Below are 56152 nucleotides of genomic sequence, written 5' to 3'. Positions count from 1 at the left end.
ACAGCATTGGATCGACATAAAGGGCGCCGCGGATCTCTTCGGTCGGATAGACCGTGCCAATTTCGATATGCGGATTGTCGTCGGCCGCGAACACGGCACGGAGGTCGTCGGTCGAGACGGGAAGGACCTTGTCGCCCGGGATCGGATAGCGGGTCACACCGCGGCGGAAGTTGGACATGCCGCCGCGAGCGTCGCGGACGCCCTCGCCCAGGAAGTCGATGGCCGCGACCACCTCGCCACCTTCGCCCTTCATGGTTCGGACGTTAGCGATCAGCCAGCTGTTGCCGACCGCCATCTTCACCTGGCTGCCGACCTGGCCGGACATGGCGATCGACGGGTCGCTATGGTTGAGAAGGGCCGCAAGCACCGCATTATCCATGCGGATTCTGGAGCCCGAACCGGCAATTTCCATCACCTCGCCGATCGCCTGGACGTTCGTCGCCAGCGGTGCAACCGTCTTTGGAGCCGGGCCTTCGTCGCTGAAGCTGCTGATTTCGTTGACGAAACTCTGCAGATTCGGTTGATCGTCCATTTTCTCGCCGTCCCAACGCTCGTTAACTCTGGTGGGACAAGCCTAGTAAGCGCGAGCGGTTAAGATTTGCCTTAGGCTTAGAAGCGGCGGCGGAAGATCATCGCGGCCGCCCAGCCGAGCCCGAGCGACATCAAGACCGCCGCAATCCCGTAGAGCCCCTCGTGCCGTCGAGCGACCAGCGAGACCCAGCGCTCGAACCCCGTCTTCCCGATCTCGATGTCCTTCGTCGCGACCGCGAGCACCCGACCGTCCTGAATCAGGAAGGTCTCCGCCGAGTAAGTCCCGACCGGGACCTGGCTCGGGATCGAGATGCGCGCCCGGTAAAGCACGCCCTCGGTGATCTCCACCCCCCGGGGGTCTTCGTAATAGACGCCGCGGCGCTTCCGAAGGTCGATCAACCCGGCTTCGAAGTGGCGCGCCCTGTCCGGAACGGCGCCAGATCCCGGGGAGAGCTGCAAATTTTGAAGGCCGATCTCGTAGATCGCCGCAGTTCGCTCATCGAGAAGTTTCGAGACTGGCTGCGAGGACGCCACCGCATAGAATGACGGTGCAGAGCGGAAACGGGCGGAATCGGCATTCATCCAGATGCCCGCGATCTTCTGCTTCTCACGCACCAGGATCGGTTGGACGGGCCCTCGCAGCACGACTGCGATGTCCGGATCGTGTTCGGGAATGCGCCCCTTGGGATAAAGGATCGCACCGAACAGCAGGAGCTGGGCGCCGGTGAAGCTGTAGCGGATCTCGATCCGCCGCGCGGAAACGTCCGGCACCAGGACCGGCTTCGCCTGCCCCATCAGGGCCAGCGAAGCGCCCGCCAGCGCCAGTGCATGAACCGGCTTCACAGGTATTCCACGGTGAAGATGTCGTCCGGCCGCCAGGTCAGGCCGAGCAGCATGCGACCGGCGACCAGAAGGATGACGACCGCCAAGGCGAGCCGGAGGTAGTCCGGCTTCATCTTGGTGGCGAGCGTCGCACCATATTGCGCGCCAACCACGCCGCCGAGCAGCAGCAGCCCGGCCAGGACGATGTCGACGGCACGGGTGGTCAGCGCATGCACCATCGTCGTGCCCGCGGCGATGACGAGGATGATGATCAACGAGGTGCCGATGACGATGCGAGCCGGCATGCCGAGGATGTAGATCATTGCCGGCACCAGGATGAACCCGCCGCCAACGCCAAGCAGCATTGTCAGGACGCCCGCCCCAAATCCGAGCGCCAGCGGCGCAAGCGGCGAGATGTACAGGCCCGACTTGTAAAAGCGCCACCGTAGCGGAAGCGCGGCGACCCAGCGATTGTGCCGCGGCCGCGACTTCGGAGCGCTGGTTTGCAGGATCCCCAGGGCGATGAGCGCGTCCTTCAGCATCAGATAGCCGATGTAGCCGAGCAGGAGGACATACAGGCCGCCGATGACGACATCGATCTGGCCGCTGGCCTGTAGCGCGCGGAAGATCGCCGCGCCGACCAGCGAGCCGACGAGGCCACCGACGATCATGATTCCCGCCATCTGCATGTCCGCGCCGCCGCGCCGCATGTGCGCCATGGCGCCGGTTACGCTGGCGCCGGTGATCTGCGTCGTGGCGGACGCAACGGCGACCGATGGTGGGATGCCGTAGAAGATCAGCAGCGGCGTCGTCAGGAAACCGCCGCCGACGCCGAACATGCCCGACAGGATGCCAACGACCCCGCCAAGCGCGATGATCAGCAGCGCGTTGACCGACTGGCCGGCGATCGGAAGGTAGATGTCCATCGGCCGCTATGGACTAGCGGCAAAGACAGCGGATGGCCAAGCCATACGGCCGATTTGAAGCTTCGCGTCTAGAAGTTTGCGCCCAGCGTGACGGCCGGCCCGGACGATGGTTCCGCCGTCCCTGCCAATCTCTGCCGCCAATCCACGTGGACGCTGATGTTCGGACGTACCCGCATGGAGATGCGTGGCCCGGCATCGACGCGATAGAGGCCGGGTTGATAGCCGCCCCAGACGCCAAAGCCGGCCGAGAAGCGTCCCCACACCGGTCGCGAAACGGCGAGTCCGCCGTCGGCGAAAAGATCGCGCTCGCGCAGCCCGACGACTCCCGCCTGGGCGTATCCGTCGAGCATGAAATCCCATCCGATCGGCCGCTGGTAGATCCCACCCTCGGCAAACAAGGCAAAGTCCGATCGGCCGGTGCTGAACTTGCCGATGGCCTGCCTGCGTTCAGCGGTGATCGCGAAAGGTATGGAGGGAATGGGTGTGAAGCGGACGCCGGCGGCGACCTCGCCTCCCCGCGCGCCACCGATGGGGCTGCTTGATCGTAGTGACGCTGCGATCCGGGGATCGAAGGCATAGGTCAGCCTTCCGCCCGCCTGGCTACCGCCCAGTGTTCCGCCGCTGGCGAGCGAACCTGTGCCCGGCCGCCCGCGCAACATCGCCCAGGCGCTGAATTGCAGGCGATCGAGGTGCTTCTTTGGAATGAACTGCGGAATCCCTGCGGGGACCGGAGTGCTCTGGCGCGGTGGACCGGAGAAATTGCCCCGAGCGACTTGCGCCAGGTCCCACTGATCGAGTTGCGGAACAGGAGCGTAGAATTGCGCCGGCTCAGCTTCGGGCTCCGCCAGTTGCGGCTTCGCCGGTGGCAAGGGCACGTGCACCACCCGGGAAGGCGCGGAGGCGGGGTAATAATAGACCGGCGCAGGGAGATACCGGGGCGGCTGCGCTTGACCGGCATAGGCGGGTCCGTTCGGATAAGTAGGATATGCCGGATACTCCGCCGGAACCTGATCGATATCCATCCCGACTGGAGTGATTGGCGGGAATTGTGTCGGCACGATGGGCGGAACCGGAGCTGCCTCCGCCTTCGTTACGGCGAATGCTTCCGGCCCAGGCAGCGCCCCCAGCGTCACGCTTCGAACCAGGGCCCAGCCGGTGACTGCGACCAATAGAAAGCGGACCGGTGCGCTCACAGCACGGCCTCCTTGGGAAAAATGTGCTGCGTTTTCTCCCAGGTCTGAGAGCGGCCGCCGACATGACGCGAAAAGGCACGGAACGCCGCGAGGACTGCGATCAGATTCCCGACGAACAGCCGTGGTATCGACAGCAGGCCTTCTTCGAGCCCGTAGGCGGAAGCCGTGAACCAGGCGCGCATCAGGACTCGCCACAGCAAGAGCCAGGCGTTGATGGTGAGGAGCATCGCCAGGAGGGGCTCGATCCGAACCTGGATCGGGGCTCCGAGGAGGCCGGCAAGCCAGAGCTGCGACCACAGGAACGCTGCCGAATACGCGCCCAGGATCAGCAACGCCGCGAGCGGCCCGCGCCGATCGCGGAGCCGCATCCAGCGCTCGCCAAGGCCGCCGCTCCACCCGAGCCGATCCCAGCCGGCGAAGGCAATCCCGCCCAGCCATCGCGCCTTTTGGCGGACCGCGGCGCCCAGCGTCGAAGGAAAGTAGCCGCGGCTGGAAACGACGCCCGGCTCACCCGGCTCGGACGGGATCCGGACGAACATGGTCTTCAGTCCAAGCCCGCCGAAACGGAGACCGATCTCATAATCCTCCGTCAGGCTCTTGCCCGCGAACGGCCGCCCTTCGTGCTGAGCGGCAAGCTTGGCGAGCGGCACACGCTCGATCGCACAGCCGACCCCGGCAAGCGGAATGGCCGCGCCGACGGCTTCGCGAACCACCAGCTCCTTGATGTGAGCCTCGGCGAATTCGTCGCAATAATGTCCGCTGATCCAGCGTGAATTACGGTCCACCAGCGGAAGGACCGGAAGCTGGACCACGGCTGCCCGTCCGATCAGCCCGTCAAAGACGCGCAGTTCGTAGCGGTGAACGAGGTCCTCGGCGTCATGCAAGACGACGGCCTTTGCCCGGCGTCCGGTCACCGTCTCATGAGCGATCAGGGCGTCGTACAGATGATGAGGCAGTCGGCTTTCGTGGTCGGGCCGTCGGCCTCGACCTCGACGGACGTGATGCGGGGATCCGCGATGCTGGCGATGGCGGCGCCCGTCGCCGGGTCGTTCCGGTAATAGCCGACGAAGATGCGGTAGTCGGGGTAATCGAGACGCTTCAACGTTGCCTTGAGCATCGCTGCGATGACCGCGGATTCTTCCCAGGCGGGCACGAAGATCGCCATGAAACCCGGGTTCTTGTTGAAGCAGAAAAAGCTCGCATAGGCCTTGCGGTACCGACGGTAGACCGTTCGCGAACGCCACAACCTGCGGGTCAGGTAGATGATGTCGACTGCAAGGTCGTTGAGGCCAAGCAGAAGGAAGCCGACGCTCGCAAAAAGCGCGAGCTCAGCTGCAATGCGCGACAGCACGTCAGCAGCAAGCATGGGAGCGACCGATGGGGGCGGGTTAGCGCGGGGTCGTCGGTGCAGCAGGAATCAGGATCGCTCGGCGCATACGCAACACCCCACAGAATCACCGAGCGCGCTTGGGATCGCACAACATCGGTTGTTTCTCAAGATGGGGTTTATCCCCTTGGAGCATGTAACCGTGGCCTGCTATAGGCCGGGACTTGCCACTGATGTTGTTAATCAGGACAACATCGGGACGGGGGTTAGCTTATGGCAAAAGAGTTCATCGACCGCTGGATTAGCCGCGCCTCGAACGCCGTTACATTCTGGACGATTGTCCCGTCAGGGTTCGTCGGCCTCGTGAGCGGGTACCTTGCAAGCAGCGTGGGGCTAATCAGCCAATACGGCGCATGGGGGTGGTTTACCGCAGGCCTCTTGGCTTTCTTTGTCTCTTCGATCTCGTTTGGCGCGATTGCGCGCACTAAGCTTTGGCGGATCGAGGCGAAGCACCGGGCGCGACTGACGGGAGACAGTTCGCCATTCGATCCGATGGCGACGGTGTATGAGAACAAGCGGCTGTACCTTCGTGACCTTGCCCCGCTCGGACGGCGCTATGTGTTAGGCAAGAGGTTCATAGATTGTGAAATCATCGGTCCCGGCGTGGCCATGGTCGGAATAACTTCCGATCCCTCGAAGCCCTCGCTGATGCGCAACAGTCACACGCTGGACGGAGTTGACTGCATCGAGGTTGATCCCGACCCAGCGCGCCGGTCTACACAGGCAATTGAGTTCGTCGATTGTGACTTTGACGGCTGCAAATTCTACCACATGAGCCTACTTTTCAGCGCCAGGGAGAACGAGACGCTTCACTGGATCACCAAAGACGCGAGGCAGGCGCTATTGCCGAAGGATGCAGCCGGATGAATTGGCAGACTAAGTTTGACCGCCTCTTGAAGGCTATGGCCTCCGGCGAACCGCCTAAGCGGAAGGAACGGGACGAGAACAGTCCGGAGCCGAGCGAGCGCGACAAGCCGCCTCGGGGCTGAAACAATCCACAAGATATTGTGCCTCAAGTGGTGATTTTTTCAACCTTTAGCGGTTGTCCTAATTTCCGAGGTCGTTCATAACGAAAAGTGGGCCAGCCTTTCGACTGACCCACTTTGGACCCGTAGCTCAATAGGTAGAGCGGGCGCCTTGTAATCGCACGGTTGTAGGTTCGAGTCCTACCGGGTCCGCGCATGGGACGGTCTCTCTTTCGGGAGGGGCCGTCCCTTTTGTTTGGTACGTTGTGCATTACTCAAACTTAAAGGTTTATGCAACCGCTAAGTAGCGGACAGTTGCCGGTTTGATAGCGGACAACTAGCGGTTAAAAGGCCGTATGGGCCGCCAGCGGAATGCCAACGAGTCGAAGCGAGTCGAGTTCAGGATTTCGGCTCCATCCCACGCACGCTTGGAATATCTGGCGAAACGGGGTCTGCACGGAGGCAGTGTCGGGGAGGTTGCGAAAAACCTGCTCGGGCGCGAGCTGGACGATCTTACGAGGGCGGGTGTTTTGCCGCTCGATCTACCGAGTGAATGAGAACATCAGGCGGTCGAGCATCAGGTGCGGAACGTCCCGCATGTTCCAGCGGTACTCAAACTCCCCAAGGTACTTCGGGAGATGCTTAGCGCTAACGTGAATGTGCGTACCATTGATGCCGCGCTTCAGAATGTTCCAGAAGCCTTCAATGGTGTTCGTGTGGCAACCGGTTTTGCTGACGTACTCAAACGTGTGGTTCACCTTGTCGTGGCGGTAGCCCATGTCCTTAAGACCCATGTACGAGCGCAGCGTGTCGGTATGAACGGTCGTGCCGGGAAGCACATGCTCTTGGACGACCGGCAGAAGCTGGTGCTTGCTGTTGCCCGGAACGACCTTGGTAATAAGTTCGCCGCCGCACTCCAGCATGCCCATGACAACATGCTTGGAGGTCATGCGGCTCGTACCGTCCGCCTTGGACTTGCCGCCGATGTACGTCTCATCGATCTGGACCGTCTCGCCAACGCCGCCTAACGGGTCATTGCTGTCCAACATACCCATGTACTTCCGTACTTCGTGGCACATGCGCCATGCGGTCTTGTACGTGACGCCGATGTCGCGTTGCACCTTCTTGGCGGCCACGCCGTTCCGCGTCGTGGTGAACAGGAACATGACGTAGAACCAGTCGCGGAGGCTCGTGCGAGTGCGATCGAACGGCGTTCCGGCGGTCGGATACAGGTTATTGGCGCACCACTGGCACTGGTACGAGCGGCGGCCCTTCACGCGGCTGTACTTCACCGGACGGCCACACTTGGGGCAATCGGTCCCGGCGTACCGGACCTGAAACAGGTGGTCTAAACAGCTATCCTCGGTCGGGAACCGATCTTGGAACTGGCGGAGTGTAGGTGCCTTGCTCATGCATCATATGTACTGCTTATGTTTACATGCGTCAAGGGGATAAGCGCCTCAAGATTGATCCGTTTCGGACGTTTTGCCGCCCGCTGTTCCGGGTCTAGAGCGAGACGTGCTTCACGAAACCGGAAGGCAGAAGATCGGGACGACCGCGCTGGCGCGCGCGCATTTCCTGCTGCTCTACGCGGCGATGCTCGTCGCTGCTTCGGGCAATACCGCGCTGCAATCGGTGATGCCGGCGATCGGGCGCGAGATCGGCATTTCCGATTTCTGGGTCGCGCTCGCCTACACCTGGTCGGCGGTGCTGTGGGTCGTGTGCGCGCCGTACTGGGCGGAAAAGAGCGACCATCACGGACGCAAGGCTCTGACCCTGCTCGGCCTCACCGGCTTCATCGTTTCGACGGTCCTGTGCGGGACCGTCCTGCACCTCGGCCTGATCGGAGCGATCGGCGGCGGAGTGACGTTCCTCCTGTTCGGTTGCTTTCGCGCCATTTACGGCACCTTCGGGAGCGCGACGCCCTCGGCCACGCAAGCGTATCTGGCGGCAAAGACGCGGCGAAGCGGCCGGGTGGCCGCGCTGTCGGCCCTGTCCAGCTCGTTCGGCCTCGGGACGATCATCGGCCCGGCTATCGCGCCCTTGTTCGTGCTTCCGGTCATTGGACTTGCGGGGCCGATGTTCGCCTTCGCGCTGATTGCGCTCGCGGTCTTCGTGGCGGTCCTGCTGTGGCTGCCCAATGACCGCTACGGCCGCCGCATCGGGCGGGGCGCAGCAATGAGCTATCCGTCCGGCGCCTCGACTCCGACCGGTGCGAGCGTCGTCGCGGCGACGTCTCCAAGAGGAAAGAGGCTGAGCTGGAAGGACTTGCGAGTTCGCTCGTGGATCGTGGCCGGAGTCGCCGCGGGTCATGCGCAGGCGGCGACGCTGACGTGCATCGGCTTCTTCGTCATCGACCGGCTTCACCTGGAGCCGCACGGGTCGGAGGCGTCGATCGCGATCGTGATGATGGCGGGCGCCTCGGCGACCCTGGCGGCGCAATGGGGCCTGATTCCGAGGCTGAACCTGAAACCGAAGGCGCTGATCTTTTGGGGCTCGATCGTCGCCGCTGTGGGGCTGGCCGAAGCGATCGTGGCGCGCGACCTTTACGGCATTACATTGTCGTTCGCGCTCGCCTCACTGGGTTTCGGGTTCACACGCCCGGGGTTTACCGGAGGCGCGTCGCTTGCGGTGCCCATGGCTGCGCAGGGCGGCGTCGCGGGGCTCATTACCGCGGCGAACGGCATCAGCTGGGTCGCTGCGCCGGCGCTCGGGATGGCGGTCTACCTCGTCAACCCGAACCTGCCGTTCGCGGTGTCTTCGCTGCTCCTGCTGGCGCTGGCCTTCTGGTCGCGGAGGGCGCTCCCCAGCCTCTAGCCCATTGAGCCTTTGCCGTCGCCGCCGCGCGAGCGGAGCATTCCCGGAAGGACGAAACCGATGCCGCCCGGCCGGACGGCCTCGCTCTTCAGCGTCTCCTGGATGCGGTCATATTCCTCCAGCATTTCGGCGGTCACCGACGCGCGGGTGTCGGCCAGCGCAGCCTCGAAATCCGCCATCGTGACTTCGTCGGCGTCGAGCCCGCGCCGGAGTGCGGTCAGGCCCGCGCGGCGAACGAGGTCCTCGAGGTCTGCGCCGGTGAACCGCTCGGTCCGCTGAGCAAGCGATTCAAGATCGACGTCGCGGGCCAACGGCATGTCCTCGGTGTGGATGGCAAGGATGCGGCGGCGCCCGGCTGTGTCCGGAGTGCCGACATAAATCAGCTCGTCCAGGCGACCGGGGCGGAGCAGCGCCGGGTCGATCAGGTTCGGGCGGTTGGTGGCACCGATCAGGACGACATTGTTGAGCTCTTCGAGGCCGTCCATTTCGGCGAGGATCGTGTTGACCACCCGCTCGGTCACCTGCGGCTCGCCCAAGCCGCCCCCGCGCGCGGGGACCAGGCTGTCGAGCTCGTCGATGAAGATGACGGTCGGCGCGACCTGGCGGGCGCGGGCGAACAGGCGGGCGATCTGCTGTTCGCTTTCGCCGTACCATTTGCTGAGCAAGTCGGACGACTTGGTGGCGATGAAATTCGCCTGGCTTTCGCGTGCGGTCGCCTTCGCCAGCAACGTCTTGCCGGTGCCGGGAGGACCGTAGAGCAGGAAGCCCTTGGCGGGGCGGATGCCGAGGCGGCGGAATGCTTCGGGATGCTTGAGCGGCAGCTCGACGCCTTCCTTGAGGCGATCGCGTGCGGCGTCGAGTCCGCCGACGTCGTCCCAGCTGACGGAAGGCGTTTCGACCATGACCTCGCGCATCGCCGACGGCTGCACGCGCTTGAGGGCGTTGATGAAATCGCTCGGCTCGACCGAGAGGGCATCGAGGACCTCGGTCGGGATCGTGTCGTCTTCGAGGTTGAGCTTGGGCATGATCCGGCGGACCGCCTCAAGCGCTGCTTCACGCGTCAACGCGGCAAGATCGGCGCCGACGAACCCGTAGGTGTTCCGCGCCAACTCATCGAGATTGACGTCAGCGTTGAGCGGCATGCCCCGCGTGTGAATGCCGAGGATCTCGCGGCGGCCCTTCTCATCGGGGACGCCAACGACGATCTCACGATCGAAGCGGCCCGGTCGACGGAGCGCTTCGTCGATCGCCTCGGGGCGGTTAGTCGCGGCGATCACCACTAGGTTCTGGCGCGGCTCGAGCCCGTCCAACAGCGTAAGCAGCTGGGCGACGAGCCGCTTTTCCGCCTCGCCGGTGACCTGGCTCCGCTTCGGCGCAATGGAATCGATCTCGTCGATGAAGATGATGGAAGGCGCCTGGGCGGCCGCCTGCTCGAACAATTCGCGGAGCTTCTTTTCGCTCTCGCCATAGGCCGAACCCATGATCTCCGGACCGGCAATGTGGAAGAAACGGGCATCGCTTTCGTTGGCGACCGCGCGAGCGAGCCGTGTCTTCCCGGTGCCGGGCGGGCCATGGAGCAGGACGCCTTTGGGCGGATCGACGCCGAGGCGCTGGAACAGCTCGGGGTGGCGTAGGGGAAGCTCGACCATCTCGCGCAACGCATCAATGGTGTCGCGCATGCCGCCGAGGTCGTCATAGGTGACGTCGGCGCGGCGCTCGCCGTCGCCTTTGGCAAACTCAGGAAGCAGCTCGATCTGCGTGCTCGTGTCGACGTGGACGATGCCCTTCGGCACGGTCGACACGACCTGCAGACGCACCTCCTGCAAGGCGAATGCGGGGGCGTTCAGCATTTGCCGGACTTCCTCCGGCATGTTCGAATCGATCCGCTGATGACCGGTTGTCGCGACCACGTCACCCTCGACGAGAGGCCGTCCGGCAAAGCTCCGCTGAAGCGCGTTCGCTGAGCCCTGGAGACGAATATTGTCCTGCGCCGGGGCGAAGACCACGCGGGTTGCAGGCTTCGACTGCGCCTTCTTGATCTCCACATAATCGCCGGATCCGACCCGCGCGTTGGAACGCTGCAAACCATCAAGGCGGATGATCGCGAGGCCAGCATCGTCGGGGTAGGGGCGCAGCGAGCGCGCGGTCGTGGTGCGCTTGCCGATGATCTCGATCACGTCGCCTTCGTTGATCCCAAGCGACTTCATCAGGTCGAGCGGAAGCCTGGCGAATCCGCGTCCACCGTCGGCCGGCGGCAGGTTGGCGACCTGCACGCGCTGCGCCGTGGTGCGCTCAAGGGTGTCGGTTTCGGCCACTCAACTTCCTCCGCTCTCGTGCCGTATCCGTAACGACGGCCACTGGATAGAGTTCAATGTGGGAACCACCGGCGGGGAGAAAAGCCCCTTAGAACTTCAAAGACCCCGCGATTTTGCGAACGACCGACCGCGGGGCAAGCTGGGCCGACAGCGCGCCAGCCTTGTTTGCGATGCCGGGAATGACGACGGCCGAATTGCTTTCGAGGCCGTCCAGGCCGGCCTTTACCACCGGCCCCGCATCCATCGCCAGCCGGTCGAAGCTGCCGAGTGCCTTGATGCCTGCGACGTCGCCGAACTCCGTTCGCGTGGGACCGGGGCAGAGCGCGCTGACCTTGATTCCACGATCCTTCCACTCCTCGTGGAGCGCCTCGGTGAATGAGAGGACGTAGGCCTTGGTGGCGAAGTAAACGGCCATGTTTGGGCCAGGCTGAAAGGCGGCGGTCGAGGCCACGTTCAGGATCGCTCCGCCGCCGTTCGCCCGCATGTCGTCGAGCACGACGAAGGCGAGATTGGTCAGCGACCGGATGTTGAGATCGATCATTTCCAGCTGGCGATCGAGCGGCAATGTGTCGAACCGGCCGCGCAGCCCGAAGCCCGCATTGTTGATCAATGTGCGGACCCACAGGTCGCGGGACCTGATCTCCTTTAGCAGCTCGGCGGGCGCCTTCGGCTTGGCAAGGTCGGCGGCGATCACATGCGCCTTGCCGAGCTCAGCCGCAAGTTGGTTCAGGCGATCCTTGCGGCGGGCGACAAGGACGACCTCATCCCCCCGCGCGGCGCATTGCTTCGCGAACTCGACTCCGAGGCCAGCCGATGCGCCGGTAATCAGCGTGACTGGCCGCGGCGCCATGCTTCAAGCCGCCTCGCGGATTTCGGCCTTTTCGATCTTGCCGGGGTTGGCCGGCGGCTCGCCCTTGGGAAGCGCATCGACATATTCCATGCCGCTCTCGACCTCGCCCCAGACGGTGTACTGGTTGTCGAGGAAGCGGGCATCGTCGAAGCAGATGAAGAACTGGCTGTTGGCGCTGTTCGGGTCTTGCGTACGGGCCATCGAACAGACTCCGCGAACGTGCGGCTCGCGGCTGAACTCGGCGCGGAGGTTCGGCAGGTCAGATCCGCCGGTGCCGCGGCCGGTGGGATCACCGCCCTGAGCCATGAAACCCGGAATCACGCGATGAAAGGGAACGCCGTCGTAAAAGCCGCTCTTCGCGAGCTCCTTGATGCGCTCGACGTGACCGGGGGCGAGGTCGGGACGAAGCTTGATGACGACATCGCCGCCGCTGGAGAGATGAAAGACGAGGCGTTCGTTATCGGACATTGCGCTGGCTCCGGTCTGGAAAGGTGCTGGGCGGCGATTTAGGCGGCCCAGGCGGGTTGCGCCAGTGCAGGCGCGGCAATAGGACGGCGGGCACGGGTTGAGCTGGGGGTCCAAGGCATGAGCGAGAGCGAGAACATCGCCACCGCGGCCCCCGAGCCCAAGGCTCAGGCACCGATCGACGATGAGGATCGGCTGCGGCCGGAATTCGTCGAAGAAGTGCTCGACGCCGTCGAGATTGGCGATGACGAGACCGCGCGGCGGCTCGTGCAGCCGCTTCACCCGGCCGACGTCGCCGACCTGATCGAGCTTGCGCGTCGTGACGAGCGCGAGGGGCTGGTCAAGGCGCTGGCCGGGATCATCAGCCCGGACGTCCTGTCGGAGCTGAACGACTTCGTCCGCGAAGACCTGATCGACGAGATGGAGCCGCAGCAGGTCGCCGACCTCGCGGGCCAGATGGAGACCGACGACGCGGTCGCCCTGATCGAGGATCTCGACGAGGAAGACCAGCAGGCCGTCCTCGAGAAGATGGAGCCGGACGACCGCGCTGCGGTCGAAGAAGCGCTCAGTTATCCGGAAGAATCCGCCGGCCGCCTGATGCAGCGCGATCTTTGCGCTGTCCCCGAACATTGGAAGGTCGGGCAGGTCATCGATTATTTGCGGTCCGAGGCCGACCTTCCGGACGATTTCTGGGAAGTGTTCGTCGTCTCGCCGAACCACCACCCAGTGGGCACCTGTAAGCTGTCGACGATCCTGCGCAGCCCGCGCTCGACGCTGGTCGGCGATATCATGGCACGTGAGCAGACGCTGATCCCGGTGGATATGGATCAGGAAGACGTGGCGCTCCGCTTCCAAAAATACGCGCTCGTGTCCGCCGCAGTCGTCGACGACAGCGAGCGGTTGGTCGGCATGATCACTGTCGACGACATCATTCACATCATCCAGGAAGAAGCGAGCGAGGACGTCCTGCTGCTCTCCGGTGCGGGCGACGAAGGCGACATCAACGAGCCGGTCACTGAAAGCTACAAGGCGCGCGTCCGTTGGCTGGTCGCCAACCTGCTCACGGCTCTCGTCGCGGCTTTCATCATCCGGCAGTTCGAGCATTCGATCGAGCGGCTGGCGATCCTTGCGGTGCTGATGCCGATCGTTGCGGGCGTCGGCGGGAATGCCGGAACGCAGACGCTGGCAGTGACAGTCCGCGCGATCGCAACCAACCAGCTGACCGGTTCGAATCGCTGGCGCGCGGTTGGCCGCGAACTCCGGGTGGCGATGCTGAACGGCCTGACCATTGCCTTGCTGATCGGTGTCGGCGTGACTCTTGTGCTGGGAAGCGTCCAGCTCGGTGCGGTCATTGCGGCCGCCATGCTGTTCAACATTCTCGTCGCCGGGCTGGCCGGCTCCCTGATACCGCTGGCGCTGGAGCGGGCGGGCGCCGACCCGGCGGTGGCCAGCAGCATATTCGTGACGATGATGACCGACTCGCTCGGCTTCCTCGCCTTCCTCGGACTGGCGACCTTTGTGGGGCTCGCCGGCTAAGCCAGGTGGCCGCTCTTCGAGCGCTTCACGTCAAGATAATCGGCATTGTGAGGATTGGCCGGCATGTGGTGCGCAACGCGCTCCGCGACCCTGATGCCTTCCGCTTCCAGCGCCGCGACCTTGTTCGGGTTGTTGGTCAGCAGCCTCACCTCGTCGATCCCGAGCTGACGCAGGATGGCGGCGGCATGGGCATATTCACGCTCGTCATCGGAAAAGCCGAGCCTCAGGTTGGCGTCGACGGTGTCGAGTCCGCGATCCTGCAGCGCATAGGCGCGAAGCTTGTTGGCGAGGCCGATTCCGCGCCCCTCCTGCCGGAGGTAAAGAAGCACGCCGCCGCCGGACTCGCCGATGAGGCGGAGCGCCTCCTTCAGCTGCGGTCCGCAGTCGCATTTCAGCGAGCCGAACACGTCGCCGGTCAGGCACTCGCTGTGCAGGCGAACCAGCGGCGGCTTTCCGCCAAAGGCGCCAACCAGCAGCGCCACATGCTCCTGGCCATCGTCCGACCCGCGGAAGGCGAAGATCTGCGTGTCCGGCATGTCTTCGAGTGGCAGGCGCGCGCGCGACAGAAGTGTCACCTCGGGCCGGAGGTTCTCGTTGGTGAGCTGATCGAGCGCGATCGCCACCGCTCCATCGTTCGCCTGGACTACCCACGCCGCAGGCAGGAGCCCGGCCGCGCGGGTCAAGGCAAGCGCTGCCTTCGCGCTGTCCGCAGTATCAATAGGCAGAGGGTGCAGCGGACCGATCGGAGCCCGCGCGAAATCCTGTGCCGGGTCGGCGAGTGTGAGAGCGGCTTTTCCGTCGAGCCATGACTCCCTTGCGAGAAGAACCGGCTCGGCGGGGTCCGCGGCGTCGCGCTCATTAGCGAGTGACAGGGCCGCCGCCCGTCTTCCGCTCAGAAGCAATTGCGCCTTGGCCTTGGGATCGAGAGTCTTGAGAGCTTCGGAGGTCGCCGTCTCGATCGACACGAACGAAAGCGGCTCGTCACCCTCGATAGTGACGGCGCGTCCGGTTCGCAGCGCCGCGATCGCCCGTTCGACCGCGTGCTCGCGGCTCAAATGGCGATCTCGCAGATCAGCGGCACATGGTCCGACGGGCGTTCCCAGCTCCGGCACGGTTCGAGCACCCGATGCGCCAGGACGCGCTCCGACGCACCCGGCGACACCCACATGTGGTCGAGGCGGCGTCCGCGGTCGTTCTTGGTATGGTCGGGCGAGCGGTAGCTCCACCAAGTGAAGTTGCGCTCCGGCGCGGGGACGAAGCGGCGACCGATGTCGACCCAGCCGTGAGCCTGCTGGAGGCGGCTCAAGGCATCGACCTCGATGGGCGTGTGGCTGACGACATCGAGCAGGGCCTTGTGGCTCCACACGTCGCACTCGAGCGGAGCGACATTGAAGTCGCCGACGATCAGCGTCGGTTCGCGCAGGCCATCGGACCAGCGGGTCATGCGTTCGATAAAGTCGAGCTTTTGGCCGAACTTCGGATTGACGGTCCGGTCGGGGATGTCGCCGCCCGCTGGGACGTAGACGTTCTCCAGCCTGAGGCCGCACGGAAGCCTGACTCCGACGTGCCTTGCCTCACCGTTGTCCTGCCAGTCATGGCTTCCGGAATCGCGAAGCTCCACCCTGGACAGGATCGCCACGCCATGGTGCATCTTCTGGCCCCTGAGGACGCGGTGCACGTAGCCTTGCTTCCTGAACAGATCGGCCGGGAAGATATCGTCCGTGACTTTCGTTTCCTGGAGGCAAAGGACATCCGGCTTTTCCTCGCGCAGCAGGCGCTCGACGATGCCGAGCCGCGCTCGGACGGAGTTCACGTTCCAGGAGGCGATCTTGATGGTCTTGGACACGGTGTCGCGCTTAGCCCGTTCTGCACTTCACGCAAAGGAAAGGCCCCCGCTCCGGGGGCATGGAGCGAGGGCCGACCAAGCGTTCGTCACGCAAGGGATCTAGCGGGCCGTGGGTAACAGGGGGAAACCCCAGGCGTCGCAGGATCGACGTGTCGTTTAGCAGGGCTAACCTGACGCGCCGATGAACAGTTTTAGATTGCTACGCTTTTTCTGTCACCTGCGTTTTTTGGGTTCCGCGTACGAAAACGCACTTTCGGGGACCGCGACATTGTAGCGCTGGTTGTCCAGCTTGATCGTCGTCTTCTTGTTCTGTGCGTCGATCGCGGTCCAGCCTTCGAGCAGCAGGCCGCCCGGCGCCGACGGATTGCGAACGAACGCCAGCAGCAGCGTCCCGAACTCGGGCCGCCGGGCGTCGCGGGCCCGAACGAGCAGGATGCGGGGATCCGCCTGCGGAACGATTGTCGTGATGCGGCGGATGTCCGGGTTCGCGGACAGCAGGATGCCGAGCGGGGTCTTGTTGAGGTCCCAGCTGTTCTTCTGGCCCACTTCATAGTCGACGAACGTCAGCTTGTTGCCGTTGCCGACCAGCAGGATGTCGTTGCCCTGGTACTGAAAGCGGATGCGGCCCGGACGCTTCAGCTGAAGTGTCCCGCGAGCGACGCGGTTCTTCGAATCCGTCTGGGTGAAGTTGGCCGTCATCGACTGGACGGCGGACAGGTGCGCCTCGACCTTGGCGATGTCGCCGCTCTGCGCCTGAGCAGGAACCGCGGCAGCGACAATCGCGATCGGCGCCAAGGCGCGTGCGAAATTTGTCGGGAATGTCATTCGTGAACTCCTGGGAATTTTCGGCCGGTCTGGCAATCGCCCATTGAATGCCGACTGAACCCGCCGGTTCCCGCGCGTTCAGGTTCAGAAACGATCAGATCGGGTGCCCGTCCGGATCGATCAGCACTTCGCGGCGGCCGACGTGGTCGGGTTGGCCGACAAGGCCTTCCTTCTCCATCCGCTCGATTAGCCTCGCCGCGCTGTTGTAGCCGACGCGCAGCTGGCGCTGGAGGTACGAGGTCGAAGCCTTCTGGCTTTCGGCGACGATCTGGACCGCCTTGCGGAACAGCTGGGTCTCCGCATCGTCCTCGCCGCTCGGCTGGCCATCGAACAGATAGCCGCCGTCTTCCGGTTCTTCGGTGACCGCCTGGATGTAGTCGGGCACGCCCTGCTTGCGCCAATGCTCCGCGACCGCGCGGACCTCCTCGTCGCTGACGAAGGGGCCGTGGACGCGGATGATCTGCTTGCCGCCCGGCATGTAGAGCATGTCGCCCTTGCCGAGCAGCTGCTCGGCGCCCTGCTCGCCGAGGATGGTGCGGCTGTCGATCTTGCTGGTCACCTGGAAGCTGATGCGGGTCGGCAAATTGGCCTTGATGACGCCGGTGATGACGTCGACCGATGGCCGCTGCGTCGCCATGATCAGGTGGATGCCGGCCGCGCGCGCTTTCTGGGCGAGGCGCTGGATGAGGAACTCGACCTCCTTACCGGCGGTCATCATGAGGTCGGCGAGCTCGTCCACGACGACGACGATCTGCGGCAAGACCTCGTATTCCAGTTCCTCGACTTCATAGAGGGGCTGGCCGCTGCTGGCGTCGTAGCCGGTCTGAACGCGTCGGCCGAGCTTGGAGCCCTTGGTCTTCGCCTCGCGAACCTTCTGGTTGAAGCTCGGCAGTGCACGGACGCCGAGGTTCGCCATCATCCGATAGCGCTCCTCCATCTGCTCGACCGTCCACTTGAGCGCACGGATCGCCTTGCCCGGCTCGGTGACCACAGGCGAAAGCAAATGCGGGATGTCGTCGTAGATGCTGAGCTCCAGCATCTTCGGGTCGATCATGATCATCCGGCACTCTTCCGGAGTCATCCGGTAGAGCAGCGATAAGATCATGCAGTTGAGGCCAACCGACTTGCCCGAGCCGGTGGTGCCCGCGACGAGCAAATGCGGCATCGGCGCCAAGTCGGCGATGACCGGATCGCCGGCGATATTCTTGCCGAGGATCAAGGGCAGCGACATGTTCTGGTCTTCGAATGCCTGGCTGCCGACCAGCTCGGACAGGCTGACCGTCTCGCGCTTCGGATTGGGAAGCTCGATGCCGATCACGCTGCGGCCGGGAATGGTCGCGACGCGTGCGGACAATGCAGACATGTTGCGGGCGATGTCGTCGGCGAGCTGGATGACCCGGCTGGCCTTGATCCCGCTCGCCGGCTCAAGCTCGTACATGGTGACCACGGGACCGGGGCGAACCTCAACGATGTCGCCACGGACGTGGAAGTCCTCAAGCACGCTCTCCAGCAGTCGCGCGTTGCGCTCAAGCCCGGCGCGGTCGATCTTTGAGCTACCTTTTTCGGGCGCCGCGGCGAGCAGGTCGATCGCCGGAAGCTGGTAATTGTCGCCAAGCGCCAGGCTCTGCTGCGCGGCGGCAGGCCGCTTGCTTCCCCGAGATTGGGCCGCGACCACCGGCTTCGGCGGCTCCGCAACCGCGACCGCCGGCCGAGACTTGGGCGGAGCGGCGCTTGCGGGACGCTCCTCGGCGATTTCGGTGGTCCGTCGCGGTGCAGCGATCTTGGGCCGAGGATCGCGACGGAAGATCCCGGCGACCCATGCCTTCTCGGTCTGCTGCAACCCGACCGACAGATAGCCGAGCAGCAATCCGGCCAGCCCGAAAAGCACAAGCGCAATCAGGCGGACAGGGCCTGCAATGGCCGGATTCTGGATGAGGCCGATGGCGGAATCGACGCCATAGGCCGCACCCAGGCCAATCGCTCCGCCCCACCCGCCGGGAAGACCGGAAACCGCTGAAGCGCTGGTCAGGCTGAGGGCGACCCCGATCAGGATCGCGCCCGCGGCTGCGACCAACAGGGCGCGAACGATCCGACCGGTCGGCTCGAGCCTCATCAAGCGGATGCCAGCAAGCGCGATGACCGGGATGAAGAAGACCGACCCCATGCCGAACAGCAGCAGCAAGGCGTCGCTCGCATAGGCGCCGAAGCTTCCGATCCAGTTCGATGGCGGCCCACCTGCGGCAGTGCTGAAAGACGGGTCCGTCGTGTTGTGGGTGGCGAGTGCCAGCGCCGTCGCGACGGCCAGCCCGAACAGCATCGCACCCCAGGTGCGAACGGCGAGACGCTTGACCGACGCACGCAAGGCGTCGCGCCAATGAGGCTCAAGCTCCCGTTTATGGGTCCGCACGGCCGCGGTCGCCATTAATCCATCCCCACCCAAATCCTTGGGTAGAATGCATCTTTGGCGAGTCCTCGGTCAAGCGATGCCTTGGCGCCGATGCGACGGAAGGTTAGTGCACACCGCTATGGACCGCGCGGACGTTCTCATCCTGGGTGGCGGGCCCGTCGGTCTCGCGCTGGCGTCGGCGCTCGATTCCAGCGGCCTTTCGGCAATTTTGATCGACCCCGCAGACCCTTCGGTGCGAACCACGCAGGCGTTCGACGGCCGCACCAGCGCCGTATCCTCAAGCTCGGTCCGAATGCTCGAAACAACCGGCGTGCTGGAGTATCTGCCGGAGCCAGGCTGCCCGATTCGGACGATCCAGGTCGCCGACGGCCTTCAACCTGGTGGACTCGCCTTCGAGCCGGAGGATGACGAGCCACTCGGTGTCATGCACGAGAATCGTCATCTGCGCGCTGCGCTGCAGGCGCGGGCGGAGGCCGGCCGCAATCTCTGGCTGCTGTGGAATTCGAGGCCGCGCACCGTCGAGCGCGAGGCTCACGGCGTCGTCGTGTCACTGGAAGACGGGCGGAGGCTTTGCGCCCCAGTCCTCGCGGCCGTCGACGGCCGCAATTCGCCGATGCGGGAAGAAGCGGGGATTCCGATTGCGCGCTGGAAGTATGACCACATGGCGGTCGTCTCCACGCTCCGCCACGAGCGACCGCACGGCAATATTGCCTACGAGATCTTCTACCCGACCGGCCCGTTCGCGCTGCTGCCCATGACCGACGAGGGCGGAAGTCATCGCTCGGCGATCGTCTGGTCCGTCCCAAAGGACGATGCGGCGGGATGGATGTCGCTCAGCGACGAGCAGTTCGCGGGCGAAGCGCAGGCGACGATGGGCGGCTTTCTCGGCAAGATCGAACTGGCCGCGCCCCGTTCGACTTATCCGCTAGGCTTCCATCATTCGGCGCGGATGATCGATCAGCGACTCGCGCTGGTTGGCGATGCGGCGCACGCCGTTCATCCGATCGCGGGGCAGGGCCTCAATCTCGGCTTCCGCGACGCGGCGGCTTTGGCGCAGGTTCTTGTGGAAGGATCGCGTCTCGGCCTCGACCTCGGCGACCGGCAATTGCTGGAGCGTTATCAGCGCTGGCGATCGCTGGACGCATTGTCCGTGGCAGTCGCGACCGACAGCCTGACGCGGGTTTATGGCATTCCGGGGAAGACGGCTTCGGCGGTTCGCCGCTTCGGCATGGGCGTAATCGACCGCTTGGGTCCGATCAAGAATCGCCTGATGAGCGAAGCCCGCGGCACAAGCGGCGAGCTTCCATTGCTCCTTCGCGGACTACCGATCTGATTATTGAAGCGTCGGCTGGATCTCGGCGCCGCTGACCGCAGCGCGCTGGAACTGCATCAATTGAACGAGCAGATCGGCGCGATCGTCGAGCGTCGCCGCTTCGAGCAACGCCTGCTTTGCGCCGACATCGAACGGGGCGACCTGGGCAATGGCGTTCACCAGCATTTCGTCGTCGAGGCGGCGAACCGCCTGCCAGTCGACAGTCAGGCGCATGGCGTCGCCCAGCCGGCGCGCCTCGCGCTCCACTTCGGCCCGCAGGGTCAGCGACAGTGGCGGCGGCTCCTCGTCGTCGAACACGTCCGTGTCGACATCGGCATTGCGATAAGCGGTTTCGAGGTCGGCTTCGGCAATCATCCGAAAGCGATTCCAGCCGTGGAGGATGATGTTGAAGCGACCGTCATCCATTTCTTCGACGCCGACGATCTCACCGACGCAGCCGATGGGATAAAGCGGCGCGCCTTCATTCTCGGAGGCATGGGGCTGGATCATCCCAATCCGGCCCGGGCCATCGAGAACGTCGCGGACCATCTCCCGATAGCGAGGCTCGAAGATGTGCAGCGGAAGCTGGGAACGCGGGAACAGGATCGCGCCCGGCAAGGGAAAGATCGGCAGCCTCATCGGCCGCTTCGCACTCACGTAAAGAGGACGGCGGACAACCTCCGCCGCTGAGTGCGGGCCCATGGATCTTCAATGCCCTGCGCCTCGATCAGTTGCAGAAGGCGCGCCCGGGCGGCGCCTTCGTTCCAGTCGCGGTCACGCTCGATGATGGCGAGGAGGGCATCCGCGGCGGCATCGCGATCGCCCGACGCCATCTTCGCACCGGCAAGCTCGAACCGGGCATCGAGATCGTCGGGATTGGACGCGATCCGCGCTTCGAGCTCGGACGTGTCGGACTCCGGCGCCGCCTGCGAGAGCTCGAGAGCGGCGCGGGCTCGGCAGACATCTGCATGTGTCGCTGCTTCGGCCGTGGCGGCGTCGATCACTTCGCGAGCACCGTCGACATCGCCGCTCGCCAAGAGAGCCCGGGCGAGACCGCCGATCACCGAGGGATCCTCCGGCGCCATCTCATGAATCTGGCGGAAGATGGAGACGGCGCGTGGCGCATCGCCCTCGCCCAGCACTTGCTCGCCCATCGCGATCAACGGCTCGATCTCGGCCTTCTGCTCCGCGGCTGCGCCCTTGACACTTAGCTGCGTAATCAACTGGTCAAGGACGCGCTTCAGCTGCCCTTCGCTGCGGTAATTGGTGATGTCGGCGACAGGCTGCCCCTTGAAGAAGGCATAGACGGTCGGGATCGACTGGATCTGGAACTGGGAGGCGATCAACTTGTCTGCATCGACGTCGATCTTGACCAGCTTGACGCCCTTGTCGGCGTAATCGGCCGCGATCTTCTCGAGGATGGGGGACAGCTGCTTGCAGGGGCCGCACCACTCCGCCCAGAAGTCGAGCAGCACGATGCTGTCCATCGACGGATCGATGACGTCCCGCTTCAGGCGTTCGACCGCCTCGCGTTCCGCTTCGCTCATGCCGAGGGTCGCCACGCTCATCCTTCTCCGTTGCCGTCGCCGAGGAAGCGCTCCATATGGTCGGGCGAGGCGCTCGCCACAAGCATGATGGAAAGCTTGGGATGAGCCCTTGCGGGAATCATCTGGCCCATGCTAGGCGCCCGCCACCCTGTCGCGGAGCAGCCAACCGGCTGATGCGGCTTAAGCTCAGAGCGGGCGTAGCTCAGGGGTAGAGCACAACCTTGCCAAGGTTGGGGTCGAGGGTTCGAATCCCTTCGCCCGCTCCAGCACTTCTCGACGTGCTAAAGCGATGCCACCGGGCTGAAGCGCATTTCGTGCTGCGCGATCGTGGCTCGGACGACATTGTTCATCAGAGTCATGCGGACCTGCAGCGGCACCGACGTCTTCTTGATCATCACCGCGACCGAATAGCTGCGTCCGTCCGGCGCGGTCAGGATGCCGATGTCGTTATAGCCTGCCTGGTAGGCGCCGAGGATCTGGCCGGTGCCGGTCTTGTGGCTGAGCGACCAACCCGGCTTGAGCCCGCCCTTGAGGCGGTTCGGCCCCGTCGAGGTCTGGCTCATGATTCGCAGCAGCCGCGCCGTCGATGGCGGGGACAGCAGCTCGCCGCGCTTCAGCTTGGCCAGGGCGAAGGTGATCCCGTTCGCCGACGCGCCGTCGTACGGGTCGTCGACATAGCGATTGAACGCCGCCTTGCGGATGGACATCGGGAGGGCGTTGCGGGCCTCATAGAAGGCATTGCCGATCGAATAGCTCGGGCTCCACGTCAGGCCGGCGATGCGGCTCTGAAGCGAGCGCTCGCCGTCATAGAAGCGAATCCCTTCGAGACCCTTGGCGCGCAGCATGGCCCTCACGGCTTCGGGCCCGCCGACCGAGCGCATCAGCTTGTCGTTGCAGGTATTGTCGCTCTTGGTCAGCGCCTGGAACATCAGGTCGCCCAGCGAAACCGTCGTTCCGCCACCGAGGATCTTCGCCGCGATCGGCTGATGGAAGAGCGTCAGATCGGTTCGGGACATGGTGACGTTGTCGTTGAGGCTGACCCGACCCCGGTCGACCGCATCCAATGCGGTGATCGCGACCCACAATTTGCTGACGCTTTGCTGCGGGTTCAGCTCGTTGCCGTTGTAGGATGTGCTCCAGCCTTCGTCGACGGAGCGCACGGCAATGCCAACCCGGCCGTTGAAGCCTTTGCCGAGGTCATCGATGCGATCGGCCAGGTACTTGGGTGCGTGGGCGGACGCAGCCGGGATCGCACGCGGTGCCGGAAGCGCCGCCGCTGGAGTGGCCTGCGCAATCGTGCTGGAGCCCGACTGACCAAGCGCAACGATTGCCAAGCCAAGGCTAAGCCAGTGTGACGTCATGACGGCGCGTCTCCCCCACCAAAATCCCGTGTCGCCAGCAGCTTAGCGTCGATTGCTGAACGCAGGCTGTTCCACCCGGCGTAGGATAAGGAATCGCATCCGCGGAGGGATTTGCCAACCCTCTACAGCGTTGTCGGCTGGCTTTTTGCGAGAAGGGCGCCCGATTCGATCTCGTCAAGCGCGCGGTGGACAGCGACATATTGCCGGGCCTGCCGGATCCAGTCCTGCGCGTTTGCCGCTCCGGGCAGCCGCATGGTCTCCGCCAGGGCCTGGTCGACTTCGCCGTCCTGCAGGTGGGCGAGAGCCTTGGCATAGCGGGCGTCGGCCTGGGTGGAAGGCCGATCGGCGTGGCGGATCTCGATGATGGAGCCGAGTTCGCGCCTGAACTGCGCCCAAAAGCTTTCGTCGGGCGCGGCTGCGCGGAGCTCGGGCCCAAGCGCGCGATATTGCTCCGTCAGGTCGCTGAGCCGGACTGGCGAGTGCGAGCCGGTGACGATGGTCGCCACGGCCCGGGCGTGAGTCTGGCCGAAGCGGTCGAGAAGCAGCGGCTCGAGGTAGCCCAGCGCAACCCCGCGATCGACCGCCCGCCGTGCTGCGAATGCGATCAGCAGCGCGTCCGCACGCCCAGCGGACCCTTCGACACGTTCGGCGGCAGTCTCGACCCGCTCCAGACGATTCTCGAGCTGGTTGATTTCCTCTTTCGCTTGAGGCGCGATTTCGTCCTGCGCCGGAGCCGGGGGGATTGCCGCTGCCTTCGGAGCCGCGACCACGACCGGTTTGGGCGCGACGCCAAGGAAGCGCGCGGCACCGTCGAAACGCGCCAGCCCCCATGCCGCGCCTGCCGCACCGGCAATGACGAGGGCCAATCCAATCAGGAATCGGGTACCCCAGCCCGTCCCCGCCCTGTTCGATGCAGTTGCCATTCCTGCGTTCAACTTTCGCACAGCCGGGCGGCGAGGGCCAGAAGCTCCGCGTCATTTGGAGAAGTGGCCACCTTTAATTCTTCCCAGCCGTCGCCGGCCGCCGCCGCCGTCGCCTCGCTGATCGCCGCGATCCGGATCGTCGCGCGGTCTGCAGCTTCGACCAGATCGGCCAGCCTTCGGGCAGCGCGCGGCGAATGCAGCACCGCGACCTGTCCGGAAAGGTCTCCGATTCCGTCGACCGAAGTTTTCTCGGCCGCGCGATAGATGGGTAAGGAAACTATCGTCCGCCCATTCACCTCAGGCTCGCGGCGATCCTCACCGCAAAGATGCAGGAGCCGCGCCGACGGATCGACCTCGGCCAGGAGCACGTCGACTCCGCCGCTACCCACCGTCGCGATCCCCAATCCGGCGACCTGGGCCGCCACAGCCGTGCCTTCGCCCACCGCGTGCACTGGCAAGGTACGAAAGCGATCGAGCCGGTCGCCGGCCATTTTCACCGTGTTGGCGCTGGTCAGCAGCAGCCCGTCGAAATCGTGCGGATTGGGCGGAGACCAGTTCAGGGCCTCCAGCTCGAATAAGGGAACGGGAATCGCATCCAGACCCAGTGCCTGCGCCTTGACGATCGTTTGCCGTGAGGCAGGCTCAGGGCGGAAGACGAAAAGCCGCCTCATCCGGCCCTGAACAGCGAGCGGATCGACTCCGGCGCCTCGCCCAGCATTGCCCGCGCGAGCCGCCGCGGGCCATCCGGATCGTCGCATTCAAACAGAGCTTCGTCCCGGACCTGCTCGCGGCCGTCTTCCGACAGGACTTGCGCGCGCAGCCGGATTTTCCCGTCGACGATCTCTGCAAAGGCGGCGACCGGCGAATGACAACTGCCGCCCAACTCGGCTGTGAAGGCACGCTCGGCCCGGATCAAGGTGTGGGTCGTCCGGTCGTCGATGATCGTCAGCATCGATGCGGTCATCGCATCATCGGCGCGGCATTCGATGGCGATCACTGCCTGGGTCGGCGCAGGAAGCATGACTTCGAGCGGGATCGGCGTGCCGACGCCGCCCATTCCGAGCCTCCGCAATCCGGCTCCGGCAAGCAATGTGGCCTGCACTTCCCCCGCATCGAGCTTGGCGAGGCGCGTTTGCACGTTACCCCGCAGTGGAACGATGTTGAGGTCGGGCCGAAGCGACAGCAGCTGCGCCTTGCGACGGGGCGAGGAGGTCCCGACCGTTGCACCGCTGGGAAGCGCATCGACGGAGTCCGCGCCGATCAGCCGGTCCTGGACATCGCCGCGCGGCCGGACTGCTGCGATGCTGATTTCGCGCGGCCGGATCGCTTCGACGTCCTTCAGGGAATGGACGCAGAAGTCGACCTTGCCGTCCATCAGCGCGCGGTCCAATTCCTTGGTCCAGAGCTGCTTTCCGCCGATCTCGGCGAGAGGCCGGTCCTGGACCTTGTCGCCGGTCGTTTCGACCACCTGGACCTGCACGAAGTCGGCGGTCCAGCGGTTCGCGACCTCCAACGCCGATGCGACCTTGTGCGCTTGAACAAGGGCCAGCGGCGACCCGCGCGTGCCTAGAATCGGAGAACGCTGCATCGCGCCCTGCTAGCCGCAAACCCGCGGCCCCACTAGCCGAGCGCCGCCGCGTGCGGCAAAGGCGCGCCCAATGGCGCTGATCCTCGGCCTCGAATCCTCCTGCGACGATACGGCCGCGGCGCTCGTGACGAGCGACCGGCAGATTCTCGCGCAGGCGGTCGTCGGGCAAAACGAGGCGCACCGCCCCTTCGGCGGTGTCGTCCCGGAGATCGCCGCCCGCGCTCATGTCGAAATCCTACCCGACCTGGTTCGGGCGGTGCTTGCTGACGCCGGCAAGTCGGTCGCCGATCTTGATGCCATCGCGGCGACCGCGGGGCCCGGCCTGATTGGCGGCGTGATGGTCGCCCTGCTCGCCGGCAAGGGATTGGCGCTCGGCACGGGCAAGCCGCTTGTCGCCGTCAACCACCTGGAAGGCCATGCGCTCAGTCCCAGGCTGGTCGATCCCGACCTTGAGTTTCCCTATGTCCTGCTGCTCGTTTCCGGAGGGCACTGCCAATTGCTCGAGGTTCGCGCGGTTGGCGAATATCGGCGCCTTGCGACGACTATCGACGACGCGGCCGGCGAGGCTTTCGACAAGTCGGCCAAGCTGCTTGGTCTGCCCTATCCCGGGGGTCCCGCAATCGAGCGGCTCGCGATGGACGGCGATTCCGCGGCGGTTCCCCTGCCGCGACCATTGATCGGATCCGCCGAGCCGCATTTCTCTTTTGCCGGCCTGAAAAGCGCAGTTCAGCGCGCCGTCGCGTCGGGCGCCTACGCGCCGGCCGACATTGCTGCATCGTTCCAGCAAGCCGTCGTCGACTGCCTGGTCGATCGCACGCGGATCGCTCTCGAAAGGATCGATGCGCCGACCTTGGTCATCGCCGGTGGAGTCGCCGCCAACCGAGCAATTCGTACCGCGCTCCAGCAACTGGCAGGTGAGCAGGGCCGTCGCTTCAGCGTGCCTCCGGGCTGGCTGTGCACGGATAATGCGGCGATGATCGCCTGGGCGGGCGCTGAGCGGTTCGCGCTCGGTCTCGTGGACACGCTCGACGCACCGGCGCGGGCACGGTGGCCGCTGGACCCGGATGCCGAAAAGGTTCGAGGGGCGGGGGTGAAAGCATGAGCTTCGATCGTGTGGGAGTGATCGGCGGCGGCGCCTGGGGGACGGCGTTGGCGCAGGTCGGCGCAAGTGGCGGACGCGACGTCCTGCTCTGGGCTCGCGAGACGGAGGTCGTCGACTCCATCAACGGGAACAACGAGAACAAAGTGTTCTTGCCAGGATCGAAGCTCGACCCGCGCGTTCGGGCGACGGGCGATCTTGCGGATCTGGCGGACTGCGACGCCTGGCTGGTGGTCACTCCGGCCCAGCATATGCGGGCCGTGCTCGAGGTCGCTCCGTCCGCTGGCAGACCCCTGGTTCTCTGTTCCAAGGGCATTGAAGAGCATAGCGGAGCCATGCTCCACCGGGTCGCCGCGGAAGCCTGCCCGAGTGCTCCCATCGCTGTCCTTTCGGGCCCGACCTTTGCCCACGAGGTTGCGGCGGGATTGCCGACGGCTGTCACCCTCGCTGCCGAAGATGGCGCTTTCGCCGAGGCGCTGCGCGAACGGATCGCCCGGCCGACCTTTCGCGTCTACCTTAGCGACGACGTGGCCGGCGCCGAGATCGGCGGAGCTGTGAAGAACGTGCTCGCGATCGCCTGCGGGGTCGTGGATGGGAAGGGCCTCGGCCAGAACGCCCGGGCGGCCCTCATCGCGCGCGGCTTTGCGGAGATGACGCGGTTCGGCCTCGCCAATGGAGCGAAGCGGGAAACACTCGTCGGTCTGTCCGGTCTGGGCGATCTGGTCCTGACCTGCTCATCCACCAGCTCGCGCAATTTCTCTCTCGGCAAGGCCATCGGCGAAGGGCGCTCGGCTGCAGAATTGATGAGCAATCGCAAGACGGTGGCCGAGGGCGCGTTCACCGCGCCTGTCCTGGCCCGTCTCGCCGAACAGATGAAGATCGACATGCCGGTGGTCGCGGCCGTCGCCAAGCTGCTGTCGGGCGGCGCCGGAGTCGACCAGGTGCTGCAGGAACTGCTGTCCCGTCCGCCCCGGCCCGAGGCGCATTAGAAATCGACCGCGATCCCCTTCTTCTCCCAATCGCCATAGCGGGTCGGATCGAGTCTCGTCTCTTCGCCTTCTGGCGGCGCGGCGTCTGCAACCGGCTCCGGCTTGGGCACGGGCTGCGACTTCGACAAATAAGCGGGCGCTTTCAGGCGCTTTCCCTTGGACATGTGGCGTAGATGAGCGTTGGGACCCTCGATGCCAAGCGTTGAAGGCCTTCCCGCGCGACGGGCTGCATTGCAGATGCTCGATTCCGTCCTGCGCAAAGGCCGCACGCTCGATTCCGCCGCGCAGGTCGTGAAAGGGCTGAAGCCGCCGGACCAGGCCCTGGCGGTCGCCATCTCCGGAGAGGTTCTGCGGCGGTTGCCCGATCTGGACGCCGTGATCGACACCGCGACCCGGCAACGCCTTCCCGATGACAGCAAGGCACGAATGGTTCTGCGCCTGGCCCTCGCGCAGAAAGTCGGCCTCGGCACGCCCGAGCATGCGCTGGTCGCGACCGCTTTGCCGTTGGTCGATGGCGGTCCGCGTCGGCTGGTGCACGGCGTCCTCGGCACCTTGCTCAGGCGCGGGCTGCCGGCCATCGACGCGCCGCGGCTGCCCGAAGCGGTAGAGGAAAGATGGAACAAGGCCTGGGGCGATGACGTCGTTTCGTCGGCCCGTCGCCAGATCGCGCACCGTCCGCCGCTCGACCTGACCTTCGCCACTGACGAGGCGGCAAAGAGCTTTGCCGAGCAGACCGAAGGACGAAGCCTTGCACCCCGACACGTTCGCCTCGCCGATGCCGGTGCCGTCGCGAATCTGCCCGGCTTTGCGGAGGGCCGCTGGTGGGTCCAGGATCTCGCCTCCTCCCTTCCGGCGCGACTGATCCCGACGGGTGCTGATGAGGTGCTCGACCTCTGCGCCGCTCCCGGCGGGAAGACGATGCAGATCGCTGCGGCCGGACATAGGGTGACGGCGGTCGACCAGGCCGAATCGCGGCTGAAGCGCTTTCGCGAGAATCTGGCCCGAACAAGCCTGGATGCCGAACTCGTCGCAGCAGATGCGCTCGAATGGCAACCGGATCGGCAGTTCGGTGCCGTCCTGCTCGATGCGCCATGCTCGGCGACCGGGACGTTTCGCCGCCATCCTGAGGTGCTTTACCGGGCGCGTGGAGACATCATTCGGCAGAGTGCCGACCTTCAGGCCCGCCTCCTCGATCGCGCAGCCGCCTGGCTCCGGCCCGGTGGCGCCCTGATTTACGCCGTCTGCTCACTGGAGCCGGAAGAGGGCGAGGCGATCGTCTCCAGCTTCCTCGACGCGAACCCCAGCTTTCATATCGACCCACCAAGGCCGGGCGAGCTTCCCGACTTCGTGACGCCAGATGAGCGCGGCTGGGCTCGAATCCTGCCCGGCATGATCGAAAGCGAGGGTGGCCTCGACGGCTTCTTCGTCGCGCGCCTTGTCCGGATGGCAACTTAGCGTTTAATCGGGCCGATGGACCGCCCCTTAATCTCGCCCTCGATCCTCTCTGCCGACTTTGCCAGGCTTGGCGAGGACGTCCGCGCAATCGACGAGGCGGGAGCGGACTGGATTCATGTTGACGTCATGGACGGCCACTTCGTGCCCAACATCACCATCGGCCCGGGCGTGGTGAAGGCGCTTCGGCCTCATTCGCAAAAGCCGTTTGACGTCCACCTGATGATCTCGCCGATCGACCTGTTCCTCGACGCATTCGCCGAAGCGGGCGCGGACATCATCACCGTCCACCCGGAAGCGGGGCCGCACCTTCACCGCACGATCCAGCGCATCAAGGGACTCGGCAAGAAGGCCGGCGTCTCGCTGAACCCGGCGACGCCCGCCAAGATGCTCGATTATGTGCTCGACGAGATCGACCTCGTCCTTGTCATGAGCGTCAATCCGGGCTTCGGCGGTCAGAAGTTCATCGCCAGCCAACTGCGCAAGATCGAGGCAATTGCCAACCGCGTCTCCAAGGAAGGTCTCGAAGTCCAGGTCGAGGTCGACGGCGGTATCGATCCTGAAACCGCGCGGCAGGCTGTGGCAGCGGGAGCCACCGTGCTCGTTGCCGGAACCGCGGCGTTCAAGGGCGGACCGTCCCATTACCAGGCCAACATTCAGGCCCTTAGGGGAGACGGATGAGCGCCGATCAATCGGCACAAAGCGCCGTCGTTCGAAAGCTCGCCAAGCGCCCCCTCTTTTCGCGGTTGTTCGCCTCGGGCCGCCAGCCGCTCAAGCTCGTTGCCGTTCCCCGCGACCACGTCCAGGGCGATCGTCAGCGCGGCGAGGCGCTCCTTGCCGGCCGCTTCGTCCTCGGCAGCGAAGCCGTCTCGCTGAGCGATCTCGACTTCGCCGCGCTCGGCACGGGCGGCCCGATGGCCGATGCCCTGCAAGGCTTCTCCTGGCTTCGCGATCTCGCCGCCGCCTCCTCTCGCGAAAAGGGCGCGAGGGTTGCCGAGTCCCTCGCCGGTGGATGGCTGCTTGCGCACGGAACGCGCGTGGACGACGCATGGCGGCCGGACCTTTGGGGCGAGCGCATCCTCTTCTGGACCGCCTACGCACCCTACATCCTGTCGAGCCGCGATTCCGGTTACCGCTCGGCGCTGCTGAACACGTTGGTGCGCGGCGCGCGCCATCTCGACGCCAATGCCGACAAGGCGCTTCCGGGTCTCGACCGGATCACGGCCTGGGCCGGCCTGGTGACCGCGGGGCTGCTGGTCCAGGGTGGAGTGCGGGTGGCCCGAGCCGAGTCCGGACTGGCGCGGGCGCTGTCCACTGCGCAGTTCGAAGATGGTGGCCTCATCAGCCGAACCCCGTCCCAGCAGGCGCTGCTCGTCGATCGCCTTGCGCTGCTGCGTGCGTCTTATTTTGCCGCCAAGCAAAGCCTGCCCGATACGATCGAGGCGGCCGCTGCCGCCGCATTAGCCGCGCTCCATGGCGTCACCATGGGCGATGGCGGACTGTCGAGCTGGCAGGGTGGCAACCATGGCGAGCCTGCCCGCCTCCACGCCCTCATCGAAGGTTGCGGCCTGCGCGCTCGGCCGCTTCGGCAAGCACGCGGCTGGGGTTACCACCGCCTCTCTGCGCTCGGCACAGTCATCGTCATTGATGCCGCTCCGCCGCCACCGGCAAAGATGGCACCGAGCGGCTGTGCGTCGACGCTGGCGTTTGAAATGTCGGACGGACCGCAGCGGCTGGTGATCAATTGCGGCGGCCCCGGCGCGCTGCCAACGGCACTTCCGCCGGAGCTGGTCGAGGGCCTCCGCACGACCGCCGCCCACAGCACGCTCGTCGTCTCCGATACCAATTCGACCGCGATCATGCCCGACGGCTCGCTCGGCAAGGGTGCCGAAGACGTGACGATCTCACGCTCGGAGGACAATGACTGCAGCCGGCTCGAAGCTAGCCACGACGGCTACGTGCGCGGCTTCGGCCTCGTCCACAAGCGCAGCCTGATGCTCGGCAACGACGGCAAGGAAATCCGCGGCGCCGACCAGATGATCGCCAAGGGTCGCCGCAAGATCCGCGATGCTGCGCCTTATGCCATCCGTTTCCATCTCGCTCCCGGAGTTGAGCCGACGATTACCGCCGACCGCATGGGAGCGATCTTGCGCTCGCCGGGCGCCCCGCCCTGGAACTTCCGCTGCCGCGGCGCGAACCTCACCGTCGAGGAAAGCCTGACGATCGACAGTCGCGGCCGGATGGTGCCTACAACTCAATTGGTGATTCAGGGCGAAGTCGCCGCTATCGGCGGCGAGGTTGCCTGGCAGTTCCGCCGCTCGAGCTGAACCAAACAAGGAATAGACATGACCGATCTCGTGCCCGTCAAAAGGGCGCTCATCTCTCTTTCCGATAAGTCCGGCTTAGACCGCCTTGCGGAAGGCCTGGCCAGGCGAGGCGTGGAGCTGGTTTCGACCGGCGGCACCGCGGCAAAGCTGCGAGAGCTCGGCAGTGACGTTCGCGACATCTCCGACCTGACGGGATTTCCCGAGATGATGGACGGCCGAGTCAAGACTCTTCACCCGAAGGTCCACGGCGGCCTGCTCGGTGTCCGCGACAACCCGGAGCATGCTGCGGCGATGGAGGAGCATGCGATCGCACCGATCGATTTGGTCGTGGTGAATCTCTATCCCTTCGAAGCCACTGTGGCGCGCGGTGCGGACCGTGACGAGATCATCGAGAACATCGATATCGGCGGCCCGTCGATGGTGCGCTCGGCGGCGAAGAACCACGCGCATGTCGCCATTGTCACCGATCCGGCCGACTACGACGAATTGCTCGCGGAGCTGGATGCAAATGACGGCGCGACGTCATACGAATTCCGCAAGCGCCTTGCTGCCAAGGCCTATGCGCTGACGGCGGCCTATGATGCGACCATTTCGCAGTGGTTCGCTTTCGCGGACCAGCGCGAGCGCTTTCCAGAGACCTGGACTCGGGCCAGCCGATTGCTGATGCCGCTCCGCTACGGCGAGAATCCGCACCAGAAGGCGGCCCTCTATGAACCGATCGGCCCGCATGCTCCCGGAATCGCGCAGGCGAAGCAGATCCAGGGCAAGGAGCTCAGCTACAACAATCTCAACGATGCCAATGCCGCGCTCGAGCTCGTCGCCGAATTCCGCGACGGTCCGCCAACGGTGGTTATCGTCAAGCATGCTAACCCGTGCGGGGTCGCGAGTGCCGACACTCTCCTCGATGCATGGAACGCCGCGCTGGCCTGCGACAGCGTGTCGGCGTTCGGGGGCATCGTCGCTACCAATCGCACGCTCGACGCGGCGACCGCGGAAGCGATCACACAAATCTTCACTGAAGTCGTCGTCGCTCCTGATGCCGACGAGGACGCCAGGGCGATCTTCGCCAGGAAGAAGAACCTCCGCCTTCTGCTGGCCGGTGGACTGCCTGATCCCAGGCGGCCGGGCGGCACGGTCGCCGTGATCGCCGGCGGCATCCTCGTGCAGGATCGCGACAACGGCTTCGTCACCCGCGACGAACTCAAGGTGGTGACCAGGCGCCAGCCGACCGAGGACGAGATCCGCGACTGCCTGTTCGCCTGGACGGTCGCCAAGCACGTGAAATCCAACGCAATCGTCTATGCCAAGGACGGCTCGACCGCGGGCATCGGCGCAGGCCAGATGAATCGCCGCGACAGCGCCCGCATTGCCGCCGCCAAGGCGAAGGAGGCGGCCGAAACCTACGGCTGGCCGGAACAGCGAACGGTGGGATCGGCCGTGGCCTCAGACGCTTTCTTTCCCTTCGCCGACGGCCTGCTCGCCGCTGTCGAAGCCGGGGCGACCGCAGTCATCCAGCCCGGAGGATCGATTCGCGACGACGAAGTGATCGCCGCTGCCGACGAGGCTGGGCTGGCGATGGTCTTCACCGGAATGCGCCATTTCCGCCACTGAGCCAGCTTCCGCAACGGCCTGGCCCGCCGCTCTTGAAATCCCGCGACTCCAACCGCACCTATTACGAGCGGACCGGGCCCCTCTGGCGCGCCCAAGCCATTGTGGCGCGTGATGTCGGACCGCATCGGATGATCCGATGCGTGACGAGGGCGGTTCGACTTCCCCAGCAACAGCGGATCCTCCGATCGAACCTTGGTTTGATAGAGAGGAAGGACATATGCGTCCCCGTTTGTATCGATTGCTCGAACTGCACCAGCGCATCGACGAGGCCCTTCGGCGCGAACTGAAGCTCCGCTGGCCCGACCCGTTCAGGGTCTCCACGCTCAAGAAAAAGAAGCTGCGGGTGAAGGACCGGATCTTCCGGCTGACGCCGCAATTCCAAAGCGCCTGATCGGAGAGACATCGTGAACGCACCACACGGTATGACCTGCCCGGTCGACGGCGCGACGCTCGTCATGTCCGAGCGCCAGGGCATTGAGATCGATTATTGCCCGACTTGCCGAGGCGTCTGGCTGGACCGCGGCGAACTCGACAAGATCATCGAGCGATCAGCCGCGGATCTCCCCCAGCAGCCTCGACCCTTCACTGAGCAAAGGTCGGGTTACGATCGCGACCATTACAAGCACGGACGGAAGCGAAAGTCCTTCCTCCACGAATTGTTCGACTAGCGGACGACATCTCCAGTCGTTCCGGGGGCGGGTATCTCGAGCTCCTGAAGCTCTTCGATATCCGCCTTCTTCATCCGGAACAGCTCGCGGTCCTCGGCCTTGAACCCCTTGGTCCAGAGGACTGCGCCAAACGCGATGAGGATGCCGGGGATTCCGAACACCAGCTCGGCCCACTCGGGTAGGAAGGTCGCTAGCCAGCCGACCACGGTTCCGGCGGCGGCCGCCCAAACCAACGGCCATCGCCAGCCGTTTACGCGCGCGCCAAGAATGCCGCGCAGCAGCCGCGATTTCGCCACTGCCGCAAAGGCCAGCGCCAGCATCAGGGCGACCGCCGGCCCGGTCGCCTGGAACATGACCGGAAGATCGAACGCCCGCATGCCGAGGATCAAGGCGACGGCGAGGCCGCCCTCGAGCGCCAGCATGGCGATGCTGATCAGCATGTTGCGATGCCGCGCGACGTATATCAGCGCTGCCTCACTCACCGCCGCCATGGCCGCTACGACTTCGGCACCGAGCAGGAAGGCGAGGGCCGCCGTGCCCGCAACGAACGCCGGGCCGACCAGTCCCATCACCGCTTCGCCCGGAATGGCGAGCGCGAGGGCAACGCCAAGCTGCGCGCCGATGACCCAGAAGCCGACCTGCCGCACTTGCTTTGCGACCGCCGCCTTGTCGCCGTCCTTGAGGTTCCGGGCGATGACCGGGCCGAGGATCGGGTCGAAGCTGGTTTTCAGCTTGGCGGGAAGGGACGCGACATTCTGCGCCACGTAATAAATGCCGACGACCTTCGGCGCGAAGAACAGGCCGAGGACCGCGATGTCGATCCGGCGTGAGCCCCACTCGACCGCGTCAGCTGCAGCCACCGGCACATTTCGCCGGGCCATCTTCCAAAGGGTCCGTGGATATGGCCGCCACCCCCGCGCTACGCCGTAGCTTCTCATGAAGGGAACGACCGACGCGATCAGCGCGGCGACCATCGACAGTACGTAAGAGATGATCAGGCCGTCGCGCAGGGAAATGTAGGACCAGGCGAAGGCGGCGGCGCTGATGGTGATCGGCTCGACAATGGCTCTCGCTCGGACGGTCGAGGTGACGTCGTGACGGTAGGCCAGAGCGGCAAGCATGATGTCGGACCAAGCTAGCGCGATGATGGTAATGGGAAGCAGCCATTCGAGCCCGGTCAGCTCGCTGTTCGGGAACATCGCCTGTGGGAAGACCATCAGGATCCCCATGGCGATGGCCGAGCCTATCGCCGCAACCAGCAGGCCGTCCCACGCCACGCACACGTGTTCCTTCTCGGTATTGGCGAGCTGCTGTGCCAGGCCCCGCTTCAGGCCGAGCGTCGCCAGCTGCGCCGCGAACTCGACGATCAGGATTGCGTAGGCGAACCGTCCGAGCGCCTCGGCGCCGTAAATGCGGCCGGCGATGAACAGGAACGGCAGCCGCGCGGCAAGCCGGACGCAGAATCCCAGGAAGTTGATCCGGCCGCCTCGGGCGAGCGCCGCAAGATCTGCGGGCGGTGAAGTGTCGGCGGGTGCTGCTGTACTCAATGCGCGGCGCCCCAATGTTCACCCCAGCCGACCTCAACGTCGAGGGGAACATCGAGTTTCAACGCAGGCTCCGCTGCAGTCTCCATCACGCGGCGAACCACGGCAGCCGCCTCTTCCTCGCGACCGTCAGGGACCTCGAACACCAGTTCGTCGTGCACCTGCAGGAGCATGCGGACGCCATCGAGGCCCGCCTCGGCAAGCGCATCGTCCATCCGCGCCATCGCCCGCTTAATCAGGTCGGCGCTGGTCCCCTGGATCGGCGCGTTGATCGCCGCCCGCTCGGCGCCGCCGCGGATCGACGGATTGGGTGACCGGATGTTCGGGTAGAAGTGCGTCTTCCGGCCGAACAAGGTCTTCGTATAGCCGTTCTGCCGGACGAAATTCAGCGTGTAGTCCATGTAGGCGCGAATGCCGGGGAAGCGCTCGAAGTAGCGCGCGATGATCGCGGAGCCTTCTTCTTTCGAAACGCCCATCCGCGACGCGAGGCCCCACGCAGAAACGCCGTAGAGGATGGCGAAGTTCACCGTCTTCGCCTTGCCGCGCGTGTCGCGGTCCACCGTGCCGAAAAGCTCCTCGGCCGTGATGTTGTGGATATCGTCGCGGTTCTGGAAGGCTTCCTTCAGCTGCGGAACGTCGGCCATGTGCGCGGCGATGCGCAGCTCGATCTGGCTGTAGTCGGCGCTCATCAGCACGTAGCCCGGCTCGGCCACGAAGGCGTCGCGAATCTTGCGGCCGAGCTCGGTGCGGATCGGAATGTTCTGCAGGTTCGGGTCGTTCGAAGATAGACGCCCGGTTTGCGCTCCGGTCAGGCTGAAGCTGGTGTGGACGCGTCCCGTCTCGGGATTGATCTGCGCCTGCAGCGCCTCGGTGTAGGTCGAGCGCAGCTTGGTCAGCTGACGCCAGTCGAGCACCAGCCGCGCGACGTCGACCCCCTCGCCTGCCAGCCGCTCCAGCTCGTTGACGTCGGTAGAATAGTGCCCGCTCTTCCCCTTGCGCCCGCCCTTCAGCCCGAGCCGCTGGTACAGCACGTCGCCAAGCTGCTGCGGCGAGCCGATCGTGAAGGGGCCCTGCGCGACCTCGTAGATGTTGGCCTCGAGCTTCGCGATCTCTTCGGAGAACGTCTTGCTGAGGCCGGCGAGGTAGTCGCGGTCGACCTTTACGCCGCGACGTTCCATCCGCCCGATGACAGGGATCAGGGGCTGGTCGACGCGCTTGTATACACGCTCCGCATGCTCGGTGGTCATGCGGGGTTTCAGCCGCTGCCAGAGACGGAGCGCAATGTCCGCGTCCTCGCCGGCATACTCGGTCGCTTCCTTCAGCGGCACCTTGTCGAAAGTGATCTGCTTGGCACCCGTCCCGCACAGCGACTTGAAGCTGATGCAGTCATGCTCAAACTGAGACTTGGCGAGGTCGGTCAGATTGTGGCCAAAGCTTCGGCCCGCATCGAGGTCGAAGCTCATCAGCATCGTGTCGTCGTACGGAGCGACGTCGATGCCGGACTTGTCGAACATCACCCAGTCATACTTGAGGTTGTGTCCGATCTTCAGGACCGACGGGTCCCCCAGCAGCGGCTTCAGCTTGTCGAGGACGAGCTGCAACGGAAGCTGGTTCGGCGTTTCCGACAACAGGTCCACGCCGACGTGGCCGACGGGAATATAGCAGGCGCGGTTCGGCGCGGTCGCGAGGCTGATCCCGGCGAACTTGGCAATGATGCAGTCGATGCAGTCTGTCTCGGTATCGACCGCGACATAGCCTTGCTTGCGAGCCTCCTCGATCCAGCGGTCGAGTGCGGCTTCATCGGTCACCGTCTCATATTTCGAGACGTCGACCTCGATTTTCTCCGGAGCTTCCGGCTCCGCAATCTTTGAGACCGGCTTGCGGTCGAGTGCCGCAATGACGTCATTGCGGACGGTCGCGCCGGTCTGCTGCGGGCCGCCGACCATGCGGTTGAGCAGGGTCTTGAAGCCTTGCTCCTCGAGGAACTCACGCAACGGCTGGGGTGGAATGCCCTTCAGTGCAAGGTCTTCGAGCGGCTCCGGCAGCGGAGCGTCGCACACAAGCCGAACCAGCTCGCGTGACAGCCGCGCATCGTCGGCATGCTCGATCAGATTCTGCTTGAGCTTCGGCTTCTTGATCTCCTCGACCGCGGCGAGGACACCTTCGACGCTGCCATATTCCTGGATGAGCTGCGTAGCTGTCTTCGGTCCGACGCCCGGCACACCGGGGACGTTGTCGACGCTATCGCCCATCAGCGCGAGGACTTCCCCGACTTTCTCAGGCCCAACACCGAACTTCTCATTGACCGCGGCTTCGTCGATCCGCCGATCGTTCATGGTGTCGAGCATGTCGACATGCCCGTCATCGACCAGCTGCATCAGGTCCTTGTCGGAGCTGACGATGGTAACCTTCCAGCCCGCATTCTTCGCTGCCATCACGTAGCAGGCGATGATGTCGTCGGCCTCGAGCCCCGCCTTTTCGATGCAAGGGATCGAGAAGGCGCGCGTGGCAACGCGTATCAAAGGAAACTGCGGGACGAGGTCTTCAGGCGGCGGCGGGCGGTGCGCCTTGTACTGGTCGTACATCTCGTTGCGATGCGTATGTTCGGACGCATCGAGGATGACGGCCATATGGGTCGGCCCCTCGGCCTGCTTCAGCCCGTCGGCGAGCTTCCACAGCATGGCCGTGTAGCCGTAGACGGCGCCGACGTTCATGCCGTGCCGGTTCGTCAGCGGCGGCAGGCGGTGATAGGCGCGGAAGATGTAGCTGGACCCGTCGACAAGATAGAGGTGGTTGGTCACCTCCGCTGCGGTCGCGGGCGCTTCGACGGTTTCGACTTCGGACATGAACGAGGGGGTTTAGCAGTCTGTTGAGCGGATGCCAGCCGCTGAGGCGACTAGCCGAAAAGCAACGGGCTCAGCACCAGGGCAAGGCCGGTCAGGCTGACCGCAAATGCCAGCGTCCGCCACCCCGGCACACCAAAGGCGTAGAGCGGAAGATAGATAAGTCGCGCGCCCAGCCATACCCAGCCGCCGATCGCGGTCCACGCGCTCGTTCGCCCGGCGATCACGACGCCGAGTAGCGCGACCACTGCGATCGGGAAGGTCTCCTGGAAGTTCGCCTGCGCACGGGCCAGTCGTCCGGCGACCGGATTGAGCGGCGGCTGCGCCTCGTCGCGCGCACCCATGTTCCACTTCGTGCCATATTGCCGGGTCTTCAGATGAACTGCGGCGAAGATGTGAACGAGCAGCAATACGGCGCCAAGCGCCGCAATCTTCAGTTCAACAGGCACTGCCATTCCCCCACGGTTTTAACACCACCTAACATATGTAGAGGACGCAGCCGAGACGAGGGTCCAACTTCGCGGCGTGAACGTTGTAGAACTGAAGGTCAGGCTGGACCGGATTCTCGCGGAGGAAAGGCGAAGGAGCGGTCGACTGGGAAATCGTAGAAGACCAGTCGAACAAGTTGCTGGGGGAATTGCCGGCGCCGATCCCCCTTGTGGTCGAGGCGTACCTGCTGGGGTCAAGCCGGCGTCGCGAGGACGGCGTCTTCGCGCATGCCCAGCGCAGCCAGCTGCTGAGCTTTCTGCGCAATACGCCCTCCTAGAGCAGCGCGGGCGCGGACTTCTGCTTGAGCGGGATCGAAACGATTTGCTTGAGCTTCGCCTTGAACGCCGCCAGCTGCGGCCCTTCGAAAACTGGCCTGCTCACCAGCCGGGCGGTGAGCGGGTCGACCGGACGCCCGCCCATCCGGACTTCGAAGTGAAGATGCGGACCGGTGGAAAGGCCTGACGAGCCGACATAGCCGATGACCTGCCCCTGCCGAACCATCGTCCCGGCTTGCGCGACCATGGCGCTCATGTGCGAATAGGTGGTCATCAGGCCGCCTTCGTGGACGATCCGGACCTGACGCCCGTACCCGCCCGTCCAGCCCGCGCCGACGACCTGGCCATCGGCGGCGGCGACGATCGGGCTGCCCCAGGCGGCGCCGAAGTCGATGCCCGCGTGGAAGCGGTTGAAATGCAGGATGGGATGATAGCGATTGCCGAAGCTGGAAGTGATGCGACCGGCGACAGGCGCCATCAGCCCTGCGGAAGCCTGCTGATCGGCAGCACCGTCGAACCAGCCGGTCTGACTGTTGACGATCCACTTCATCATCTGGACATCGCTGTACTGCGCCCGGTCGAGCCCGGCGTAGAGCAACGTGTCCGGCTCGCCATTCTTCCCCGGAATGACGGCAAAATCGAACCGGTCGAACGGAGCGACTTCGCCGACGTCGATCTTGGTCGCGATCGCCTTCAGATAATCCGCGGCAATGGTCGGGCTCGCTCCGGCATTGCGCAGCGACCAATAGAGCCCGCCGGCGACATCGCCGTTGATGCGGCGAATGCCGTTCAGCTCGCCGACCTGGATTCCGACTGGCTTGGGGATCGGCGCCTTGACTGCGCCCGGGTTGGCGAGGTCGCTCAGCTGCGCATTGCGGATCGTGCCCTTGGGCGTTTCGGCGACCTTGCTGGCGATGAAAGTCTCAAAGCCGGGCGCCAGGAAGAAGGCGAGGGCGAACAGTCCGGCGAGGGTCGCGGCGCCGCGGAACCAGCGCCAGCCGATTTCCTCGGAATGAAGGTCGACGACAAGATTGACCGGCTTGCGCTCGGCGCGCCGTCCGAACTCGCGCGTTTCTTCGGCGGACGCTCGCGGGAACACGACGATCTCGGCCGTCTCGGCCGCGCCCTCCCAGGCATCCCGCGCATGAAGCATCTGAAATTTCCTCGCCCTTCCAAGGGCGTGATGCGCAGAACACGGTTAATGACCGTTTAAAATCGCTCCACCCGTCGAAGGAACCTTGCGCTTCTTCGGAGCGCTGCCACATTCGTGTTTGCAATGCGCCGTCCTGACGCTCCGGTCCGGGCCATCCTGGGGCCCACCAACACCGGCAAGACCCACCTCGCCATTGAGCGGATGTGCGCACATTCGTCCGGCGTGATCGGCTTTCCGCTGCGGTTGCTGGCGCGCGAGGTCTACGAGCGGGTCAAGGCGCTCAAGGGTGAGAAGCAGGTCGCGCTGCTGACCGGGGAGGAGCGCATCGTGCCGCCTCAGGCGCGTTACGTGCTCTGCACCGCGGAATCGATGCCGGTCCGCACCGGCCGCGACGATCGGCCGAAGGAAGGGCCGTTTCCTGACCAGTTCGCCTTCGCCGCGATCGACGAGGCCCAGCTCGGCATCGATCCGGAGCGCGGCCACGTGTTCACCGACAGAATGCTCCGCGCGCGCGGGCGCGAGGAGACCTTGATCCTCGGCTCCGACACGCTGAGGCCGATCATCCGTGAACTCCTCCCGGAGGCGGAGATCGTCAGCCGCCCGCGCTTCTCGACCCTTCGCTATGCCGGCAACGTCAAGCTTTCCCGCCTGCCGCCGCGCTCCGCCGTGGTCGCCTTCTCGGCGGAGCAAGTCTACGCGCTCGCTGAAATGCTGCGCCGGTTCAGAGGCGGCGCGGCGGTAGTCATGGGCGCATTGTCGCCAGCAACGCGCAACGCGCAGGTCGCCATGTTCCAGCGCGGCGAGGTCGATTACCTCGTCGCCACCGATGCCATCGGCATGGGCCTCAACATGGACGTCTCGCACGTCGCCTTCGCCGGCCTCGAGAAGTTCGACGGTCGCCGCGACCGTCGACTGACCATCTCGGAGATGGCGCAGATCGCCGGCCGCGCCGGACGTCACCAGCGCGACGGCAGTTTCGGCACGCTCGGCCTCGGCGGCGACGAGGGCGCGACATTCTCGGACGAAGAGATCACCGCGATCGAGGAGCATCGCTTCCGCCCGCTCGACTTCATCTACTGGCGCAATCCCGAGCTCGACTTCACCGACGTCGGCTCGATGATCCGCAGCCTCGAGCTGAAGAGCGACGATCCGCTGCTTCGCCCGGCGCCCGAAGCCATCGACCTTGCCGTCCTCAAGCAGGTTGCGCAGGATCCCGTCGTCGCTGCCAAGAGAGGCGTCGCCGCCCGGCGTCTCTGGGCAGTGTGCGGCCTGCCTGACTTCCGCAAGGTTGGCCCGATGCACCATGCGCGCATGGTCCGCCGCCTGTTCTCCTATGTCGGCGAAGGTGGCCACGTGCCCCACGAATGGTTCGCTGCCGAGGTCGCCCGGCTCGACAACGTCAACGGCGACATCGAGGCGCTCGCCGACCGCCTCGCCGGAGTCCGGAGCTGGGCTTACATCGCTCACCGCGCCGACTGGCTCGCCGATCCGGCCAAATGGGCCGAGCGCACGCGCGAGGTCGAGGCGCGCCTGTCCGACGCATTGCACGAGCGGCTGACCCAGCGCTTCGTCGATCGCCGGACCGCCGTGCTTGTCCGAGACATCGGCGCACGCGGCAGCGACGCCTTGCCGGTCACGGTTGCCGCCGACGGCGAAGTGAGCGTCGGTCCCGAACCGATCGGCCACCTCGCCGGCTTCGACTTCCGTGTCGACCCCTCGGCTCGCCTCGCCGACAAGAGGCTGCTGCTGGCCGCGGCCGAGCGGCGCCTCGGTGACGAGCTCGACCGTCGCGCGAAGTCGCTGGTCGAGGCTCCGGACCAGACTTTCGAACTTGTCATCGAATCCGACGGCCGGCCTGCCGTGGGTTGGCAGGGCAATGTCCTGGCCCGGCTCGCTCCGGGCCGAGCGTTGCTGGAACCCGCGATCCGGACCAGCCGCGCGCTCGACCAGCTCTCTGCCGCCCGCCGTGCCGAGCTTCGCGCACGCCTCGAAACCTGGCTGGAAGCGCAGGTCGAACGAAACCTCCGATCGCTGAAGAAGCTGGGTCTCGCAGCGACCGACCGCTCCAGCTCTGCAGGTGTCCGTGCGCTTGCGGCGATGCTCGGCGATGCCGGCGGCGTCCTTCCCCGCCGCGCGCTGGCAGCCTCGATCGCCATCCTCGAGCACGACGACCGCAAGACGCTTCACAAGCTCGGCATCAGGCTCGGGCCGCTGGACGTCTTTGTTCCGGCGCTGCTCAGGCCTGCATCCCAGCAATGGCGCGCGATCCTCCAGTCGGTGCGTACCAACCAGCCGATGCCGGCGCTTCCGCCGCCTGGCGCATCGACGCTCGATGGTGAGGCGGACGCACGCGGAGCAGCCTTCGCCTACCGTCGCGTTGGCCGGCAGTGGCTTCGCATCGACCTCGCCGACCGCCTCGCCAGCCACGCGCACAAGGTTCGCTCCGCCGGTGGCGACCAGCCCGTCGATTCCGAGCTGGCGACGTCGGTCGGGCTAGACGAGGCATCGGTCGCAAGGCTGATGGACGAAGTCGGCTTCGCCCGGTCGGGCGAGGCCTGGAAATGGCGCGGCCGCCGACCGCCCCGCCGCGAGCAGCGCAGTGCCGGTTCGCACGCATTTGCGGAGCTCGCGAAGCTGAAGACGTGAGGCTCGATCTCTTCCTTCATCGCATCCGGCTGGTGAAGAGCCGCACGCTGGCGCAGGCCCTGATCGAAACCGGCTACGTCCGGGTCGACGGCAAGCGGATCGAGAAGACAAGCCAGCAGATCGAAGTGGGCAGTGTGGTCGCCTTGCCGCTCCAGGGCCAGATCCGTGTCCTCAAGGTTCTCGTCCTTCCGGCCCGCCGCGGCCCGCCGGGCGAGGCGCGGCTCTGTTACGAGGAGGTCGGCGATTGACGAGGCTTTCGCGCGCCCTTAGCGAATTGACCCGAAAGAGGGAGTCCGACCTGCCATGACCTACGTCGTCACCGACGCATGCATCCGCTGCAAATATATGGACTGCGTCGAGGTCTGTCCGGTCGACTGCTTCTACGAGGGCGAGAACATGCTCGTCATCAATCCCAACGAATGCATCGACTGCGGCGTTTGCGAGCCCGAGTGCCCTGCGGAAGCGATTCTCCCGGACACCGAGAGCGGCCTCGAAAAATGGTTGGAGCTCAACTCGACCTATTCCGCCGAATGGCCGAACATCACGCGCAAGAAGGACAGCCCCGCAGACGCCGACGAGCACAAGGGCGAAGAAGGCAAGTTCGACAAATACTTCTCTGCCGATCCCGGCAGCGGCGACTGAGTACGCCCAGCGCCGATCAGCGCTTGATGATGAAGGTGTAGTTCAGGCCGATCCCGCCCGAAAGCTGGTTACGTGAACCGAGATCGCGAATGACCGGCGACTTGGCGGCATCGCCGACCAGGCGCTCGTAGCGTCCATAGCCGAAAATGCCCCACCGCGAGCTTAACTGGTAGGACAGGCTGCTTGTCGCGGCGAGGGCGTAGATTCCGCCGCTGGGTCGATATTGCGGCAGGCCAGACGTCACGCTGTCCGCGGGACTGACACCGAAATAGGCGCGCTGGAATTTCGAGTCCGAGAAGAGCACGCGAGGTCCGATCGCGAAGACGTAGCGGTCGCCATCGCGCGAGACGTAGTCGGCTCCGACCGATCCAAGCAGGCCATCGTGACCGCCAAAGCCCTTTCGCAAGTCCGCGCGAATGCGGAAGGATTCTCCCGCCATATATTGCACGAACCCGCCGCCCTCGAACGTCGTCGGGACCTTCTTGAGCGGCAGATCGAGATCGGAGACGCTCCTCTTTCGCTGCAAATTGACCGCGGGCCCGACCGAGAAGCCATTTTTCGAAAACAGCTTCACGCCGATTGGATCATCGGGCGATCCAAAGCCGAAGGGATTGGTTCCTTTCGCGAAATCGGCGTCGACGATCGGCCGCACTTGGAAGTCCTCAGAGCCGATGAAGACCGGCTGGACCATGGCGCCGAGGCCGACGCGAACGCGATAGTCGTTCTCGTCTTGGGCAAGGGCTGGTGTCGAGAAGGCGAGAAGCGCGGCGCAGGCCAGATAGCGAGTCATGGGGATCGAAACTGCCGGGATCGCAGTTTTGTTTCGGACCGCTATCATGTTTCTAAAGCCTCCCTCGCTTGCGCAATTCGTCGATGATCGTGGTTGCCGCATCGTCCGCACTGATTGCGGTTGTGTCGATTGTAATCTCCGCATCGTCAGGCTCCTCGTAAGGACTGTCGATGCCCGTGAAGTTCTTGATCTCGCCCGCCCGCGCCTTGGCGTAGAGGCCCTTCGGGTCGCGCTGCTCGGCATCGGCCAGCGGGGTATCGACGAACACCTCGATGAACTCGCCTTCGGGCAGCATCTTCCGCACCAGCTCCCGCTCTGCGCGGAACGGCGAAATGAAGGCGGTCATCACGATGAGGCCCGCATCGGTCATCAGCCGGGCGACCTCGCCCACGCGGCGGATATTCTCGATGCGATCGGTGTCGGTGAACCCGAGATCGCGGTTGAGGCCGTGGCGAACGTTATCGCCATCAAGCAGGAATGTGTGGCGGCCAAGCGCAACCAGCTTCTTCTCGACCAGATTGGCAATGGTCGACTTGCCCGACCCGGACAGGCCCGTGAACCACAGCACCGCCGGCTTCTGGCCTTTGAGCGTCGCATGAGTTTCACGGCTGACGTCCAGATGCTGGCGATGGATATTGAGCGAACGCCGGAGCGCGAAGTGCAACATGCCGGCCGCGACAGTCGCGTTGGTCAGCTTGTCGATCAGGATGAAGCCGCCGAGCGCGCGGTTGGGCGAGCCATTCTCGACCGCGTAAGGCTCGAACACGATTTCGCGATCGGTCGCAATCTCGGCCACGCCGATGCCATTGAGTTCCAGCGTCTTGGCCGCGAGATGCTCGAGCGTGTTGACGTTCACTTCGTACTTCGGCTGCTGGACCGTTGCCGTGACCGTCTGCGTGCCGAGCTTCATCCAGTAGCCGCGGCCCGGCAGCATCTCATGCTCGTCCATCCACACGATCGTCGCTTCGAACTGGTCGGCGACCTCCGGCGGATTGTGCCCGGCGGCGATGACGTCGCCGCGCGAGCAATCGACTTCATCGGCGAAGGTGAGGGTGACCGATTGGCCGGCGACTGCTTCGTCGAGGTCGCCGTCTTCGGTCACGATCCGCGCAACTTTGGTCGTCCGCCCGGACGGCAGCACGCGAACGTCCATGCCTCGCGTCACCGCCCCCGATGCGACCTGGCCTGCAAAGCCGCGGAAAGACAGGTCCGGCCGGTTGACCCATTGGACAGGGAAGCGGAACGGTTTCTCCGCATCGGCAGCGACGTCGAGCGGAACGGTGTCGAGATATTCGAGCAGGCTCGGTCCATCGTACCAGGGCATGCGCTGGCTGCGTTCGCCGATATTGTCGCCGCCCAGGCCCGAGACCGGGATTGCGACCCAATCCCTGATCCCGATCTTGTCCGCGAACAGCCGGTAATCGGCGGTGACCGCGTCGAACGCCGCCTGGTCGAAGTCGACCAGGTCCATCTTGGTCACGGCGACGACGAAATGCCGGATGCCGATCAGCTGGGCGAGGTAGGAGTGACGCTTGGTCTGTGTCAGCACCCCCTTGCGCGCATCGACCAGCAGCACGGCTAGGTCGGCGGTCGACGCGCCGGTGACCATGTTCCGCGTGTACTGCTCATGCCCCGGCGTATCGGCGACGATGAACTTGCGCTTCTCGCTGGCGAAGAAGCGGTAGGCGACGTCGATGGTGATGCCTTGTTCGCGCTCCGCCGACAGTCCATCGACCAGCAAAGCAAAGTCGATGCCCTCGCCCTGCGTGCCGTGCTTCTTGCTGTCCGCCTCGAGCGTCGAAAGCTGGTCGTCGAAGATCTGCTTGGTGTCGTAGAGCAGCCGGCCGATCAGCGTCGACTTGCCGTCATCCACGCTGCCGCAGGTGATGAAGCGCAGGAGCTCCTTGCGCTCCTGCTCGGCGAGCCACGACGCGACGTCCACGGGGGCGTTCAAAAGTAGCCCTCCTGCTTCTTCTTCTCCATGCTCGCCGCGCCGGCGTCCCGATCGATCGCCCGCCCCTGTCGCTCAGACGTCGTCGTCACCAGCATTTCCGCGACAATCTCCTCGACCGTGCACGCAGCGCTCTCCACCGCTCCGGTCAGCGGATAGCAGCCCAATGTCCGGAACCGCACTCGCCGCATCTGCGGCTGCTCGCCGTTCAGAGGGATGCGCTCGTCATCGACCATCAGCAGCAGGCCGTCGCGCTCCACCACCGGCCGCTCGTCGGCGAAGTAGAGCGGCACGATCTCGATATTCTCGCGCAGGATGTATTGCCAGACGTCGAGCTCGGTCCAGTTGGAGATCGGAAAAACGCGGACGCCTTCGCCCTTGTTCTTGCGCATGTTGTACAGCGACCAGAGCTCCGGCCGCTGCCGCTTCGGGTCCCAGCGGTGGTTCCTGTCGCGGAAGCTGAAGATGCGCTCCTTCGCCCGGCTCTTCTCCTCGTCGCGCCGCGCCCCGCCGAACGCCGCGTCGAACCCGTACTGGTCGAGAGCCTGCTTCAGCCCTTCGGTCTTCCACATGTCGGTGTGCGCCGGCCCATGCTCGAACGGGTTGATACCCAGCCGCTCGGCTTCCGGATTTTTGTAGACGATCAACCTCACTGCCGGATCGGCCCCGACCTTGTCGCGCAGTTCGTACATCGCGCGGAACTTCCACGTCGTATCGACATGCAGCAGCGGGAAGGGCAGCGGCCCTGGGAAGAACGCCTTCTTCGCCAGGTGTAGCATGACCGCTGAATCCTTGCCGATCGAATAGAGCATCACCGGGCGATCGGCCTCGGCGACCGTTTCGCGCATGATGTGGATGCTCTCGGCCTCCAGCCGATCGAGATGGGTCAGCGCACGCATTGGACGCGTGATGCCGCGACACGATAGAATAGGGAAGTGGGCGATTCACGCCTCCGCAATCCCGCGGCGGGTATGTGGGATGCCATTCCACGCTCACAGGAGGCGTCGTGTTCAGAGTCTTGACCCTTGCGCTTGGCCTTTCGGCCGCGGCCGTTTCGTCCGCCCAGGCGCCCCAGCCGACCACCCGCGCCGACCTGCAGAAGAAGATCGACCAGAACTTCGACGTCGGTGACAAGAACAATGACGGCTTCCTCAGCCGCGCCGAAATCCAGGGCGTCGCCGGCAAGGCGGCCGAGCCGATCGTCGCGAAGATGGAGCAGGAATTCGCGCAGATGGACCGCGACAAGAATGGCCAGGTCAGCCTCGCCGAGTTCAAGGCGGCGGCGATGGCCAAGCTTGCCGGCAACGCCCAGGCGACGCTCGACAAGTTCGACCGCAACAAGGACGGCAAGGTCAGCCAGTCCGAGTTCCGCGCACCCTTCATGGCCAATTTCGACCGCGCCGATCTCAACAAGGATGGCCTCGTTTCGGCGGACGAAGCGCGCAAGGCGACGGGCGGCAAGTAAGCGGCTGGCGCGCCGCCTTTCACGCGCCTAAGGACACGACTTCCCTGGGGGAGCGGTGATCGCCGCTTGAGAGGCCAGCACGAGCTGGCGACCCATCGAACCTGATCCGGCTGACACCGGCGTAGGGAGAAGGAGAGTCCAATGGCCGACGTCCCGGCACGCACCGAGCTTAAAGTCACCACCGGCGCCATTCGCGGCAGCCGCAAGATTCACGTCGGCAACCTCGGCGTCGCCATGCGCGCCGTCGACCTCGAACCCTCGTCCGGCGAGCCGCCCGTCACGCTCTACGACACCAGCGGCCCCTATTCGGACCCGAAGGCCCGCATCGACATCATGGCCGGCCTGCCCGAGCTCCGCCGCGACTGGATCCGCGCCCGCGGCGACGTCGAGGAAGTCGCCCAGCGCGAGGTCCGCCCCGAGGACAACGGTCAGCTCGGCCCCGACCGCAGCGGCGGCGTCCAGCCTTTCCCCAACGTCCGCAAGCGCGTCCTCCGCGCCCGTCCCGGCGCCAACGTCACGCAGATGCACTATGCGAAGCGCGGCATCGTTACGCCCGAGATGGAATATGTCGCCATCCGCGAAAACCTCGGCCGCGAGGCTGCGCTAAACGCCCCACGCGACGGCGAAGACTTCGGCGCTGCAATCCCCGACTTCGTCACCCCTGAGTTCGTCCGCGACGAGATCGCCCGCGGCCGCGCCATCATCCCCAACAATATCAACCACCCTGAAAGCGAGCCGATGGCGATCGGTCGCAACTTCCTGGTCAAGATCAACGCCAACATCGGCAACAGCGCCGTCGCCTCCGACGTCGCGTCGGAAGTCGACAAGATGGTGTGGGCGATCCGCTGGGGCGCGGACACGGTTATGGACCTGTCGACCGGCCGCAACATCCACGACACGCGCGAATGGATCATCCGCAACGCGCCCGTACCGATCGGCACCGTCCCCATCTACCAGGCGCTGGAGAAGGTCGGCGGCATCGCCGAGGATCTGACGTGGGAGGTCTACCGCGACACGCTCATCGAGCAGGCCGAGCAGGGCGTCGACTATTTCACCATCCACGCCGGCGTCCGCCTGCCCTACGTGCCGCTGACCGCAAAGCGCGTCACCGGCATCGTCAGCCGCGGCGGATCGATCATGGCGAAATGGTGCCTCTCCCATCACAAGGAGAGCTTCCTCTACGAACGCTTCGACGAGATCTGCGAGATCATGAAGGCCTACGACATCGCCTTCTCGCTGGGCGACGGCCTTCGCCCCGGAAGCATCGCCGACGCCAATGACGAAGCGCAGTTCGCGGAGCTCTACACGCTCGGCGAGCTGACGAAGACCGCGTGGGAGCACGACTGCCAGGTGATGATCGAGGGCCCGGGCCACGTGCCGATGCACAAGATCAAGGAGAACATGGACAAGCAGCTGGAAAGCTGCGGCGAGGCGCCCTTCTACACTTTGGGGCCGCTGACCACCGACGTTGCGCCGGGGTACGACCACATCACCAGCGCGATCGGCGCGGCGATGATCGGCTGGTTCGGAACGGCGATGCTTTGCTACGTCACGCCGAAGGAGCATCTCGGCCTTCCCGACCGCGACGACGTGAAGGTCGGCGTCGTCACCTACAAGCTCGCCGCCCACGCCGCGGACCTGGCGAAGGGCCACCCGGCGGCGAAGGCGCACGACGACGCACTGTCACGCGCCCGCTTCGAGTTCCGCTGGCGCGACCAGTTCAACCTGTCGCTCGATCCGGAAACGGCGGAGCAGTACCACGACCAGACGCTCCCCGCCGAAGGCGCCAAGACCGCCCACTTCTGCTCGATGTGCGGCCCCAAGTTCTGCTCGATGAAGATCACTCAGGAGGTGCGGGACTTCGCTCGGATGCAGGAGCAGAAGGCGGCATCAGCGGACGCGGACGAAGGCATGGCCGAGATGAGCAAGCGCTTCCACGAAGGGGGCGGCGAGCTCTACGTGCCGGCAGCGGAGTAGCTGGAATCCTTGTCGGGGGAGCATGTCTGTGCTCTCCTTCCAACTATGGAATTCGTTCCGCCAAGTAAGCGGTATCGCCTGTTCTTCGACGAAACAGGAAATGGCGACCTCGCTGCAGCCGAGAAGGCTCCTAATGAGCGATATCTCAGTCTCACCGGTCTTGTGATCAGGCAAGACCGCCACGACAACTACGTCACCAGGCGCTTGAACTTTCTCAAGGAATCAATCTTCGGAGATACGAGAGCCAAGCCATTGGTTCTGCATCGTCGGGAAATCGTACGGCGGGAGAACAATTTCGCAATTTTACGAAATGAAAGGATTGCTCGTGAATTCGACGCGCGACTAGCTGCTTTGGTAGCCGAGGGGGTTACTTGCGCGTTCACGGCGTCAATCGACAAGCTTGAACACAAACGGAAGTATGTTGTCTGGCAGTATAGCCCTTATCATTACGTAATGGAGTGCCTCGTTGAGCGCTTCGTAAAGTGGCTAACCAAGAATGGCCATGTAGGTGACGTAATCGGCGAAGCGCGTAACCCAACACACGACAAGCATTTAAGGCGAGCCTACAGGCGACTTTATCAACGCGGTAATGCCTTCCACACTCCCGAACAAATCCAGTCCCGTCTAACGACTGGCGAACTCAAGCTTGCGCCAAAAGATGCGGACATTGCTGGATTGCAATTAGCGGACGTCTTGGCTCACCCAGCACATCGCGCATTGAAGATTTCCCAACTGAGGAGCAACCGCCGCAAGATTTTGGTACCTTGCTGTCCGATATTCTGATGAGGAGTATTTACGACCGAGACGGCAAGGGGCGCGTACCTGGTTATGGCACGAAGTGGTTGCCGTAAAAGTAGTGCGGGGGCCTGAAGCCCCCGCGCGATCGCGTTTCACGATCTCCCTTCGACCTTAGCCGAATTGGCTCAACACATAGACTTTTCTGGGTCAATCGTCAAGATTCTCAGCGGGATTCCAATGACTTATTGGGTTAACCATCTAACCCATTGAAAGAATCCAACATTTTGCAGTCAGTAAAGGCTATTGGGTGACAGCACTACAGAATTGGCAGCCAGCAATCGGTTCTTTCCTAGCGCTGATTGCCATCTTCATCGCGGCTTCCGTTGGCTTCTGGTTCAACCGGAAACGCGACGCAGACCTGCGTAAGGATGAGGCCAAATCAATAGCTGCGGCACTCTATGCTGAAGCGGTCACCCTTCAGCGAGTTACGGCGCGCATGGCCAACTTGGTGGCTAGGCGTCATCAGGGGAAGGGTCTCGGCCGTCGCCGTGACGGGTTCGATGCTCATTTTTTCGAGCTAGTTCCAATGCCGCCAGCGTCCATCTTTGCTGGCCTTTCCGCTCAGATCGGCAAGCTTCCCGCAAGCATACTGCTTGGAATGGCTGAATTTCACTCAACCTACGAGGAGGCAAGGTATTGGCTTCCGCGGCTCGAGGACAAAGAGGAGAGAGGCTTTTCGTACAGCGTCTTGGCCGTGCTGCGTCCGGCTTTGACAGCAGTCGAAGGAGTGCAGTCAACGTTGGCCGAAATAGAGGCCTTCGCAGGCATTTCACCCGCATCCAAATTGCCTGATCTCAGAGAGGCGAAAGACGTCTTCCAATGGGAAGAAGAGTGGTGGACCGAGGCTCGGCAACAAGATGGCGAGGGTTCATGAGAGAAATCGAAGGCATCGCCTGCGTTAGAGGAATGGAAGCGCTGACCGGGCAGGCGATGGGCATCCTTCGAAATCGGGGGTGGGCCGAAGCCCACCCCACAGGGTTCAGCCGCCCTCGCGTTCCTCGACGGCCTTGCTGACGAGGATGTTCACCGCGACGCGGCGGTTCTGCGCCTTGCCTTCGGCGGTATTGTTGTCCGCCGCCGGGTCCGCCTCGGCCATGCCGGTCGGCGTCAGCATGCGATAGGGCGCCCAGCCGCAATGCTGCTGCAGATAGTTGACGACCTTGCCGGCGCGCCGCTCGCTGAGGACCTGGTTATAGTCCTCGCTTCCGACCGCGTCGGTGTAGCCGACGACGAGCAGCAGCGCGTTGTCCATGCCCTTGGCTTGCGACGCGGCCGCGCACAGCTGCTGTTCCTCGTCACGCGACAGCGCCCACTTGCCGGTGTCGAAGTAGATGTTGGTCGTGCCCTTGACGTTATACTGGTCGATATCGCCGAAGCGCCCGCGCAGCGCCTCGGTCGCCGCCGCATTCTGGGCAATGGCCGTATCGTGCTCGCCGAAGCGCTGGGCGGTCCCGTTGCGGATCATCGAGGCAGTCGCGAGGTTCTTGTTGCTGAGCCTCACCTGGCTCGCCACCAGGCCGCCGTTCCATTGCACGGTCTTGACCGTGACCGGCAGCCCGTTGAGCAGCGAGTCCGCGCCAAGCTTGCTCTTGTCGAGGCCCAGGAAGCCCCCGCTGGACTTGATGTCGGTGACCTCGGCGACAAGGACCGGCGTGCGGTTGCCGTCGGCCCCGGTGACCTGCATCAGCGCGCCCTTGCGCGCGGAAATGATGCCCTGGACGTCGGGTCCCTTGGGCAGGCCGGCCAGATCGGTCGGCATCTGGCCCGTCACGGTAATCGCATTCGGATCCTGCACTTGCGCGGCAAGGCCGCTCCACGCCGGCACCGCCACCGCGGCTAGCAACAACGGAACTGTCGATCGTTTGAAAATATTCACTTGAATTCGCTCCTTCGAATGGACCGGATGGACGGGTTCGGGAGCCCTGTCCGGCCATGGCGCGTCGGGCGGTCAGAACGACATTCAACGCACTCAACAGATTGTGGAATGCAGCCCCGCGCGAACGCTCCGGACGGCCGACTGTTCAGCTTAACCTTGCTGCCAGATGAACGAAATCGCACCCTGTTTAGGGACCGTTAAGTTAAGGGCTGATCCGGCCTATCGGAGGGGCGGGCCGTTGCGGCGCAGCGTCAGCTCGGCTCGCAATTCGCTGTCCTACATGACGCTTTTTGTGCTTCATCCTGCGCTTGCCGATGGGAACGAAGCGCGGTCAGGGCCGCTTAGCCTCGCGAAGCCGAAGGAACGCCATGAGCTACCGCAATCAGACTGCCGATTGGTCCCGCCTCATGTTCGACGCGTCTCGCCTGTGGGCGGAGGCCGGGGCGGTGATGACACTGCGCTACTGGCGGGTGATGGCCGGCGGGGCCGCCGCCGCCCACGAGCTCGAGCGAATGGTGACGGAAAAGGTCGAAGCCGGGGCCGAGCTGACCCGGGCGCTCGCCGGTGGCAGCGTGCGAAGTCCGGAGGCCGCGACGCGCAAGGCGCTTTCCGTTTATGGCCGGCATGTTCGTGGAAATCGCTGCCGGCTCCGCTGACAGAAGTGCACCGTTAGTGCGAACATTGGGACCATTCGCGGCCCAGGCACATATCTCCTGTCGTTAATTTGGGTTAAGCGATTGCCTGACCGGTCGCGCGTTCGAGTCGCGTAGGGGTTCGCGCCGGACTCCCTCCTTCAGGTGGAGTGCCCATGTCGTTGCGCCTCGCGTTCTTCGCGTTTTCCCTCGCCCTCGCCGTTCCCGCCAGTTCTGCCGTCCCGCCCTATCCCGCGAGCTTCCACACGCAGGAGATCACGACCAACGGCGCGACCATCCATGTCCGCGTCGGCGGCAAGGGACCGGCGGTTGTTCTCCTTCACGGCTATGGCGAAACCGGCGACATGTGGTCTCCGCTCGCTGCCGAGCTGGTCCGCGACCACATGGTCATCGTCCCCGACCTGCGCGGCCTCGGCCTGTCGTCGAAACCCGCCGGCGGCTTCGACAAGAAGACGCAGGGCGAAGACGTCGCCGTCGTCCTCGACAAGCTGGGCGTCGGTCAGGCCGATGTCGTCACTCATGACATCGGCAACATGGTTGGCTTCGCCTTCGCGATGGAGCATCCGGACCGCGTCCGCCGCTTCGTCCTGATCGATGCTCCGGTCCCCGGCGTCGGTCCGTGGGAGGAGATCCTCAAGAACCCGTTGCTCTGGCATTTCCGCTTCGGCGGGCCGGACATGGAGCGCCTGGTCGCTGGCCGAGAGCGCATCTACCTCGACCGCTTCTGGAACGACTTCTCCGCCGACCCGAAACATTTCGACGAGGCGAGCCGCGAACATTATGCGAAGCTCTACGCCTTGCCCGGTGCGATGCATTCCGGCTTCGAGCAGTTCCACGCCTTCGACCAGGATGCGATCGACAACCGCGCCTGGCTCGCCAGCAAGGGCAAGCTCACCATGCCGGTGCTCGCTCTCGGCGGCGAGAAGAGCTTCGGCGACCAGATGGCGGTGGTGATGCGCGCGGGAGCGACGAACGTCACCGGCGGCATCGTGCCCGGCTCGGGCCATTGGATCATGGAGGAAAATCCGGCCGCGACCGTGCAATTGGTTCGCGCCTTTCTCGACAAGCCGTGAACCGTTTGAGGAGACAAGGATGAGCACGCTTTCCGAACAATGGCTGGACGGCACCGCCGGCCGCATCTTCACCCGCCACTGGGAACCCGACGGAGAGGTCCGCGCAAACCTCGTCATCTGCCATGGCGTCAACTCGCACGGCGGCCAGTACATCCGCGCCGCCGAGGAGTTCGCTTCGCGCGGCATTGCCGTCACCGCGCTCGACCTGCGCGGCCGCGGCAAGTCGGACGGCGAGCGCTTCTATGCGGAGAGCGTTGACGACTATGTTTCCGACCTCAGCCTGGCGGTCGAGCTGGGCCGTTCGAAGCATCCCGACTTGCCCGTCTATTTGCTCGGCCACAGCGCGGGCGGCGTGACGTCGGTTAGCTACTCGCTCGACTACCAGGACCGCATCGCCGGCCTGATCTGCGAGAGCTTTGCCTTTCGGGTGTTCGCCCCGGATTTTGCGTTGAAGCTGCTCGAAGGCGCCAGCCACGTCGCGCCGCACGCCCATGTGCTGAGGCTGAAGATGGAAGACTTCTCGCGCGATCCGAACTGGGTGGCGCGGCTGAACGCCGACCCGCTCACGCTCGACGAGGTGCAGCCGGTGGCAACCGTCGCGGCTCTCGCCCGCGCCGGCGAGCGGTTCGAGCGCGAGTTCGGCCGGATCACACTGCCGGTCCTGATCCTCCACGGGACCGCGGACCATGCAACTCGCCCCGACGGCAGCGAGCAATTCTTCCGCGAGGCCGGCTCGAGCGACAAGACGCTCAAGCTCTACGACGGCCACTACCACGACCTCCTCAACGACCTCGGCCGCGAGAAGGTACTGGACGACATCGTCGCCTGGATCGACGCACGCCTGACGGCAGAAGTGGACCTGCCGATGGCGGGACCTGTCATCGCAAGCTGAGTGTACGGAACCGACGGGAATCTCATCGATTCCCCCTTCATGACCCGCATCATCTTTCGCGATCTCGCCCCAGTATCCGAGGTTGAGCGCCAGCTCGCTCTTCACGCTCGCGACCGACTGCTTGACGATGCTGTCGAGGAACTGCCGCACCTTATCGACGAGGCATCGCTGGCCCTGTTCGGGATCACGCAGCGCGACACGTTCTACTGGGCGCTGCCGGATCCAATTCGCGCCCGCTACAGCCGGGCCGAGTGGGAGGATCAGTTCGACGTCCTCGGCCACTACTCGCGCGATCCCAATGCCCAGTGGGCCGCGTTCGATCTCGACCTTCGGTGCGAGGAAGGCGGGCGGCTGTACTGCCTTGAGGTGTTCGGTCGGCAACTCGTTTGCGCGATCCGCGGCCTCCATCCGCAAGCGGTGATTGCGTTCGCTGAGGGAAAGAGGGCGGAAGCGGCCTAGCGCCGAAGTTTGCGCCGAGGCCGCGCCGCACTTAGGATTCATGCCCCGAGACGCTGCAGGGGCAAGATTATGCGAGTCGCCTTCGACGATCAGGCCGGGCCGATGCCCAATCTTGCCGAGCGCTACGCGCCCGAGTTGCTCGGCGCCGCTGGCGCTTTCTCTGTCGCCACTTACAGGCATTCGATCCTGCCGATGCGTGTGTTCGAGGCGGCGCGGATCGCCATTGCCGCGATCAACGGCTGCACAGTCTGCAAGGCCTTCCGCACCGGTGGGCACAGTTTCCTCCTCGGCATCGGCGAGGGCGAGGGCGTGCGCGGTAGCCGGCCCGACGAAGCCTTCTACGCCGCGGTGCTTGCCGGCGATCTCGATGGTCTCGATGAGCAGGAGCGGCTGGCCGCCGAGTACGCGCGCGCCATGAGTCTCGATCCCCAAGGCTTGGCGGACGACGAGACGATGTGGTCTCAGATGAAGGCTGTGTTCAGCGACGAGGAAATCGTCGACCTCACCTATTGCTGCGCAGGCTGGATCGGCTTCGGCCGGGCAACCCACGTCCTCGGCGTCGACGCGGCCTGTTCTCTTCCGGAACCCGCGGCGGCGACCGCCTAGCCGCGAAGTGCGGCCGAAATCCCGGCGAGTCCGCTATCCAGCTCCTGAGCTGTCGGCCAGGCATAGCCGAGCCGGAAATAGGTGTCGGGCATTTCGAACCAGTGGCCTGGACCGACATAGGTGCCGTGCTCCTGGAGCAGCCGTCGGTAGAATGCGTCGGTTCCGCCCGGCGGCTCCGCAGTCATCCTCGGGAAGCAGACGACGCCGCCCGTCGGCTTCACCCATTCCAGCAGGTCCTCCCCCTCGAGCCATTCGGCG

54 protein-coding genes, 2 tRNA genes and 1 riboswitch (2 of these 57 cut by a window edge) are annotated in these 56152 nt (G+C 64.7%); of the genes, 26 read left to right on the top strand and 30 right to left on the bottom strand.

The genetic code is table 11. The annotated features are described in order from the left end of the window. The 6 genes from ABD928_RS08070 to ABD928_RS08045 form a co-directional block, all read right to left on the bottom strand. Window positions 1-532, bottom strand: the 5' portion of a protein-coding gene (locus tag ABD928_RS08070; RefSeq protein WP_345167764.1) for an ATP-binding protein. 1151 nt of this gene lie to the left of the window's left edge; 532 of the gene's 1683 nt are visible here — the first part of the coding sequence; the start codon lies at window positions 530-532; its stop codon lies off the left edge, out of view. A gap of 77 nt (window positions 533-609) precedes the next feature. Further along, the gene (locus ABD928_RS08065; RefSeq protein ID WP_345170170.1) at window positions 610-1326 is read right to left on the bottom strand and encodes a TIGR02186 family protein; all 717 of its coding nucleotides are present in this window, start codon (window positions 1324-1326) and stop codon (window positions 610-612) included. A gap of 44 nt (window positions 1327-1370) precedes the next feature. Next, on the bottom strand, window positions 1371-2279 hold the full coding sequence (locus ABD928_RS08060; RefSeq protein ID WP_187715583.1) for a sulfite exporter TauE/SafE family protein: 909 nt from the start codon (window positions 2277-2279) through the stop codon (window positions 1371-1373). 68 nt (window positions 2280-2347) lie between these two features. Beyond that, on the bottom strand, window positions 2348-3472 hold the full coding sequence (locus ABD928_RS08055; RefSeq protein ID WP_187715584.1) for a hypothetical protein: 1125 nt from the start codon (window positions 3470-3472) through the stop codon (window positions 2348-2350). Next, complete coding sequence (locus ABD928_RS08050; RefSeq protein ID WP_345167758.1) at window positions 3469-4386, bottom strand: glycosyltransferase family 2 protein; 918 nt, start codon at window positions 4384-4386, stop codon at window positions 3469-3471. Before ABD928_RS08050 ends, ABD928_RS08055 begins: the two co-directional genes overlap by 4 nt. Before the next feature lie 14 nt (window positions 4387-4400). Further along, window positions 4401-4823 carry a glycosyltransferase gene (locus ABD928_RS08045; RefSeq protein ID WP_345167755.1) on the bottom strand — a complete coding sequence of 141 codons (423 nt, stop codon included), beginning with the start codon at window positions 4821-4823 and terminating at the stop codon, window positions 4401-4403. Window positions 4824-5072: 249 nt separating this feature from the next. Here ABD928_RS08045 and ABD928_RS08040 point away from each other — a divergent pair, with 249 nt between their 5' ends. Both ABD928_RS08040 and ABD928_RS08035 read left to right on the top strand, forming a co-directional pair. Further along, entirely contained in the window at window positions 5073-5726 is a 654-nt protein-coding gene (locus ABD928_RS08040; protein ID WP_187715585.1) for a hypothetical protein, read from the top strand. A 238-nt stretch (window positions 5727-5964) separates the two neighbouring features. Next, a tRNA-Thr gene (locus tag ABD928_RS08035) sits at window positions 5965-6037 on the top strand. A gap of 329 nt (window positions 6038-6366) precedes the next feature. Here the strand turns inward: ABD928_RS08035 and ABD928_RS08030 are convergent. Then, complete coding sequence (locus ABD928_RS08030) at window positions 6367-7236, bottom strand: IS1595 family transposase (protein WP_345167752.1); 870 nt, start codon at window positions 7234-7236, stop codon at window positions 6367-6369. A 106-nt stretch (window positions 7237-7342) separates the two neighbouring features. Here ABD928_RS08030 and ABD928_RS08025 point away from each other — a divergent pair, with 106 nt between their 5' ends. Next, window positions 7343-8641, top strand: coding sequence for an MFS transporter (locus ABD928_RS08025; RefSeq protein WP_223276571.1), 1299 nt, complete (start codon window positions 7343-7345; stop codon window positions 8639-8641). Here the strand turns inward: ABD928_RS08025 and ABD928_RS08020 are convergent. The 3 genes from ABD928_RS08020 to ABD928_RS08010 all read right to left on the bottom strand — a co-directional run bounded on the left by ABD928_RS08020 (window position 8638) and on the right by ABD928_RS08010 (window position 12274). Beyond that, entirely contained in the window at window positions 8638-10956 is a 2319-nt protein-coding gene (locus ABD928_RS08020) for a CDC48 family AAA ATPase (protein ID WP_345167747.1), read from the bottom strand. The genes ABD928_RS08025 and ABD928_RS08020 overlap by 4 nt on opposite strands. Before the next feature lie 88 nt (window positions 10957-11044). Further along, the gene (locus ABD928_RS08015) at window positions 11045-11806 is read right to left on the bottom strand and encodes an SDR family NAD(P)-dependent oxidoreductase (RefSeq protein WP_345167744.1); all 762 of its coding nucleotides are present in this window, start codon (window positions 11804-11806) and stop codon (window positions 11045-11047) included. Between the two features lie 3 nt (window positions 11807-11809). After that, on the bottom strand, window positions 11810-12274 hold the full coding sequence (locus ABD928_RS08010) for a peptidylprolyl isomerase (RefSeq protein WP_187715586.1): 465 nt from the start codon (window positions 12272-12274) through the stop codon (window positions 11810-11812). Window positions 12275-12391: 117 nt separating this feature from the next. Between ABD928_RS08010 and mgtE the strand changes: the two genes are divergently transcribed. Further along, window positions 12392-13807, top strand: coding sequence for a magnesium transporter (gene mgtE / locus ABD928_RS08005; protein WP_345167739.1), 1416 nt, complete (start codon window positions 12392-12394; stop codon window positions 13805-13807). Here mgtE and ribA read toward each other — a convergent pair. The 4 genes from ribA to ABD928_RS07985 all read right to left on the bottom strand — a co-directional run bounded on the left by ribA (window position 13804) and on the right by ABD928_RS07985 (window position 18900). Continuing rightward, window positions 13804-14862 (bottom strand): GTP cyclohydrolase II, encoded by a 1059-nt coding sequence (gene ribA, locus ABD928_RS08000; protein ID WP_187715588.1) that lies wholly within the window; start codon window positions 14860-14862, stop codon window positions 13804-13806. The genes mgtE and ribA overlap by 4 nt on opposite strands. Then, window positions 14859-15653 carry an exodeoxyribonuclease III gene (locus ABD928_RS07995; RefSeq protein WP_187715589.1) on the bottom strand — a complete coding sequence of 265 codons (795 nt, stop codon included), beginning with the start codon at window positions 15651-15653 and terminating at the stop codon, window positions 14859-14861. Before ABD928_RS07995 ends, ribA begins: the two co-directional genes overlap by 4 nt. A gap of 213 nt (window positions 15654-15866) precedes the next feature. Then, window positions 15867-16478, bottom strand: coding sequence for a LolA family protein (locus ABD928_RS07990; RefSeq protein ID WP_187715590.1), 612 nt, complete (start codon window positions 16476-16478; stop codon window positions 15867-15869). Window positions 16479-16572: 94 nt separating this feature from the next. Continuing rightward, window positions 16573-18900: an FtsK/SpoIIIE family DNA translocase gene (locus ABD928_RS07985; RefSeq protein WP_187715591.1), complete on the bottom strand. Its 2328-nt coding sequence runs from the start codon at window positions 18898-18900 to the stop codon at window positions 16573-16575. Between the two features lie 103 nt (window positions 18901-19003). Between ABD928_RS07985 and ABD928_RS07980 the strand changes: the two genes are divergently transcribed. Beyond that, window positions 19004-20218 (top strand): UbiH/UbiF/VisC/COQ6 family ubiquinone biosynthesis hydroxylase, encoded by a 1215-nt coding sequence (locus ABD928_RS07980; RefSeq protein WP_187715819.1) that lies wholly within the window; start codon window positions 19004-19006, stop codon window positions 20216-20218. Here the strand turns inward: ABD928_RS07980 and ABD928_RS07975 are convergent, their stop codons facing one another. Together ABD928_RS07975 and ABD928_RS07970 are read right to left on the bottom strand one after the other, a co-directional pair. Beyond that, window positions 20219-20836 (bottom strand): LON peptidase substrate-binding domain-containing protein, encoded by a 618-nt coding sequence (locus ABD928_RS07975; protein WP_187715592.1) that lies wholly within the window; start codon window positions 20834-20836, stop codon window positions 20219-20221. A 14-nt stretch (window positions 20837-20850) separates the two neighbouring features. Further along, window positions 20851-21765 carry a tetratricopeptide repeat protein gene (locus tag ABD928_RS07970; RefSeq protein WP_223276573.1) on the bottom strand — a complete coding sequence of 305 codons (915 nt, stop codon included), beginning with the start codon at window positions 21763-21765 and terminating at the stop codon, window positions 20851-20853. A 170-nt stretch (window positions 21766-21935) separates the two neighbouring features. On the opposite strand from ABD928_RS07970, the gene ABD928_RS07965 reads away from it, so the two are divergent. Continuing rightward, window positions 21936-22010 (top strand) — tRNA-Gly (locus ABD928_RS07965). Between the two features lie 15 nt (window positions 22011-22025). On the opposite strand, the gene ABD928_RS07960 is transcribed toward ABD928_RS07965, so the two are convergent. The 4 genes from ABD928_RS07960 to hemC all read right to left on the bottom strand — a co-directional run bounded on the left by ABD928_RS07960 (window position 22026) and on the right by hemC (window position 25616). After that, the gene (locus ABD928_RS07960; RefSeq protein WP_187715593.1) at window positions 22026-23105 is read right to left on the bottom strand and encodes a serine hydrolase; all 1080 of its coding nucleotides are present in this window, start codon (window positions 23103-23105) and stop codon (window positions 22026-22028) included. A gap of 122 nt (window positions 23106-23227) precedes the next feature. After that, window positions 23228-24028 (bottom strand): hypothetical protein, encoded by an 801-nt coding sequence (locus ABD928_RS07955; RefSeq protein ID WP_345167727.1) that lies wholly within the window; start codon window positions 24026-24028, stop codon window positions 23228-23230. A gap of 8 nt (window positions 24029-24036) precedes the next feature. Further along, on the bottom strand, window positions 24037-24699 hold the full coding sequence (locus ABD928_RS07950) for a uroporphyrinogen-III synthase (protein ID WP_187715595.1): 663 nt from the start codon (window positions 24697-24699) through the stop codon (window positions 24037-24039). Next, the gene (gene hemC, locus ABD928_RS07945) at window positions 24696-25616 is read right to left on the bottom strand and encodes a hydroxymethylbilane synthase (RefSeq protein ID WP_345167724.1); all 921 of its coding nucleotides are present in this window, start codon (window positions 25614-25616) and stop codon (window positions 24696-24698) included. Before hemC ends, ABD928_RS07950 begins: the two co-directional genes overlap by 4 nt. A gap of 70 nt (window positions 25617-25686) precedes the next feature. Here hemC and tsaD point away from each other — a divergent pair, with 70 nt between their 5' ends. Both tsaD and ABD928_RS07935 read left to right on the top strand, forming a co-directional pair. Further along, window positions 25687-26718: a tRNA (adenosine(37)-N6)-threonylcarbamoyltransferase complex transferase subunit TsaD gene (tsaD, locus tag ABD928_RS07940; protein WP_345167720.1), complete on the top strand. Its 1032-nt coding sequence runs from the start codon at window positions 25687-25689 to the stop codon at window positions 26716-26718. Further along, window positions 26715-27704 (top strand): NAD(P)H-dependent glycerol-3-phosphate dehydrogenase, encoded by a 990-nt coding sequence (locus tag ABD928_RS07935; RefSeq protein WP_187715596.1) that lies wholly within the window; start codon window positions 26715-26717, stop codon window positions 27702-27704. Before tsaD ends, ABD928_RS07935 begins: the two co-directional genes overlap by 4 nt. Here ABD928_RS07935 and ABD928_RS07930 read toward each other — a convergent pair. Next, window positions 27701-27868: a DUF1674 domain-containing protein gene (locus tag ABD928_RS07930; RefSeq protein WP_187715597.1), complete on the bottom strand. Its 168-nt coding sequence runs from the start codon at window positions 27866-27868 to the stop codon at window positions 27701-27703. The two genes, ABD928_RS07935 and ABD928_RS07930, sit on opposite strands and share 4 nt — an antisense overlap. A gap of 28 nt (window positions 27869-27896) precedes the next feature. On the opposite strand from ABD928_RS07930, the gene ABD928_RS07925 reads away from it, so the two are divergent. The 6 genes from ABD928_RS07925 to ABD928_RS07900 all read left to right on the top strand — a co-directional run bounded on the left by ABD928_RS07925 (window position 27897) and on the right by ABD928_RS07900 (window position 33762). Continuing rightward, entirely contained in the window at window positions 27897-29159 is a 1263-nt protein-coding gene (locus tag ABD928_RS07925; RefSeq protein WP_187715598.1) for an RsmB/NOP family class I SAM-dependent RNA methyltransferase, read from the top strand. A gap of 15 nt (window positions 29160-29174) precedes the next feature. Then, on the top strand, window positions 29175-29837 hold the full coding sequence (gene rpe / locus ABD928_RS07920) for a ribulose-phosphate 3-epimerase (RefSeq protein WP_187715599.1): 663 nt from the start codon (window positions 29175-29177) through the stop codon (window positions 29835-29837). After that, on the top strand, window positions 29834-31483 hold the full coding sequence (locus tag ABD928_RS07915) for a heparinase II/III family protein (RefSeq protein ID WP_187715600.1): 1650 nt from the start codon (window positions 29834-29836) through the stop codon (window positions 31481-31483). Before rpe ends, ABD928_RS07915 begins: the two co-directional genes overlap by 4 nt. 18 nt (window positions 31484-31501) lie before the next feature. After that, complete coding sequence (gene purH / locus ABD928_RS07910) at window positions 31502-33094, top strand: bifunctional phosphoribosylaminoimidazolecarboxamide formyltransferase/IMP cyclohydrolase (protein ID WP_345167711.1); 1593 nt, start codon at window positions 31502-31504, stop codon at window positions 33092-33094. Between the two features lie 217 nt (window positions 33095-33311). After that, entirely contained in the window at window positions 33312-33485 is a 174-nt protein-coding gene (locus ABD928_RS07905; protein WP_187715821.1) for an HP1242/YdcH family protein, read from the top strand. 31 nt (window positions 33486-33516) lie between these two features. Beyond that, a complete protein-coding gene (locus tag ABD928_RS07900; protein WP_187715822.1) occupies window positions 33517-33762 on the top strand; it encodes a TFIIB-type zinc ribbon-containing protein in 246 nt (81 codons plus the stop codon). On the opposite strand, the gene ABD928_RS07895 is transcribed toward ABD928_RS07900, so the two are convergent. The 4 genes from ABD928_RS07895 to ABD928_RS07880 form a co-directional block, all read right to left on the bottom strand. Continuing rightward, entirely contained in the window at window positions 33759-35309 is a 1551-nt protein-coding gene (locus ABD928_RS07895) for a lipopolysaccharide biosynthesis protein (RefSeq protein WP_345167707.1), read from the bottom strand. The two genes, ABD928_RS07900 and ABD928_RS07895, sit on opposite strands and share 4 nt — an antisense overlap. After that, window positions 35306-38152 carry a DNA polymerase I gene (polA, locus tag ABD928_RS07890; protein ID WP_345167704.1) on the bottom strand — a complete coding sequence of 949 codons (2847 nt, stop codon included), beginning with the start codon at window positions 38150-38152 and terminating at the stop codon, window positions 35306-35308. The genes ABD928_RS07895 and polA overlap by 4 nt, the downstream gene beginning before the upstream one ends. Window positions 38153-38202: 50 nt before the next feature. Further along, the gene (locus ABD928_RS07885; protein ID WP_187715601.1) at window positions 38203-38598 is read right to left on the bottom strand and encodes an MAPEG family protein; all 396 of its coding nucleotides are present in this window, start codon (window positions 38596-38598) and stop codon (window positions 38203-38205) included. Between the two features lie 313 nt (window positions 38599-38911). Continuing rightward, window positions 38912-40066 carry a M23 family metallopeptidase gene (locus tag ABD928_RS07880; protein ID WP_345167701.1) on the bottom strand — a complete coding sequence of 385 codons (1155 nt, stop codon included), beginning with the start codon at window positions 40064-40066 and terminating at the stop codon, window positions 38912-38914. A 123-nt stretch (window positions 40067-40189) separates the two neighbouring features. Between ABD928_RS07880 and ABD928_RS07875 the strand changes: the two genes are divergently transcribed. From ABD928_RS07875 to fdxA, 3 genes are read left to right on the top strand one after another with little or no spacing between them, the layout of a single operon-like run. Beyond that, window positions 40190-42712, top strand: a complete 2523-nt coding sequence (locus ABD928_RS07875) for a helicase-related protein (protein WP_345167698.1) — start codon at window positions 40190-40192, stop codon at window positions 42710-42712. After that, the gene (locus ABD928_RS07870) at window positions 42709-42960 is read left to right on the top strand and encodes an RNA-binding S4 domain-containing protein (RefSeq protein ID WP_187715605.1); all 252 of its coding nucleotides are present in this window, start codon (window positions 42709-42711) and stop codon (window positions 42958-42960) included. Before ABD928_RS07875 ends, ABD928_RS07870 begins: the two co-directional genes overlap by 4 nt. A 55-nt stretch (window positions 42961-43015) precedes the next feature. Then, window positions 43016-43354: a ferredoxin FdxA gene (gene fdxA, locus ABD928_RS07865; RefSeq protein WP_345167695.1), complete on the top strand. Its 339-nt coding sequence runs from the start codon at window positions 43016-43018 to the stop codon at window positions 43352-43354. Between the two features lie 16 nt (window positions 43355-43370). Here fdxA and ABD928_RS07860 read toward each other — a convergent pair whose 3' ends face one another. From ABD928_RS07860 to cysD, 3 genes are read right to left on the bottom strand one after another with little or no spacing between them, the layout of a single operon-like run. After that, window positions 43371-44144, bottom strand: a complete 774-nt coding sequence (locus ABD928_RS07860) for a MipA/OmpV family protein (protein WP_345167692.1) — start codon at window positions 44142-44144, stop codon at window positions 43371-43373. 52 nt (window positions 44145-44196) lie between these two features. Beyond that, complete coding sequence (cysN, locus tag ABD928_RS07855; RefSeq protein WP_345167690.1) at window positions 44197-46098, bottom strand: sulfate adenylyltransferase subunit CysN; 1902 nt, start codon at window positions 46096-46098, stop codon at window positions 44197-44199. Beyond that, window positions 46095-46994: a sulfate adenylyltransferase subunit CysD gene (gene cysD / locus ABD928_RS07850; protein WP_345167687.1), complete on the bottom strand. Its 900-nt coding sequence runs from the start codon at window positions 46992-46994 to the stop codon at window positions 46095-46097. Before cysD ends, cysN begins: the two co-directional genes overlap by 4 nt. A gap of 107 nt (window positions 46995-47101) precedes the next feature. Here cysD and ABD928_RS07845 point away from each other — a divergent pair, with 107 nt between their 5' ends. The 4 genes from ABD928_RS07845 (at window position 47102) to ABD928_RS07830 (ending at window position 51209) form a co-directional block, all read left to right on the top strand. Continuing rightward, the gene (locus tag ABD928_RS07845) at window positions 47102-47560 is read left to right on the top strand and encodes an EF-hand domain-containing protein (protein ID WP_187715607.1); all 459 of its coding nucleotides are present in this window, start codon (window positions 47102-47104) and stop codon (window positions 47558-47560) included. Between the two features lie 35 nt (window positions 47561-47595). Continuing rightward, window positions 47596-47705: riboswitch (TPP riboswitch) on the top strand. Beyond that, a complete protein-coding gene (gene thiC, locus ABD928_RS07840) occupies window positions 47702-49537 on the top strand; it encodes a phosphomethylpyrimidine synthase ThiC (RefSeq protein WP_345167685.1) in 1836 nt (611 codons plus the stop codon). Its footprint overlaps the riboswitch before it by 4 nt. Before the next feature lie 45 nt (window positions 49538-49582). Further along, entirely contained in the window at window positions 49583-50320 is a 738-nt protein-coding gene (locus ABD928_RS07835; RefSeq protein ID WP_345167682.1) for a DUF3800 domain-containing protein, read from the top strand. A 262-nt stretch (window positions 50321-50582) separates the two neighbouring features. Further along, window positions 50583-51209 (top strand): hypothetical protein, encoded by a 627-nt coding sequence (locus tag ABD928_RS07830; protein WP_187715608.1) that lies wholly within the window; start codon window positions 50583-50585, stop codon window positions 51207-51209. Window positions 51210-51314: 105 nt separating this feature from the next. Here ABD928_RS07830 and ABD928_RS07825 read toward each other — a convergent pair whose 3' ends face one another. Next, window positions 51315-52211 (bottom strand): OmpA family protein, encoded by an 897-nt coding sequence (locus ABD928_RS07825; RefSeq protein WP_223276575.1) that lies wholly within the window; start codon window positions 52209-52211, stop codon window positions 51315-51317. 368 nt (window positions 52212-52579) lie between these two features. Between ABD928_RS07825 and ABD928_RS07820 the strand changes: the two genes are divergently transcribed. The 5 genes from ABD928_RS07820 to ABD928_RS07800 all read left to right on the top strand — a co-directional run bounded on the left by ABD928_RS07820 (window position 52580) and on the right by ABD928_RS07800 (window position 55894). Beyond that, window positions 52580-52867 (top strand): hypothetical protein, encoded by a 288-nt coding sequence (locus ABD928_RS07820; protein WP_345167678.1) that lies wholly within the window; start codon window positions 52580-52582, stop codon window positions 52865-52867. Window positions 52868-53019: 152 nt separating this feature from the next. Further along, window positions 53020-53937 (top strand): alpha/beta fold hydrolase, encoded by a 918-nt coding sequence (locus tag ABD928_RS07815; protein ID WP_187715609.1) that lies wholly within the window; start codon window positions 53020-53022, stop codon window positions 53935-53937. A 19-nt stretch (window positions 53938-53956) separates the two neighbouring features. Continuing rightward, a complete protein-coding gene (locus ABD928_RS07810; RefSeq protein ID WP_187715610.1) occupies window positions 53957-54829 on the top strand; it encodes an alpha/beta hydrolase in 873 nt (290 codons plus the stop codon). After that, window positions 54830-55288: a hypothetical protein gene (locus tag ABD928_RS07805; RefSeq protein WP_187715611.1), complete on the top strand. Its 459-nt coding sequence runs from the start codon at window positions 54830-54832 to the stop codon at window positions 55286-55288. Window positions 55289-55357: 69 nt separating this feature from the next. Next, entirely contained in the window at window positions 55358-55894 is a 537-nt protein-coding gene (locus ABD928_RS07800; RefSeq protein ID WP_187715612.1) for a carboxymuconolactone decarboxylase family protein, read from the top strand. Here the strand turns inward: ABD928_RS07800 and ABD928_RS07795 are convergent. Then, window positions 55891-56152 carry the end of a pyridoxal phosphate-dependent aminotransferase gene (locus ABD928_RS07795; RefSeq protein ID WP_345167673.1) on the bottom strand. It continues 851 nt past the right edge of the window, so only the last 262 of its 1113 coding nucleotides appear in the window; its start codon lies off the right edge, out of view; it ends in the stop codon at window positions 55891-55893. The genes ABD928_RS07800 and ABD928_RS07795 overlap by 4 nt on opposite strands.

This window comes from Sphingomonas daechungensis, from assembly GCF_039543105.1.
Taxonomy (GTDB): Bacteria; Pseudomonadota; Alphaproteobacteria; order Sphingomonadales; family Sphingomonadaceae; genus Sphingomicrobium; species Sphingomicrobium daechungense.
The sequence above is the reverse complement of the archived record's forward strand: the minus strand, read 5'-3'. Positions and strand labels throughout refer to the sequence as shown.

What these genes read in the sequence shown, in the direction of transcription:
- ABD928_RS07800 (WP_187715612.1), top strand. Translation starts at nt 55,358, where the DNA reads ATGCGAGTCGCCTTCGACGATCAGGCCGGGCCGATGCCCAATCTTGCC.
- ABD928_RS07810 (WP_187715610.1), top strand. Translation starts at nt 53,957, where the DNA reads ATGAGCACGCTTTCCGAACAATGGCTGGACGGCACCGCCGGCCGCATC.
- ABD928_RS08030 (WP_345167752.1), bottom strand. Translation starts at nt 7,236, where the DNA reads ATGAGCAAGGCACCTACACTCCGCCAGTTCCAAGATCGGTTCCCGACC.
- ABD928_RS08010 (WP_187715586.1), bottom strand. Translation starts at nt 12,274, where the DNA reads ATGTCCGATAACGAACGCCTCGTCTTTCATCTCTCCAGCGGCGGCGAT.
- ABD928_RS08015 (WP_345167744.1), bottom strand. Translation starts at nt 11,806, where the DNA reads ATGGCGCCGCGGCCAGTCACGCTGATTACCGGCGCATCGGCTGGCCTC.
- ABD928_RS08065 (WP_345170170.1), bottom strand. Translation starts at nt 1,326, where the DNA reads ATGGGGCAGGCGAAGCCGGTCCTGGTGCCGGACGTTTCCGCGCGGCGG.
- ABD928_RS07905 (WP_187715821.1), top strand. Translation starts at nt 33,312, where the DNA reads ATGCGTCCCCGTTTGTATCGATTGCTCGAACTGCACCAGCGCATCGAC.
- ABD928_RS08040 (WP_187715585.1), top strand. Translation starts at nt 5,073, where the DNA reads ATGGCAAAAGAGTTCATCGACCGCTGGATTAGCCGCGCCTCGAACGCC.
- ABD928_RS07820 (WP_345167678.1), top strand. Translation starts at nt 52,580, where the DNA reads ATGAGCTACCGCAATCAGACTGCCGATTGGTCCCGCCTCATGTTCGAC.
- hemC (WP_345167724.1), bottom strand. Translation starts at nt 25,616, where the DNA reads ATGCAGCGTTCTCCGATTCTAGGCACGCGCGGGTCGCCGCTGGCCCTT.
- ABD928_RS07960 (WP_187715593.1), bottom strand. Translation starts at nt 23,105, where the DNA reads ATGACGTCACACTGGCTTAGCCTTGGCTTGGCAATCGTTGCGCTTGGT.
- rpe (WP_187715599.1), top strand. Translation starts at nt 29,175, where the DNA reads ATGGACCGCCCCTTAATCTCGCCCTCGATCCTCTCTGCCGACTTTGCC.
- polA (WP_345167704.1), bottom strand. Translation starts at nt 38,152, where the DNA reads ATGTCCGAAGTCGAAACCGTCGAAGCGCCCGCGACCGCAGCGGAGGTG.
- purH (WP_345167711.1), top strand. Translation starts at nt 31,502, where the DNA reads ATGACCGATCTCGTGCCCGTCAAAAGGGCGCTCATCTCTCTTTCCGAT.
- ABD928_RS07925 (WP_187715598.1), top strand. Translation starts at nt 27,897, where the DNA reads ATGCCAAGCGTTGAAGGCCTTCCCGCGCGACGGGCTGCATTGCAGATG.
- ABD928_RS07930 (WP_187715597.1), bottom strand. Translation starts at nt 27,868, where the DNA reads ATGTCCAAGGGAAAGCGCCTGAAAGCGCCCGCTTATTTGTCGAAGTCG.
- ABD928_RS07860 (WP_345167692.1), bottom strand. Translation starts at nt 44,144, where the DNA reads ATGACTCGCTATCTGGCCTGCGCCGCGCTTCTCGCCTTCTCGACACCA.
- cysD (WP_345167687.1), bottom strand. Translation starts at nt 46,994, where the DNA reads ATGCGTGCGCTGACCCATCTCGATCGGCTGGAGGCCGAGAGCATCCAC.
- ABD928_RS07835 (WP_345167682.1), top strand. Translation starts at nt 49,583, where the DNA reads ATGGAATTCGTTCCGCCAAGTAAGCGGTATCGCCTGTTCTTCGACGAA.
- ABD928_RS07900 (WP_187715822.1), top strand. Translation starts at nt 33,517, where the DNA reads ATGACCTGCCCGGTCGACGGCGCGACGCTCGTCATGTCCGAGCGCCAG.
- ABD928_RS07975 (WP_187715592.1), bottom strand. Translation starts at nt 20,836, where the DNA reads ATGAGGCTGCCGATCTTTCCCTTGCCGGGCGCGATCCTGTTCCCGCGT.
- tsaD (WP_345167720.1), top strand. Translation starts at nt 25,687, where the DNA reads ATGGCGCTGATCCTCGGCCTCGAATCCTCCTGCGACGATACGGCCGCG.
- ABD928_RS07970 (WP_223276573.1), bottom strand. Translation starts at nt 21,765, where the DNA reads ATGAGCGTGGCGACCCTCGGCATGAGCGAAGCGGAACGCGAGGCGGTC.
- mgtE (WP_345167739.1), top strand. Translation starts at nt 12,392, where the DNA reads ATGAGCGAGAGCGAGAACATCGCCACCGCGGCCCCCGAGCCCAAGGCT.
- ABD928_RS07985 (WP_187715591.1), bottom strand. Translation starts at nt 18,900, where the DNA reads ATGGCGACCGCGGCCGTGCGGACCCATAAACGGGAGCTTGAGCCTCAT.
- thiC (WP_345167685.1), top strand. Translation starts at nt 47,702, where the DNA reads ATGGCCGACGTCCCGGCACGCACCGAGCTTAAAGTCACCACCGGCGCC.
- fdxA (WP_345167695.1), top strand. Translation starts at nt 43,016, where the DNA reads ATGACCTACGTCGTCACCGACGCATGCATCCGCTGCAAATATATGGAC.
- ABD928_RS07950 (WP_187715595.1), bottom strand. Translation starts at nt 24,699, where the DNA reads ATGAGGCGGCTTTTCGTCTTCCGCCCTGAGCCTGCCTCACGGCAAACG.
- ABD928_RS07980 (WP_187715819.1), top strand. Translation starts at nt 19,004, where the DNA reads ATGGACCGCGCGGACGTTCTCATCCTGGGTGGCGGGCCCGTCGGTCTC.
- ABD928_RS07880 (WP_345167701.1), bottom strand. Translation starts at nt 40,066, where the DNA reads ATGCTTCATGCGCGGGATGCCTGGGAGGGCGCGGCCGAGACGGCCGAG.
- ABD928_RS08060 (WP_187715583.1), bottom strand. Translation starts at nt 2,279, where the DNA reads ATGGACATCTACCTTCCGATCGCCGGCCAGTCGGTCAACGCGCTGCTG.
- ABD928_RS07875 (WP_345167698.1), top strand. Translation starts at nt 40,190, where the DNA reads ATGCGCCGTCCTGACGCTCCGGTCCGGGCCATCCTGGGGCCCACCAAC.
- ABD928_RS07990 (WP_187715590.1), bottom strand. Translation starts at nt 16,478, where the DNA reads ATGACATTCCCGACAAATTTCGCACGCGCCTTGGCGCCGATCGCGATT.
- ABD928_RS07915 (WP_187715600.1), top strand. Translation starts at nt 29,834, where the DNA reads ATGAGCGCCGATCAATCGGCACAAAGCGCCGTCGTTCGAAAGCTCGCC.
- ABD928_RS07955 (WP_345167727.1), bottom strand. Translation starts at nt 24,028, where the DNA reads ATGGCAACTGCATCGAACAGGGCGGGGACGGGCTGGGGTACCCGATTC.
- ABD928_RS07815 (WP_187715609.1), top strand. Translation starts at nt 53,020, where the DNA reads ATGTCGTTGCGCCTCGCGTTCTTCGCGTTTTCCCTCGCCCTCGCCGTT.
- ABD928_RS07935 (WP_187715596.1), top strand. Translation starts at nt 26,715, where the DNA reads ATGAGCTTCGATCGTGTGGGAGTGATCGGCGGCGGCGCCTGGGGGACG.